42 protein-coding genes (1 of these 42 running past the window's edge) are annotated in these 57,671 nt (G+C 74.0%); 22 read left to right on the forward strand and 20 right to left on the reverse strand.

The features are described from left to right. Positions 1 to 166 precede the first annotated feature (166 nt). The 7 genes from V1J52_RS24890 to V1J52_RS24920 all read right to left on the reverse strand — a co-directional run bounded on the left by V1J52_RS24890 (position 167) and on the right by V1J52_RS24920 (position 8,202). Complete coding sequence (locus V1J52_RS24890; RefSeq protein WP_330142211.1) at positions 167 to 1,747, reverse strand: P-loop NTPase family protein; 1,581 nt, start codon at positions 1,745 to 1,747, stop codon at positions 167 to 169. Position 1,748: 1 nt separating this feature from the next. After that, positions 1,749 to 3,179, reverse strand: a complete 1,431-nt coding sequence (locus tag V1J52_RS24895) for an ATP-binding protein (protein ID WP_330142212.1) — start codon at positions 3,177 to 3,179, stop codon at positions 1,749 to 1,751. Between the two features lie 68 nt (positions 3,180 to 3,247). Next, positions 3,248 to 4,795 carry an SCO6880 family protein gene (locus tag V1J52_RS24900; RefSeq protein WP_330142213.1) on the reverse strand — a complete coding sequence of 516 codons (1,548 nt, stop codon included), beginning with the start codon at positions 4,793 to 4,795 and terminating at the stop codon, positions 3,248 to 3,250. Then, positions 4,792 to 6,099 (reverse strand): hypothetical protein, encoded by a 1,308-nt coding sequence (locus V1J52_RS24905; protein ID WP_330142214.1) that lies wholly within the window; start codon positions 6,097 to 6,099, stop codon positions 4,792 to 4,794. Before V1J52_RS24905 ends, V1J52_RS24900 begins: the two co-directional genes overlap by 4 nt. Beyond that, positions 6,089 to 6,916 carry a DUF8175 domain-containg protein gene (locus tag V1J52_RS24910; protein WP_330142215.1) on the reverse strand — a complete coding sequence of 276 codons (828 nt, stop codon included), beginning with the start codon at positions 6,914 to 6,916 and terminating at the stop codon, positions 6,089 to 6,091. Before V1J52_RS24910 ends, V1J52_RS24905 begins: the two co-directional genes overlap by 11 nt. A gap of 239 nt (positions 6,917 to 7,155) precedes the next feature. Further along, positions 7,156 to 7,818, reverse strand: a complete 663-nt coding sequence (locus V1J52_RS24915; protein WP_330142216.1) for an O-methyltransferase — start codon at positions 7,816 to 7,818, stop codon at positions 7,156 to 7,158. A 75-nt stretch (positions 7,819 to 7,893) separates the two neighbouring features. Further along, positions 7,894 to 8,202: a DUF8827 family protein gene (locus V1J52_RS24920; protein WP_330142217.1), complete on the reverse strand. Its 309-nt coding sequence runs from the start codon at positions 8,200 to 8,202 to the stop codon at positions 7,894 to 7,896. Positions 8,203 to 8,332: 130 nt separating this feature from the next. On the opposite strand from V1J52_RS24920, the gene V1J52_RS24925 reads away from it, so the two are divergent. After that, entirely contained in the window at positions 8,333 to 9,259 is a 927-nt protein-coding gene (locus V1J52_RS24925) for a C40 family peptidase (RefSeq protein ID WP_443075927.1), read from the forward strand. Between the two features lie 225 nt (positions 9,260 to 9,484). After that, complete coding sequence (locus V1J52_RS24930) at positions 9,485 to 10,180, forward strand: phosphatase PAP2 family protein (RefSeq protein ID WP_330142219.1); 696 nt, start codon at positions 9,485 to 9,487, stop codon at positions 10,178 to 10,180. Positions 10,181 to 10,190: 10 nt separating this feature from the next. On the opposite strand, the gene V1J52_RS24935 is transcribed toward V1J52_RS24930, so the two are convergent. After that, the gene (locus tag V1J52_RS24935; protein ID WP_330142272.1) at positions 10,191 to 10,367 is read right to left on the reverse strand and encodes a hypothetical protein; all 177 of its coding nucleotides are present in this window, start codon (positions 10,365 to 10,367) and stop codon (positions 10,191 to 10,193) included. Positions 10,368 to 10,457: 90 nt separating this feature from the next. Here V1J52_RS24935 and V1J52_RS24940 point away from each other — a divergent pair, with 90 nt between their 5' ends. Both V1J52_RS24940 and V1J52_RS24945 read left to right on the forward strand, forming a co-directional pair. After that, positions 10,458 to 11,402 (forward strand): hypothetical protein, encoded by a 945-nt coding sequence (locus tag V1J52_RS24940; RefSeq protein ID WP_330142220.1) that lies wholly within the window; start codon positions 10,458 to 10,460, stop codon positions 11,400 to 11,402. Positions 11,403 to 11,549: 147 nt separating this feature from the next. After that, on the forward strand, positions 11,550 to 11,768 hold the full coding sequence (locus V1J52_RS24945) for a hypothetical protein (protein ID WP_330142221.1): 219 nt from the start codon (positions 11,550 to 11,552) through the stop codon (positions 11,766 to 11,768). 111 nt (positions 11,769 to 11,879) lie between these two features. Here the strand turns inward: V1J52_RS24945 and V1J52_RS24950 are convergent, their stop codons facing one another. Continuing rightward, positions 11,880 to 12,245, reverse strand: a complete 366-nt coding sequence (locus tag V1J52_RS24950; protein WP_330142222.1) for a metal-sensitive transcriptional regulator — start codon at positions 12,243 to 12,245, stop codon at positions 11,880 to 11,882. A 236-nt stretch (positions 12,246 to 12,481) separates the two neighbouring features. Between V1J52_RS24950 and V1J52_RS24955 the strand changes: the two genes are divergently transcribed. After that, complete coding sequence (locus tag V1J52_RS24955; protein WP_330142223.1) at positions 12,482 to 13,102, forward strand: DUF47 domain-containing protein; 621 nt, start codon at positions 12,482 to 12,484, stop codon at positions 13,100 to 13,102. Between the two features lie 6 nt (positions 13,103 to 13,108). Continuing rightward, entirely contained in the window at positions 13,109 to 14,107 is a 999-nt protein-coding gene (locus tag V1J52_RS24960) for an inorganic phosphate transporter (RefSeq protein WP_330142224.1), read from the forward strand. 145 nt (positions 14,108 to 14,252) lie between these two features. Here V1J52_RS24960 and pstB read toward each other — a convergent pair whose 3' ends face one another. From pstB to pstS, 4 genes are all read right to left on the reverse strand, one after another. Beyond that, a complete protein-coding gene (gene pstB / locus V1J52_RS24965; RefSeq protein WP_330142225.1) occupies positions 14,253 to 15,029 on the reverse strand; it encodes a phosphate ABC transporter ATP-binding protein PstB in 777 nt (258 codons plus the stop codon). Between the two features lie 46 nt (positions 15,030 to 15,075). Beyond that, complete coding sequence (gene pstA, locus V1J52_RS24970) at positions 15,076 to 16,152, reverse strand: phosphate ABC transporter permease PstA (RefSeq protein WP_330142226.1); 1,077 nt, start codon at positions 16,150 to 16,152, stop codon at positions 15,076 to 15,078. Continuing rightward, positions 16,149 to 17,141, reverse strand: coding sequence for a phosphate ABC transporter permease subunit PstC (gene pstC, locus V1J52_RS24975; protein ID WP_330142227.1), 993 nt, complete (start codon positions 17,139 to 17,141; stop codon positions 16,149 to 16,151). Before pstC ends, pstA begins: the two co-directional genes overlap by 4 nt. Positions 17,142 to 17,305: 164 nt before the next feature. Beyond that, the gene (gene pstS, locus V1J52_RS24980; RefSeq protein ID WP_330142228.1) at positions 17,306 to 18,439 is read right to left on the reverse strand and encodes a phosphate ABC transporter substrate-binding protein PstS; all 1,134 of its coding nucleotides are present in this window, start codon (positions 18,437 to 18,439) and stop codon (positions 17,306 to 17,308) included. A gap of 351 nt (positions 18,440 to 18,790) precedes the next feature. On the opposite strand from pstS, the gene V1J52_RS24985 reads away from it, so the two are divergent. Next, positions 18,791 to 19,864: a C40 family peptidase gene (locus V1J52_RS24985; RefSeq protein ID WP_330142229.1), complete on the forward strand. Its 1,074-nt coding sequence runs from the start codon at positions 18,791 to 18,793 to the stop codon at positions 19,862 to 19,864. Between the two features lie 202 nt (positions 19,865 to 20,066). Beyond that, on the forward strand, positions 20,067 to 21,287 hold the full coding sequence (locus tag V1J52_RS24990) for a PP2C family protein-serine/threonine phosphatase (RefSeq protein WP_330142230.1): 1,221 nt from the start codon (positions 20,067 to 20,069) through the stop codon (positions 21,285 to 21,287). A gap of 39 nt (positions 21,288 to 21,326) precedes the next feature. Here the strand turns inward: V1J52_RS24990 and V1J52_RS24995 are convergent, their stop codons facing one another. From V1J52_RS24995 to V1J52_RS25005, 3 genes are all read right to left on the reverse strand, one after another. Then, the gene (locus tag V1J52_RS24995) at positions 21,327 to 21,671 is read right to left on the reverse strand and encodes a DUF2516 family protein (RefSeq protein WP_330142270.1); all 345 of its coding nucleotides are present in this window, start codon (positions 21,669 to 21,671) and stop codon (positions 21,327 to 21,329) included. A gap of 106 nt (positions 21,672 to 21,777) precedes the next feature. Beyond that, on the reverse strand, positions 21,778 to 22,410 hold the full coding sequence (locus tag V1J52_RS25000; protein ID WP_330142231.1) for a hypothetical protein: 633 nt from the start codon (positions 22,408 to 22,410) through the stop codon (positions 21,778 to 21,780). An 82-nt stretch (positions 22,411 to 22,492) separates the two neighbouring features. Then, on the reverse strand, positions 22,493 to 22,885 hold the full coding sequence (locus V1J52_RS25005) for a helix-turn-helix domain-containing protein (RefSeq protein ID WP_330142232.1): 393 nt from the start codon (positions 22,883 to 22,885) through the stop codon (positions 22,493 to 22,495). A gap of 551 nt (positions 22,886 to 23,436) precedes the next feature. On the opposite strand from V1J52_RS25005, the gene V1J52_RS25010 reads away from it, so the two are divergent. Next, a complete protein-coding gene (locus V1J52_RS25010; protein WP_330142233.1) occupies positions 23,437 to 26,079 on the forward strand; it encodes a LuxR C-terminal-related transcriptional regulator in 2,643 nt (880 codons plus the stop codon). On the opposite strand, the gene V1J52_RS25015 is transcribed toward V1J52_RS25010, so the two are convergent. Continuing rightward, positions 26,061 to 27,152, reverse strand: coding sequence for an AfsR/SARP family transcriptional regulator (locus V1J52_RS25015; RefSeq protein WP_330142234.1), 1,092 nt, complete (start codon positions 27,150 to 27,152; stop codon positions 26,061 to 26,063). The genes V1J52_RS25010 and V1J52_RS25015 overlap by 19 nt on opposite strands. A 449-nt stretch (positions 27,153 to 27,601) precedes the next feature. Between V1J52_RS25015 and V1J52_RS25020 the strand changes: the two genes are divergently transcribed. The 9 genes from V1J52_RS25020 (at position 27,602) to V1J52_RS25060 (ending at position 50,155) form a co-directional block, all read left to right on the forward strand. Further along, the gene (locus V1J52_RS25020; protein WP_330142235.1) at positions 27,602 to 27,868 is read left to right on the forward strand and encodes an acyl carrier protein; all 267 of its coding nucleotides are present in this window, start codon (positions 27,602 to 27,604) and stop codon (positions 27,866 to 27,868) included. Next, entirely contained in the window at positions 27,852 to 28,739 is an 888-nt protein-coding gene (locus V1J52_RS25025) for an alpha/beta fold hydrolase (RefSeq protein WP_330142236.1), read from the forward strand. Before V1J52_RS25020 ends, V1J52_RS25025 begins: the two co-directional genes overlap by 17 nt. A 43-nt stretch (positions 28,740 to 28,782) precedes the next feature. After that, positions 28,783 to 35,295, forward strand: a complete 6,513-nt coding sequence (locus V1J52_RS25030; RefSeq protein WP_330142237.1) for an SDR family NAD(P)-dependent oxidoreductase — start codon at positions 28,783 to 28,785, stop codon at positions 35,293 to 35,295. Positions 35,296 to 35,428: 133 nt separating this feature from the next. Next, a complete protein-coding gene (locus tag V1J52_RS25035) occupies positions 35,429 to 42,811 on the forward strand; it encodes a beta-ketoacyl synthase N-terminal-like domain-containing protein (RefSeq protein ID WP_330142238.1) in 7,383 nt (2,460 codons plus the stop codon). Positions 42,812 to 42,848: 37 nt separating this feature from the next. Next, entirely contained in the window at positions 42,849 to 44,474 is a 1,626-nt protein-coding gene (locus V1J52_RS25040; RefSeq protein ID WP_330142239.1) for a PfaD family polyunsaturated fatty acid/polyketide biosynthesis protein, read from the forward strand. Continuing rightward, positions 44,471 to 46,213, forward strand: a complete 1,743-nt coding sequence (locus V1J52_RS25045; RefSeq protein ID WP_330142240.1) for an acyl-CoA dehydrogenase family protein — start codon at positions 44,471 to 44,473, stop codon at positions 46,211 to 46,213. The genes V1J52_RS25040 and V1J52_RS25045 overlap by 4 nt, the downstream gene beginning before the upstream one ends. Before the next feature lie 10 nt (positions 46,214 to 46,223). Next, positions 46,224 to 48,020 carry an acyl-CoA dehydrogenase family protein gene (locus tag V1J52_RS25050; protein WP_330142241.1) on the forward strand — a complete coding sequence of 599 codons (1,797 nt, stop codon included), beginning with the start codon at positions 46,224 to 46,226 and terminating at the stop codon, positions 48,018 to 48,020. Positions 48,021 to 48,108: 88 nt separating this feature from the next. Continuing rightward, entirely contained in the window at positions 48,109 to 48,867 is a 759-nt protein-coding gene (locus V1J52_RS25055; protein WP_330142242.1) for a 4'-phosphopantetheinyl transferase family protein, read from the forward strand. After that, a complete protein-coding gene (locus V1J52_RS25060; protein ID WP_330142243.1) occupies positions 48,857 to 50,155 on the forward strand; it encodes an NAD(P)/FAD-dependent oxidoreductase in 1,299 nt (432 codons plus the stop codon). The genes V1J52_RS25055 and V1J52_RS25060 overlap by 11 nt, the downstream gene beginning before the upstream one ends. A gap of 66 nt (positions 50,156 to 50,221) precedes the next feature. Here the strand turns inward: V1J52_RS25060 and V1J52_RS25065 are convergent, their stop codons facing one another. Continuing rightward, entirely contained in the window at positions 50,222 to 50,842 is a 621-nt protein-coding gene (locus tag V1J52_RS25065) for a MerR family transcriptional regulator (protein ID WP_330142244.1), read from the reverse strand. Between the two features lie 92 nt (positions 50,843 to 50,934). Here V1J52_RS25065 and V1J52_RS25070 point away from each other — a divergent pair, with 92 nt between their 5' ends. The 3 genes from V1J52_RS25070 (at position 50,935) to V1J52_RS25080 (ending at position 56,388) form a co-directional block, all read left to right on the forward strand. Continuing rightward, positions 50,935 to 51,354, forward strand: coding sequence for a DUF3291 domain-containing protein (locus tag V1J52_RS25070; protein WP_330142245.1), 420 nt, complete (start codon positions 50,935 to 50,937; stop codon positions 51,352 to 51,354). Between the two features lie 205 nt (positions 51,355 to 51,559). Then, entirely contained in the window at positions 51,560 to 53,026 is a 1,467-nt protein-coding gene (locus V1J52_RS25075) for a DHA2 family efflux MFS transporter permease subunit (protein WP_330142246.1), read from the forward strand. Between the two features lie 224 nt (positions 53,027 to 53,250). Beyond that, a complete protein-coding gene (locus V1J52_RS25080) occupies positions 53,251 to 56,388 on the forward strand; it encodes an alpha-N-acetylglucosaminidase TIM-barrel domain-containing protein (protein ID WP_330142247.1) in 3,138 nt (1,045 codons plus the stop codon). 38 nt (positions 56,389 to 56,426) lie between these two features. Here the strand turns inward: V1J52_RS25080 and V1J52_RS25085 are convergent, their stop codons facing one another. Both V1J52_RS25085 and V1J52_RS25090 read right to left on the reverse strand, forming a co-directional pair. Then, positions 56,427 to 56,948 (reverse strand): SRPBCC family protein, encoded by a 522-nt coding sequence (locus tag V1J52_RS25085; protein ID WP_330142248.1) that lies wholly within the window; start codon positions 56,946 to 56,948, stop codon positions 56,427 to 56,429. Between the two features lie 98 nt (positions 56,949 to 57,046). After that, positions 57,047 to 57,391 carry a winged helix-turn-helix transcriptional regulator gene (locus tag V1J52_RS25090; RefSeq protein ID WP_330142249.1) on the reverse strand — a complete coding sequence of 115 codons (345 nt, stop codon included), beginning with the start codon at positions 57,389 to 57,391 and terminating at the stop codon, positions 57,047 to 57,049. Positions 57,392 to 57,477: 86 nt separating this feature from the next. On the opposite strand from V1J52_RS25090, the gene V1J52_RS25095 reads away from it, so the two are divergent. Further along, positions 57,478 to 57,671, forward strand: the start of a protein-coding gene (locus tag V1J52_RS25095) for an NAD(P)-dependent oxidoreductase (protein ID WP_330142250.1). The gene runs 748 nt beyond the window's last position; the window shows 194 of its 942 coding nt (coding positions 1-194); the start codon lies at positions 57,478 to 57,480; its stop codon lies beyond the right edge, outside the window.

A 57,671-nucleotide genomic window follows, 5' to 3' on the forward strand; every position in this document is an offset into this window, starting at 1 on the left:
TATCCGGCGGGGCTCTTCTGCGTTATAGGCGAGTGAGGAAACCCCGTTTCCGGCGTCGTGGTGACGTATGGCACCGGGACCGGCGTGCTCGTCGGACGTCAGGGCCTGGTGGGCGGACCCGGGGCGGGCTCGTGAACCGTCCGGCGGCGTGCGCCCGTTGCCTGCTTCAGGCGCTCGGTGTGGTGCGGCCGAGCTGGGTGGCCGTCAGACCGGGCCACCAGGTGCGTGCCTGCTCCGTCGAGCGCAGGTAGGCGTGTGTGTGCAGGCCCCACTCCTCGCCGCTGGCCAGCAGCGAGGGCAGTTCCGGGAGTGGGGCGAGCGTCGCGGGCCCGTCCAGGATGAGCGTCATTGGTGGGTCGAGCCGACCGGAGGATGACCGTTCGGCCATGCGCCGGCCGTGCTCGACCACGCTTGAGGTGAGCGCCGTCAGGAGAGGCAGCGTGCCCGCGTCGCGGCGCGGGTTCTCCATGGGGGCGCCCACGATGTACACCGTTCCCATTTCCGCCGCGAACGATTCCAGCGCGACCGAATCGTTGCGTGCGGCGGCGCAGGCGTTGCGGACGTGCAGCTGGCTCAGCGACGCGAGGGCGTGCCGGATCAGGGCGTGGGCCTGGTCGCGGCGCTCGGAGTGGGCCACCAGGGTGGCCTCCAGCTCCCCGGCGGCGCCGGAGGCGGCGTCACGGTGCTTGCGCAGTATGCGCACGGCTTCCGTGGCTGCGCCGCCCGCGGCCCAGCGGTGGGCGTCCCGGAAGGAGCGGCCGGAGACGGCGGCGGCGTGCAGACAGCACCGCAGGAGAGTCTCGGCGGCCTCGTGGACGGCCTGGTCCACCACGGCCGGGCTCCGTACGGGAGCGAGGAGGGCCGCCGCGCGGCTGCGGGCGGTACCGGGGTCGGCGCAGCCCCGCTCCGGGGCCCAGCGCAGCCGGACGGGCGCGTCCGTGACGTGGCCGGGGTCGTAGACGTGGGCCGGTCCGAGCTTGGCGCGGGCGCCCACGGTGCCGGCCCACAGAGCGGGATCGGCGGTGACGACGACGGCGGGGCCCGCAACGGCGGCGAGGGTGGCGGCCGGGTCGGCGGTGTGCCGCAGGTGCAGTCCGGAGACGTGCCCGGGAACGGGCAGCTCGGCCGGGGCGTGCGAAGCGGCGGGTACGGGGTGGCGGCCTGCGGCTACGGGGGCGGCGGCGGACGCGGCGGGAGGCGCGTCGTGGGCCGCCGGGCCGCCGGGCGGCTCCGCGGGCACCTGCTCCTGAGCCGGCCCCGCCGGTCGCGTTCGTCCCGCGGACTGGTCCGGCGGATCCGCCGGCGCCGGTGTTCGGGGTGCGGCTGCCCCCGCGGCGTGCGGGCCGTTCGCCGCGACGGCGAGGCGGCGTGCCGTGCGGCGGGCTCTGCGCCGGGTCAGGGACGTCATGGCGGCGAGCGCCAGCACGAACAGCACCATGACCTGGCCGATGAGGAGGCCCCAGAACAGCCCGGGGCCCGGGAGGGCACCCGGCTCGGCGTCCGGCCAGGCCGCCGCGAGGTCGGCCGGGGCCGTCACCAGGGACCGCAGGGCCGTCGGGGTCCGGGCGAGGGCGACGCCGTCGGGCCAGCGGCCGTGCGAGAGGAGCCCGGCGAGGCCCGCCGCCGTCCAGGCGAGGAGGGTCAGGCCCAGCAGCAGTCCGAGGAGGCCGAGGAGCAGCCCGTCCGGGACGCCGCCGCTCGCGCGGCGGGGCGGGACGGCGGGCGGGGGCGCGGTGTGACCGGCCACGTCAGGCCACCGTCCCGTCCGCGTGCGTCAGCTTGTCGAAGGAGACCGCGCGCGACTCCGTCTCGGACTCCAGCGCCCGGTCCAGCTCGTCCAGGGTGGAGGGGTCCGGATCGGCCGCGCGCACGGACGCCTCCGTCATGGCGCGGTCGGTGAAGACGAGTGGCCGTTCGGCCTCGGTGATCAGGTGCTTGACGACCTGGACGTTGCCGTTGACGTCCCACACGGCGATACCGGGCGTCAGTGTGGGGATGATCTCGACCGCCCAGCGGGGCAGGCCGAGCACCTGTCCGGTGGCCCGCGCCTCGTCCGCCTTCTGGGCGTAGACCGTGCGGGTGGAGGCCATCTTGAGGATCGCCGCCGCCTCCCTCGCCGCCGCGCCGTCCACGACGTCGGACAGGTGGTGCACGACGGCGACGAAGGAGAGGCCCAGACGGCGGCCGAACTTCAGCAGCCGCTGGAAGAGCTGGGCGACGAACGGGCTGTTGATGATGTGCCAGGCCTCCTCCACCAGGAAGATGCGCTTCTTGCGGTCGGGCCTGATCCAGGTGTGCTCCAGCCACACGCCGACGATCGCCATGAGGATGGGCATGGCGATGGAGTTGCGGTCGATGTGGGAGAGGTCGAAGACGGTGAGCGGGGCGTCAAGGTCGATGCCGACGGTGGTGGGGCCGTCGAACATGCCGCGCAGGTCACCGTCCACGAGGCGGTCCAGGACGAGGGCCACGTCCAGGCCCCAGGCGCGGACGTCGTCCAGCGCGACGTTCATGGCGAGCGCCGACTCGGGCTTGGGATGGCGCAGTTGCTCGACGATGTCGACGAGCACGGGCTGCCGGTCCACGATGGTGGAGTTGACGAAGGCGTGGGCCACCTTGAGGGCGAACCCGGCCCGTTCGTCGAGCCCGTGCCCCATGGCGACCTCGATGATCGTGCGGAGCAGGGCGAGCTGGCCCGTGGTGGTGATGGCCGGGTCCAGCGGGTTGAGCCGGATGCCCTGGTCGAGCGCGGCGGTGGGGTCGAGCCGGACGGGGGTTATGCCCAGCTCCTCGGCGATGAGGTTCCACTCGCCGACGCCGTCCTCGCCCTGGGCGTCGAGCACGACGACCTGCCGGTCGCGGAAGCGGAGCTGGCGCAGCACGTACGTCTTCTCCAGCGCGGACTTGCCGTTGCCGGACTCGCCCAGCACCAGCCAGTGCGGTGCGGGGAGCTGCTGGCCGTAGAGCTGGAACGGGTCGTAGATGTAGCCCTTGCCGCTGTAGACCTCGCGGCCGATGATGACGCCCGAGTCACCGAGCCCCGGGGCGGCCGTCGGCAGGTAGACGGCCTGGGCCTGGCCGGTCGAGGTGCGGACGGGCAGCCGGGTGGTCTCCGTCTTCCCGAACAGGAAGCTGGTGAAAGCCTCGGTGACGCCGGAGAGCAGATCGAAAGCGGCCATGGGGGCTGCGCCTCCTCATCCTCGGGGACTCGTGCGCCGTGTCGGACGGTGCGGTTCGTCGCGGGCGGTCAGCGGCGGATGCCGGTGGCGAAGGGCAGGGTGTTGACGAAGGCGCGGTGGTGTTCGCGGTCGCACCACTCCAGCTTCAGGTAGCTCTTGCCCGCGGCGGCGCGGATGGTCCGCTTGTCGCGGGCCAGGGCCTCCGGGGTGCGGGAGGAGACCGTCAGGTAGCCGACGAGGTTGACTCCGGCGGCGCCGCTGGCCAGGTCCTCGCCGCGCTGGTCGACGCGGCCGTGGGCGGCGATGTCGCGCGGGTCGACGGTGCGGTTCATCTTGGCCTGCCGGCTCGCCTCGGCGGCGTCGTTCGTCTTCTCCGTCAGCATGCGCTCGATGGCCAGTTCCGTCGGTTCGAGGTCCATGCAGACGGCGACGGTGCGGATCACGTCCGGGGTGTGCACCAGCAGCGGCGCCAGGAAGTTCACCCCGACGGGTGTCATCGGCCACTCCTTGACCCACGCCGTCGCGTGGCACCAGGGCTCGCGCGTCGCGGACTCGCGGGTCTTCGCCTGGAGGAAGCCCGCCTCGCGGGCGTCGAGTTCGGCGGGCCAGGCGTTGCGCCGGGTCATCGCCTGGATGTGGTCGATGGGGTGGTCCGGGTCGTACATGGAGTGGACGAGGGAGGCCAGCCGGGCCTGGCCCAGGGGCTGGCGCACCCGGATGTCGGCCTCGGCGAGGCGGGCGCAGATGTCGGTCAGCTCGCGGGTCATGACGATGGCCAGGCCCTCGTCGCGGGTGAGCTTGCGGGAGCCGGAGCGGTTCGCCTTGGCGATCGTGGCGGCCTCGGCGGCCAGCTCGCGGCCGTGCTGCATGCAGGCGACCAGGTAGGCGCGGTGCTGCTCGCTGGAGGTGGAGACCATGGACTGGAGCTGGTCGTAGGACTCCCGCAGCCAGCCCGGCGCGCCGTCGTCGCCGCGGTGGGCGACGTCGTTCGCGTGCGCGTCGGGGTCGGCGGGGAGCGTGCGGGCGAGCATCTGGAGGCGGCTGACGTAGCCGTCGCCGTTCGCCACGTGCTTGAGCAGCGTGCCGAAGCGGTCGACGAGCGCCTCCTGGTCCTCGCTGTCGCGCAGGCCCACGCCGGGGCCCTCGATCTCGATGGCGGCGGTGACGGTGCGGCGGTCGGCGTGCAGCAGCACGGCGATCTCGTCGGGGCCGAAGGGGGCCGAGAGCCAGGTGATGCGGCCGACGCCCGGCGGCGGGCCGATCTCCACCTCGCGCCCGTCCAGGCTGATGCCGGCCTCGGGCGCGGCCGAGCGGTAGACGGCGCCGCTGCCGCGTTGCAGCCTGCGGTAGGAACGGTCGATCTCGATCCAGCGGTAGAACGTCCGCCCCCGGTAGGGGACGTAGACGGCGGCCAGTGCCAGCATCGGGAACCCGGTGAGCAGGACGATCCGCAGCGACAGCACGGGGACGAGCAGGCCGCTCATCATGCCGAGGAACGCCCCGACGACGATGAGGGCGATCTCGCCGGTCTCGCGGTTCTTGCCGACGAGGGCGTTCGCGCGGGCGCGGCCGATGGTGTACGTGCGGCGCGGCGCGACGGCGTGGGGCGTCGTCACCTGCGGTCACCTCCGGTGCGGTCGTTCGCTGAGCTGGGGGGCGTGCGGGGGGACGTACGGGGGGCGGCGCGCTGCGGGGGCGGCGGGGCGGCGCTGCGGGTGCTGTGCGCGGCGACGCCGCCGGCGACGGAACTCGTCTGCGCGGCGCCCGCCTGGCCGCCCTGGGCCTGCCCGGACGACGGCGCGCTGCCGCGTGCGCTGTGGGTGTTGATGCCCTGCCGCAGCATCGCCGCCGGGCTGGAGACGGCGGCGACGGCCTTGCGGGAGGCCGGGTCGGCGGAGGCGTTGCGGTGGTTGACGATGTCGTCGCCGAAGCCGGGGACGAAGCGGTAGATCATCGCGGAGGCGAAGATGGCCAGCAGGATGATGGCGAGGCCGGAGACGATGGCGCCGAGCGCGTTGGGGCCCTCGTCGGAGGCGAGTGCTCCGGCGAGGCCGAGCACGATGACGATGACCGGCTTGACGAGGATGACGGCGATCATGATCCCGGCCCAGCGGCGCACGTGGGACCACATGTTCTTGTCGACGAGGCCGGAGTAGACGACGACGCCCAGCAGCGCCCCGACGTAGAGAAGCGCGGCGCGGATGACCAGCTCCAGCCAGAGCACGCCGGCGGCGACGACGGAGACGAGGGAGACGACGATCAGCATGATCGGCCCGCCGCCTATGTCGTCCCCGTTGCGCAGGGCTTCGGAGAAGGAGCCGAAGAAGACGTCCGTCTGTGAGCCGGTGCCGGAGGCGATGATGTCGGTGACGGCGTCCGTGGCGGAGACGAGCGTGTAGAGGACGAGCGGGGTGAACGCCGAGGCGAGCACGACGAGCCACAGGAAGCCGACGGCCTCGGAGATGGCCGTCACCAGGGGCACGCCCCGGACGGCCCGCTTGGCGACGGCCAGCAGCCACAGGACGAGGGTGAGGACGGTGGAGGCGGCGAAGACGACGGCGTACTGGCGGAGGAACGCGGCATTGGTGAAGTCGACGTCGGCGGTGGCCGAGACGGCTTCCGAGAGCTTCCCGACGATCCAGGCGGCGGCCTCGGCGCAGCCGTCGGCGAGCGAGGACAGCGGGTCGAGACCGCCGAGCGTCTCCGACCGCGTGTCCCCGCCCCCCGCCCCACCCGGGTCCTCACCCTCACAGATCTCCCGCGCGGTGCCGATCATGAACTCGCACTCCGGCTTCTCCGGGGGAGGCTGCGAGGGCTCGGCGGTGGCCGGGGAGGTGAGGACGGCGGTGACCGCGGGCACGAGCGCGCCGATGCCGGCGATCCGGAGGACTGGGGACGCAGGCGAACCGTTAGCGGGCATACGTGAAGCCTCCGAATCCTTCGACCGCTTCCGCGATCTCCTCCGCGCCGGACGCGCGGACGTCACCGTTGACGGGGGCGGGGCCGGACTCCTGGGCGAAGCTCTGGACCTTCCAGTCGCCGTCCGCCCAGCGCAGCGTCAGGTGCATGGTGAACCAGTCCGTCCTGACCGGAGTGCGGGACTCCGGCCCCGCCATGCCGTACACACCGGTGCACCAGACCGCCAGTTCGGCGGTGTCGGGAGCGAAGGAGACCAGCCTCGTGCCGACGGGCACAGTGCGGGAGACGTACGTGTAACCCTCGGGGGCGTCACCGTCCGCGTCGAGCCCGACCTTCTCCAGGAAGTCCGTCGTATAGGCGTCGTCCAGCTTCTGCCGCATGGCGTCCGCCTGTTCGGGGACGAAAACGGTTTCGATGATCCGGGGGCGTTCACCGGGCCTGATGATGTCGGCGGATACCAGCGCCACCGCGTAGTTCGCCGCGGCGCTCTGGGCGCCCTGTTCGGTGCGGGGGAAGCCGGAGGGGATGCCGTCGCCGGCCTCGACGGGGGCGACGCCGGTGGGGGCGGTGGGCCGGGCCTCGCGGCTTTCGGCGTCGTCTTCGGCGCCGCCCCCGCCGCGGGTGGCGAACGCGATCGCCGCGATGAGCAGCACCACGACGCCGACCACCGCCAGCAGGCTGCGGCCCGGACGGACGGCGGGCCCCCTGGCGGAGGCCGCGCTCTCGCCCTCGGGCAGGCGGATGCGCGTGCCCGTCCGGCCCGCCTCGGCGGTGTCGCGGTGCTCCCGCCCCTCGCCGTAGCCGTCGCCGATGCTCATGGTCCGCCTGCCCCTCGACGCGTCGCCGTCAAATCGTCAACTGCCTTCCGCCTATTGTCCCCTCACCCGAAGGTAGCGGCGACGCGCCGTCCACGGGCGGAGTGTGACGATGTGACAGCAAAGTGATACGTGCGACAGTCATCCGGACGGCTGTGGACGAGCCGCCGTTCATCCGCCCGCCGCAGGGGCCGGTACGGCGCGGCGCAGGGGCCGGTCCGGCGTGCTCCGCGCGGCACGCCCTAGGAGCCCCCGTCGCGCTTGCGCACGACGGTGAGGCCGTCGCGCAGCGGGAGCATGACGGACGTCACGCGCGCATCGGCCGCGATCAGGTCGTTGAGGGCGCGGATCGAGCGGACCGGGGCGCCCTGTTCGTCCTCGTCCACGACGCGGCCGCCCTGGAGGACGTTGTCCAGCGCCATCACGCCGCCGGGCCGCAGCCGGCGGACGAGTTCCTCGTAGTACGCCGGGTAGCCCGTCTTGTCGGCGTCGACGAACGCGAAGTCCACCGTCTCCTCGTCCGGCAGGGCCCGCAGGGTGTCCAGGGCGGGGGCGAGGCGCAGGTCGATGCGGTCGGCCACGCCCGCGCGCCCCCAGTGGCGCCGCGCCACGGCCGTCCACTCCTCGCTCAGGTCGCAGGCGATGAGCCTGCCGCCCTCGGCCAGGCCGCGGGCGATGCACAGCGAGGAGTAACCGGTGAACGTGCCGACCTCGACGGCCAGCCGGGCGCCGGTGAGCTGGGTGAGGAGCGTGAGGAAGACGCCCTCGTCGTGGCTGATCTGCATGGAGACCAGCTCGGGGAAGGACGCGCGGGTCTCCTCCGCCAGGTCACGCAGCACGTCGTCGGCGGCCGGACCGCAGTGGGCCAGCAGGTAGGGGTCCAGATCCGGGTGGACGATGTGCAACGGGCGCTCCGATCGCGCGGGGGCCCGCCGTGCGCGCGGCGGGCGACGCCGTGCGTACGTGCCGGGCCGTGGCTGCTAGACCGCCATACCGTAAACGATCGTGAACAGGGTGCCCAGCGATCCGATGATGAACACGCCGGTGAGCCCCGCGACGATCAGGCCCTTGCCCTGTTCGGCGCTGAACGTGTCGCGCAGGGCCGTCGCACCGATGCGCTGCTTGGCCGCGCCCCAGATGGCCAGGCCGAGGCAGATGAGGATGGCGATGGCCATCACCACCTCGATCATGACCCGGGCTTCTGTGCCCAGGGAGCCGAACGGCCCCCAGTCGGGCGCGATCCCGCCGATGATGGTGGTGATGTCGCCTTCTTCGGCTGCCAGGAACATGTGAACTCACCGCCCCACGTGGGTTGTCGGTCACGAAGTTGAGCAATCCTTCCTGGATTCTGCCATGAAATGCGATGGTTGGGGGGTGCGGAAGGCATGGATAGCGGCGGGGTTGGGCGTCGGCCTGGTGATGGGCTTCGTGGCGCTGCTGGTCATGGGCACCTACGTGGCCGCGGCGCGGCTCGGTGGCGGCGGTGGCGGCGGGACGGTGCGGCTGGCGGAGAACGCCGTGCCCGCGCAGTACGAGGGACTGGTGGCGCGGTGGGGCAACGAGTGCCCCGCGCTCAACCCGGCGCTGCTGGCGGCGCAGCTGAACCAGGAGAGCGGCTGGAACCCGCGCGCCCGCTCGCCCGCCGACGCGATGGGGATCGGCCAGTTCATCCCCGGAACCTGGGCGGCGCACGGTCTGGACGCCAACGGGGACGGCACGGCCGACGTGTGGGACCCGCAGGACGCGATCCCGTCCGCCGCGCGGTACGACTGCACGCTGGCGGAGCAGGTCAAGGACGTGCCGGGGGACCCGACGGCGAACATGCTCGCGGCCTACAACGCGGGCCCGTACGCGGTGATCAAGTACGGCGGCGTGCCGCCGTACCGCGAGACGCAGAACTACGTGGCCGTCATCCGCAAGGCGGAGCAGAGCTTCGCGGCGTCGGCCGGGCGGCTGTCCCCGTCCCGGCAGGCGGCCGGGGCGATCCACTACGCGCAGGAGAAGCTGGGCACGCCCTACCTGTGGGGCGGTGACGGAACGCCGGAGGACGGCGGCCGGTTCGACTGCTCGGGGCTGTCGAAGGCGGCCTACGAGGCGGTGGGCATCGAGCTGCCCCGGGTCGCCAACGACCAGTGGAACACCGGGCCGCACCCGGCGCGGGACGAGCTGCTGCCGGGGGACCTCGTCTTCTTCTCGCACGATCTCGAGGACTCCCGTGCGATCCACCACGTCGGGATCTACGTCGGCGGCGGCTACATGATCAACGCCCCGTACACGGGGGCGGTGATCCGTTTCGATCCGATCGACTCGGCGGACTACTTCGGGGCGACACGTCCCACCGCCTGACCCCGGACCGGCTGCGCGCGTGTGTGCGAACGCGTACCCTGCGTGAGGAGGGGAGCGCTGATCTGCGCGAAGCGGTCACCCTTCGATAACGTGAGGGTGATCGTTCGGTGGAGAGCGGAACGTCGGTGAGCGCCGGGGCGTTTCCTGGCAAGGACCGAGTTTCCGGCACGGGGGTCGGCAGCCACGCGTACGAGCGAGTGAAGCGAATGAAGGGGCCGCAGCGCCATGTCTGACTGGGACAGTCCCGACGTCGACCTGCTCTACCGCGTCAACGGCTGGGCCGGTGGCGTCCCCGACTGGGGGAACTCCGCGCTGGCCTTCCTCAGTGAGTACGGCGTCATCTTCGGCCTGATGGTCCTGGGTCTGTGGACCTGGTGGACGGCCCGCCGCCGGGCGGACGCCGTCGCCGCGGTCGCCGCGCTGCTGTGGGCCCCGCTGGCCGCCTCCGTCGCGTACCTGGTCAACTACCCCATCCGGGAGCTGGTCGCCCGCCCGAGACCCTTCGTGGACCACGAGGGGCTACAGGTCCTCGTGCCGGACAAGACCGGCTTCTCCTTCGTGAGCGACCACTCCGCGCTGGTCATGGCGCTGGCCGTGGGCATCTTCATGGTCAACCGGCGGCTGGGCGCGGTGGCCATCGCGCTGGCGCTGTTCCAGGGCTTCGGACGCGTCTACACGGCGGTGCACTACCCGACGGACGTCATCGGCGGGCTCGCCCTGGGGACGGCCGTGGTGCTGCTGCTGGCCCCGCTGGCGCTGGCCCTGCTGACGCCCCTCACCCGGGCCGTCGCCACCTCCCCCCGGGTGGCGTGGCTGGTGCGCACGCCGGAACCGGCCGACGGGGGCGGTGACGCCGGTGAGGGGGGCGGCCGGGCGCGGCCGGAGGCCACGCAGCCGCCCGCGCGGGACCTGGCCGCCTGACGCGGCCGGGCTATCCGCCGGCGGAGTCCGGGTGGTCCAGCGCGTCCGACTGGGCACGGGAGCGGGCGCGGCGAGCCGGTCCGCGCCAGCCGCAGGAACACCGGGCGCTGATGAACGCCCCGCTCTCGCGCATGCTGGTCCGGTGCTCGTCCGGTGCGCTCGCGGGCTGCTGCTGCTCGTCGTGCACGGCACCACGCTACCGGGGCGTAACGGCTTCCCGGCACCCTCGTTAAGCGCAGCAGGTCCGACACGAGGCTCTGTTGGGGGACTGGTTGCGATGGACAGGCGGACGACCACGGCCGTGGCGCTGGCATCGGCCGTGCTCGCGGTCCTGTCGGGCACGGGCTGTTCGGAACGGACGGTGGCGGCCGGGGAGGCGCTCCCCGAGGGCGCGGCGGAGGCGGTGCGGGGCGCGGCGGACGTGCTGGCCCGCGCGGGTACCTCCCGGGTGCGCACCGAGATGGAAGTGCTCAGCGGCGGCACCCGCGTGACGATCCGGGGCGTCGGCGGCTTCGACTACGCCCGGCGGACGGGGCGGCTTGAGGTCACGCTGCCCGACGAGGGGCGGCGTCCGGTGACGGAGATCATCGCCCCCGGGGCCCTCTACATGAAGCACCGGGGCGCCGGGGTGCCCGCGGACAAGTGGGTCGAGGTGGACCCGGCCGCCCTCACGGACGGGAACCTGGTCACCAACGGGGTCACCGATCCCCTCAGCGCGGCGGAGCTGCTGCGCGGCGCCGGTCCGGTGGCGTACGCCGGGACACGGCGGCTGGACGGCGAAACGGTTAGGTACTTCCGGGGCTCGGCCGACGTGGCGACGGCGGCGGCCGGGGCGGTGACGGCCGCGGCACGGGCCCAGCTCACCGCCGCCGCCCGCTGGCTCGCCGGGCGCCCGGTCCACTTCGACGTCTACCTCGACGACCGGGGACGGCTGCGCAAGGTGCGGCACACGTTCGTCTTCGGCGACGGCCGTACCGGCGACCGGGCGGGCGGCGACGGCCGCGCGGACGGCGGGCGGACCGACGGCGGGCGGGCGGGCGGCGACGGGGCGGGCGGCGGGCGCGACGTGGAGGTGGTGTCGACGACGGCGCTGCACGCGTTCGGGGCGCCGGTCACCGTGGAGCTGCCGCGCCGCGGGGACGTCTACACCGGTGAGATCGCCGAGCCGGTCCGTCCGGGACGGCCCGAGGGGGCGGCGCGTGCGGGGCGTGACCCGGCGTAGGGCCGCCCGCGCGCCCCGGTAGGTGTGCCGTAGTTCCGATGTGCCATGCGCGCGGGGCGGGGATCGTCCTACTCTGGCGGGGAAGGGTGAGCGCCGGCCGCCCGTGGACGCGCCGGCCGTTCGGGCCCACGCGCGAGGAGGTGCGGCATGCCCGGGGAGTCGGTGGTGCAGGACCGGGAAGCGCTCGCCGAGATCGAACTGTACGGCGAGCTGATCATCGCGGCTGCCGCCGCGCCCGACGAGCGGCTGAGCGACGACCGGATCGACGAGGTGCTCGGCACGGGCCGCCCGCCCGTGCCGCGTGCCGTCCCGGGCGGGGGTGGCGCGCAGGCGGACGGTGCGGGGGAGCCGTCCCGGACGGGGTGAGCGTGAGCGGCGGAGCGGGCCGGACGGCGCCGCGTCCACCGTCGCTTTTCAGCCAGGTACAGATTGGCGGCGGGAAGACCGCTATACGGGGTTGAGTCCGTTTCGTGCCGTTCAGGTGCGCAGCAGGCGGGCGATCGCCGCTGTGGCTTCGGCCACTTTGGCGTCCATCTCGGTGCCGCCCTCGTCGGCGGCCGCGGCGACGCAGTGCCGCAGGTGCTCCTCCAGCAGTCGCAGGGCGAAGGACTGGAGCGCCTTGGTCGAGGCGGAGACCTGGGTGAGGACGTCGATGCAGTACACGTCCTCCTCGACCATCCGCTGGAGGCCCCTCACCTGGCCCTCGATGCGGCGCAGCCGCTTGAGGTGGGCGTCCTTCTCCTTCGCGTACCCGTGCGGGCCCCGCGGGACCGAAGGGGCGTGCGGCTCCTGCGGGCCGCCGGACTCGGGCGGCGCGACGGGTGCGGGCTCGGCGGTCGTCATGCGGTTCTCCCCTGTTCGCTGGCGGCGTTCATACCCCTGCCGGGTATATTGTACCGATTTCCGCCGCCGTGCGGGCCGGGTCCGCCCGGCCCGGGAGACCGCCCCTCGGGCCCGGTGCCGCCCGCCGGGCCCGATGGGTGACACTGGGGAACGCCGGTTCGCCGTGGCCGGATGATGCACCTAGCATCAACAAGACTTCAACGAGACTTCCACCCGAGCACACCCGAGGACCCCCAGTGCGCTTTCGTCTGACCCCCAGGGAGACGAGCTTTTACGACATGTTCGCCGCGTCCGCGGACAACATCGTGACCGGTTCGAAGCTCCTCATGGAACTGCTCGGGGCGGAGTCCTCCGCTCGCAACGAGATCGCGGAGAGGATGCGGGCCGCCGAGCACGCCGGCGACGACGCCACGCACGCGATCTTCCACCAGCTCAACTCGTCCTTCATCACGCCGTTCGACCGCGAGGACATCTACCGTCTCGCGTCCTCGCTCGACGACATCATGGACTTCATGGAGGAGGCCGTCGACTTGGTCGTCCTGTACCAGGTCGAGGAACTGCCCCGGGGCGTCGAGCAGCAGATCGAGGTGCTGGCGCGGGCGGCCGAACTGACCGCCGAGGCCATGCCGCACCTGCGCACCATGGAGAACCTCACCGAGTACTGGATCGAGGTCAACCGCCTGGAGAACCAGGCCGACCAGATCCACCGCAAGCTCCTCGCGCACCTCTTCAACGGCAAGTACGACGCGATCGAGGTGCTGAAGCTGAAGCAGATCGTGGACGTCCTCGAAGAGGCGGCCGACGCGTTCGAGCACGTGGCCAACACGGTGGAGACCATCGCGGTCAAGGAGTCCTGAGCGGCCGTGGAAACGTTCTCACTCGTCGTCGTCGTCGGCGTCGCGCTGTTCTTCACCTACACCAACGGCTTCCACGACTCGGCGAACGCCATCGCGACGTCCATCTCCACCCGGGCGCTCACGCCGCGCGTCGCGCTGATCATGGCGGCGGTGATGAACCTGGCCGGTGCCTTCATGGGCAGCGGCATCGCCAAGACGGTCAGCGAGGGGCTGATCGAGACGCCCACCGGCGACCGCGGCATGATCATCCTGTTCGCCGCGCTGGTCGGGGCGATCACCTGGAACATGATCACCTGGTACTTCGGGCTGCCCTCGTCGTCCTCGCACGCCCTGTTCGGGGGCATGGTCGGCGCGGCGCTGGCCGGGGCCAGCACCGTCTACTGGGACGGCGTGCTCGGCAAGATCGTCCTGCCCATGTTCATCTCCCCGATCGTCGGCCTCCTCCTCGGCTACCTGGTGATGACGGCGATCCTGTGGATGTTCCGCCGCGCGAACCCGCACCGGGCGCAGCGCGGGTTCCGGGTGGCGCAGACGGTCTCGGCTGCGGGCATGGCGCTCGGCCACGGCCTCCAGGACGCCCAGAAGACGATGGGGATCGTGGTGATGGCGCTCGTCATCGCCGGGGTGGAGGACGAGGGCGACCCGATCCCGGTGTGGGTGAAGATCGCCTGCGCGCTGATGCTGTCGCTGGGCACCTACGCGGGCGGCTGGCGCATCATGCGCACCCTGGGCCGCCGCATCATCGAGCTGGACCCGCCGCAGGGCTTCGCCGCGGAGACGACGGCCGCCTCCGTCATGTACACCACGGCGTACATGTTCCAGGCGCCGATCTCCACGACGCACATCATCACGTCCGCGATCATGGGCGCCGGGGCGACGCGGCGGGTCAAGGCGGTGCGCTGGGGCGTCGCCAAGAACATCGTCGCCGGGTGGTTCATCACGATGCCCGCGGCGGCCACGGTCGCGGCCGTCAGCTTCTGGATCGTGAACCTGGCCTTCGGCTGACGCGCCCCGGCCGGTGCGCCGTCGCCGAACGCGCCGCTGCCGGACGCGCGTCCCGGCGCCCCCACGCAAGCGGGCCCGCCCCCTGGACACGGGGGCGGGCCCTTCGTCCTGCGGTGGCACCGCCATGCAGCACCGCAGACGCCGGTCAGCCGAAGCGGCCGGAGATGTAGTCCTCGGTGGCCTGCACCGAGGGGTTGGAGAAGATGCGCTCGGTGTCGTCGATCTCCACCAGCTTGCCGGGCTGCCCGATCGCGGCCAGGTTGAAGAACGCGGTGCGGTCGGAGACGCGCGCGGCCTGCTGCATGTTGTGGGTGACGATGACGATCGTGAACTGCTCCTTGAGCTGCCCGATCAGGTCCTCGATGGCGATCGTGGAGATCGGGTCGAGCGCCGAGCACGGCTCGTCCATCAGCAGGACCTGCGGCTCGACGGCGATGGCGCGGGCGATGCACAGGCGCTGCTGCTGGCCGCCGGAGAGCCCGGAGCCGGGCTTGTTCAGCCGGTCCTTGACCTCGTTCCACAGGTTGGCGCCGCGCAGGGACTTCTCCACGACGTCGTCCAGCTCGGACTTGCGGTACTTGCCGTTCAGCCGCAGCCCGGCCGCGACGTTGTCGTAGATCGACATCGTCGGGAACGGGTTCGGGCGCTGGAAGACCATGCCGATGGTGCGGCGCACCGCGACCGGGTCGACGCCGGGCCCGTACAGGGACTCGTCGTCCAGCAGGACCTTGCCCTCCACCCGGCCGCCGGGGGTGACCTCGTGCATGCGGTTCAGGGTGCGCAGGAAGGTGGACTTGCCGCAGCCGGACGGGCCGATGAAGGCCGTCACGGAACGGGGCTCTACGGTCATCGAGATGTCCTCGATGGCCTTGTGGCTGCCGTAGTAGGCGGTGAGGCCGCTGACGTCGATGCGCTTGGCCATGGGGATCACTTCTTTTCTGCGTACGGAGATCGCGTCTGCCTGGCCGTCAGTGGCCGGTCTTCGGGGCCTTCCAGCGGGCGATGCCGCGGGCCAACAGGTTGAGGATCATCACGAAGGCGATCAGGACCAGGGCGGCGGCCCAGGCGCGGTCGTAGGCGTACTGGTTGCCCGCCTTGAACTGCTGCCAGATGAAGTACGGCAGCGAGGACTGCGGGTCCTCGAACGGGTTGGTGTTGATCGACTGCGCGCCGAACACCAGCAGCATGACGGGTGCCGTCTCACCGGCGATGCGCGCCACGGCCAGCATGACACCGGTGGTGATACCGCCGATCGCGGTGGGCAGGACCACCTTCAGGATGGTCCGCCACTTGGGCACGCCGAGGGCGAGGGACGCCTCCCGCAGCTCGTTCGGGACGAGCTTGAGCATCTCCTCGGTCGACCGCACGACGATCGGCATCATCAGGATGGCGAGCGCCATGGCGCCGGCCCAGCCCGAGTAGCCGAAGTCCAGCATGATGATCCAGAAACTGAGGACGAACAGACCGGCCACGATGGAGGGGATGCCGGTCATGACGTCCACGAAGAACGTGACGGCCTTGGCGAGCGTCCCGCGCCCGTACTCCACGAGGTAGACGGCGGTGAGCAGGCCGATCGGCGCCGCGATCAGGGTGGCGAGGCCGACCTGCTGCACGGTGCCGACGAGGGCGTGGTAGACGCCGCCGCCGGGCTGGAGGTCCCGCAGGCCGCTCATGGAATGCGTCAGGAAGTAGAGGTCGAACATCTCCGCGCCGCGCGCGACCGTCTCCCACACCAGGGAGGCGAGCGGGACGATGGCGGCGATGAAGCAGACCCACACCAGGCTGGTGGCCAGCCGGTCCTTGGCCTGGCGGACGCCTTCGACGACGGTGGTGAGCGTGAAGGTCAGCGCGACGAACAGCACGGCCGCGATCAGGCCCCACTGGGCGCGGCTGCTGAGGTCGCCCAGCAGGCCGGCGCCGATGCCGAGCGCGGCGGAGAGCAGGGCGATGGCGGCCGGCGCCCAGCGCGGGAGCCGGGCCTGGCGGAGGGTGGAGGGGCGGCCGGAGGCGTCCACCGGGGGCTTGTCCAGGATGGCGTTGCTCATGCGTTGGCCCCCGAGTACTCCTTGCGGCGGGCGATGATCATGCGGGCGCCGCCGTTGACGACCAGCGTGATGAGGAACAGGACCAGGCCGGAGGCGATCAGCGCGTCCCGGCCGGTGTCACCCGCCTCGTTGAAGCCGGCGGCGATGTTCTGGGCGAAGGTGCCGCCGCCGGGGTCGAGCAGGCTCAGCTTGATGAGGAAGCTGGGGGAGAGCACGGTGGCGACGGCCATCGTCTCGCCCAGCGCGCGGCCGAGGCCCAGCATGGAGGCGCTGATGACGCCGGAGCGGCCGAAGGGCAGGACGGACATCCTGATGACCTCCCACCGCGTCGCGCCGAGGGCGAGCGCCGCCTCCTCCTGCATCTTCGGGGCCTGGAGGAAGACCTCGCGGGAGACGTTCGTGACGATCGGCAGGATCATGATCGCCAGCACGATGCCCACGGTGAACAGGGAACGGGCGGCGCCGCCGTCGTAGGAGAAGAGACCGGTCCAGCCGAAGTAGTCGTCCATCCAGGTGTAGAGCCCGGTCAGGTGCGGGACGAGGAAGAGTGCGCCCCACAGGCCGTAGACGATGGACGGCACCGCGGCGAGCAGGTCGATCACGTACGCCAGCGGCTGCGCCAGCTTGCGCGGCGCGTAGTGCGAGACGAACAGGGCGATGCCGACGGCGACGGGTACGGCGATCACCATGGCGATGATGGAGCTGACCACCGTGCCGAAGGCCAGGACGGCGATGCCGAAGACCGGCGGGTCGGCGTTGGCGTTCCAGTCGAAGGTGGTGAGGAAGTTGCCCTCGTTGACGGCGAGGGCGTTGACCGTGCGCCACGTCAGGAAGGCGGCGATGGCGGCCATGATGACGAGCAGGACTATGCCCGAGCCCTTGGAGAGGCCGAGGAATATCTTGTCGCCGCGGTGCGAGGCGGTCGACTTCGTCGCCCTGGGCGGTAGTTGCGCCTGGGGCGGTGGCGCGGTCGTTGAACTCATGTCCATGGGTTACTCCGGTCTGGTGCGGGACGGGCCGTCGTCGCGGTCCGTCCCTGGCGGCGGTGCACCGGAAGTCGGTTCGGCCGGGGTGCTCACGTCACCGTCGCCGGGCGGGCGCGGCGACGCCGGTGCGGCGGCCCCCGTGGCGGGGGCGCCGCACCGGCCTCGGGTCAGGAGAGGGTGTCCACCTTCTCGCGGACCTGCGTGATGACCTCGTCGGGGATCGGGGCGTAGCCGATCTCGGCCAGCTCGTTCTGGCCGGCCTCGCTGGCCGCGTAGCCCAGGAAGGACTTCATGGCCTCCAGCGTCTCGGGCGCGTTGCCCTTGTCGCAGGCGATCTCGTAGGTGACCAGGATGATCGGGTAGGCCCCGGCCTCGGTGGTCGTGTAGTCCAGCTCCATGGCCAGGTCGCCGTCGGTGCCGACGATCTTGCCCGCGGCGATGCCGTTGGAGGAGTTCTCGACGGTGGCCTCGACGGGCTCGCCAGCACCGGTGTCCAGCTTGACGGTGTCGATGTCGTTGCCGGTGGCGTAGGACAGCTCGAAGTAGCCGATGGCGCCGTCGGTCTGGTTGACGTTCGTGGCCACGCCCGCGGAGCCGTTGGCGGACTGGCCGCCCTGCGCGGCCCACGCCTTGGCCGGCTCGTACGTCCAGTCCTCGGGGGCGGCCTCGTTGAGGTAGGTGGTGAAGTTGTCGGTGGTGCCCGACTCGTCCGAGCGGTGGAACGCCTGGATCTTGGTGGCGGGCAGCTCGACGTCGGGGTTCAGCGCCTTGATGGCGTCGTCGTCCCAGGAGGTGATCTTCGAGTCGAAGATCTTCGCGAGGGTGGAGGCGTCCAGGACGAGGTCCTCCACGCCGGAGAGGTTGTAGCCGATCGCCACGGGGCCGCCGACCATCGGCAGGTTGATGGCCTTGCCGCCGTCCTTGCAGACCTTCTGGGAGTCGGCGACCTCGTCCTCCTTGAGGGCCGAGTCGGAGCCCGCGAAGGCCGTCTTGCCCTGGAGGAACTCCTGGATGCCCGCGCCGGAACCGGTCGGGTTGTAGTTGATCTGCGTGTCGGGGCACGCCTCCTGGTACGCCTGCACCCACGCGTCCACGGCGTTCTTCTGCGCGCTGGAGCCGGAGGCCAGGAGGTTGCCCTCGCCGTTGCACTCGATGTCGCCGCCCGCTGCGGACTGGCTCGGGGAGTCACCGCCCGTGGCGGTGTTGTCGTCCGAGCCGCAGGCGGTCAGGACCAGAGCGCTGGTGACTGCGATAGCGCCGACGGTCAGGGCGCGAAGCCGGTTCGTGCGCTGAAGCTTCACTTTGGTTCAGTTCCTTCCTGGGCCCGCCGGTGGGGGAGCGGCGCGCGCTGGGGTGTGTGGCGTTCTCGGTGTTCGACTACCGGTAAGCGGCCCTCACGAGGGTGAGGCGGCGCGCTCCGTACGGCTGAAATTAGGCAGGACAGGTGAAGCGCCCAACGGTCGAGAGTGAACGAACGGTGAACCTCGGTCGTCAGGGCGGTGTCCGTGTTCGTCCCGTATTCGGGCCGTTGCCGATGCGTGACCCTGTTACTTCGCGGTAGCACGTGACACCATCCTCCGTAGCCGGTTCGACGCGGGCGGGGTACCCGCTGGGGGAGGGATGACGCGGTGCTGCGTGAGGGAACCGTTGCCGTGTGTGCGGTCGGAGTGCTGGCGCTCCTGGCGGGGACGGCGCAGGCCGCGCCCGTCGATCCCGGGCCGCCCGGCTCCTCGTCCGGCTCCCCCGCCACTACGAGCCCCGACCTCACGCTCCCGCCCGGCGCGCGGGAGACCGCCCGGCTGGAAGAGGTCCGGCAGCGGATCGAGGCGCTGCACGACCAGGCGGGCTCCGCCACCGACGCCTACAACGCCGCCGCCGAGAAGGTGGAGCGGCAGGAGCGGCGGATGGCCGCCCTGACGGGCCGCCTCGCGAGCAACCGCTCCGAGCTGGACGACCTGAACGACCGCGCCGGGGCCATGGCCAGGGCCCAGTACCGCGGCGGCGGGCTGCCCACCGGGACCCGGCTCGTGCTGGACGACGACCCGGAGTCCTTCCTGTCCTCCCTCAGCCTTCTGCTCAAGGGCCAGCAGGCCACCGCCGGCATCCTCGGCCGCCTCAGCCGCACCCAGGAGGTCCTGGGCGCGGACGCGCGGCGGGCGCACGAGGAGTGGACGAAGCTGGAGGCCGGGCGCGAGAAGCAGGCGGCGGCCCGGGAGAAGGTCGAGGACCGGCTCGCCGCCGCCGAGACGCTGGAGTCGCAGCTGGCGGCCGACGAGCGCGAGCGGCTGCGGGAGCTGGAGGAGCGCGCCGCCCGCGCCCGGCAGACGCGGTGGCTGGGGACGGGCGTCCTGGACGGGGCCGGCGGGGCGGCCAGCGAGCGGGGGAAGAAGGCCATCGCCTACGCCACCGCCCAGATCGGCAAGGACTACGAGTGGGGCGCCACCGGGCCGGGCACCTTCGACTGCTCCGGGCTGACGCTGCGCGCCTGGGAGGCCGCCGGCACGCCGATCCCCCGCACCTCGCAGGAGCAGTGGAAGCAGCTCGACCGGGTCGAGGTCAACGACATGCGCCCCGGCGACCTCATCATCTACAAGGACGACGCCAGCCACGTCGGCATGTACCTGGGCGACGGCGAGATGGTGCACGCCCCCCGCACGGGCCGCCAGATCCGGATCGAGGGCGCGGGCGCGCTGCCGATCCTGGGCGTCGTCCGCCCCGACGCGTGACCCGGCCCCCGGCGTGCGCGCGGCGGGCGGACCGGCGGCGTCCCCGGCGCGGCGCGGCGGCGCAGGGCTGTGATCCCTGGCATATACCGCGGTGGGGAAGGACCCGTCCGTTCCGCCCGGGGTGATCGGCGGCTAAGGTCACCTGCGGCATCCCGGCCGGGTGCCGGGACGGCCCTCGGGGGGGAGGGAAGAGGACAGCGTGATGCCCGTATCCGTGGGCGAGGGGGCCGGCACCGAGCTGCCGGCGGGCGCCCTGCCGGCGCAGGCGCAGCCGCTCCGGCAGGTGGAGACCCTGCTCGTCATCGACGCCGACTCCGCGGGCTCGCCGCCGCTGCCCGAACTGACCGGCCCCGGCGGTGCCCGGGTCCGCGTCCGCACCGCGCGCAACCTCACCGAGGCCGAGCGGCTGTTCACCGACGACGTCCACTGCATCCTGCTCGACCTGGCGCAGGCCGACCTCGACCTGCTGCGGCAGGTGCTGCGGCTGGCCCCCGGGCACGCCGTGCTCGTCCTCACCGGCGAGGACGACGCCGAGCGGGCGGCCGAAGCCGTCCGCGTCGGGGCGCAGGACTACCTCTACCGCGACGAACTGGACGCGCGCCTGCTCGGCCGCGCCATCCGCTACGCCGTCGAGCGCAAGCGGGCCGACCTGGCGCAGCGGCAGCTCACCGAGTCCCGGCTGCGGGCCCAGGAGAACGCGCGCCTGGAGCGCGGCCTGCTGCCCACGCCCCTGCTGGCGGGAAGCCCGCTGCGGTTCGCCGCCCGCTACCGCCCCGGCCGCTCCCGCGCCCTGCTCGGCGGCGACTTCTACGACACCGTCCGCACCGCCGACGGCACCGTGCACGCGATGATCGGCGACGTGTGCGGGCACGGCCCCGACGAGGCCGCGCTCGGTGTGGAACTGCGCATCGCCTGGCGCGCGCTCATCTTCGCCGGGCTGTGCGGCGACGAGCTGCTGGCCACGCTCCAGAAGGTGCTGGAGAACGAGCGGTCGAGCGAGGAGATCTTCGCGACCTTGTGCATGGTCGACATCGCGCCCGACGGCCGTCGGGCCGGCGTCTGCCTCGCCGGGCACCCCGCGCCGCTGCTGGCCCGGCCGGGCGCCGCGCCCCGGCTCCTGCCCGAGGACCACGCGGGCCCGGCGCTCGGGCTGCTGCCGCGCGCCCGCTGGGCCCGCACCCGGGTGGAGCTGGGCGGCGCGTGGAGCCTGATGATGTACACGGACGGCCTGATCGAGGGCCGCAGTGGTGACGGCACCCGCGAACGGCTCGGCCAGGACGGCATGGTGCGCCTCGTCGCCGGGGGGCTCGCCTCCGGGCGGGCCGGGGAACAGCTGCTGGACGGCGTCCTCGCCGACGTCCACCGCCTCAACGGCGGCGAACTGGCCGACGACGTCGCCGTCCTCCTGCTGGACCGCGGCTGAACCGGGCCGCCCCGCCGGGTGCGGCGGCGCCCCGCGGGGTCAGCGCCCGCCGTTGTAGGGGCCGTACGGCCCGTCGCTGCTGCTGCCCCGGTACCGGCCGCCGCCGCTGCCCGTCACCCGGATCAGCGCCGGGCGGACGTCGACCATGTACACGATGTCGGCGATCACCGCGATGATCGTCAGCAGCAGGAACCCGCCGCCGACGAACAGGTTGATCGCCGCCCCGATGCCCAGGAGGATCAGCCAGAACTGCTTGGTGTTCTTGTCCGCGGCCCGGTACGCGTCCTCGCGGCGGAGGATCGCGTCGACGAAGCAGAAGACGGAGAAGACCAGCAGCCCCAGGAACAGGAAGTCCATGGCCTCGTTGAAACCGGTCAGAATCACGCTGGTCACCCTCCTGGGGTCGAGCCGTCCCGGCCGCCCACGCTACCCGCACGGGGGGCCGGGCCTGTAGCGCGCCCGGCCCCCCGTCGCCGTGACGGCCGTCCGCTCAGGACTCCTTGCCGGGGTCCGTCTTGCGGGCGGTCGTCGTCTTCTTGGCCGACGCCGTGCGGCTCGTCGCCCCGGTGCGGCGCGCGGCCGGCTTCTTCGGCCCGGCGGCGGCATCCGTCTCCGGCTCCTCGGCGGAGGCGGTCCCGGCAGCGGTCCCGGCGGAGGCGGTCCGCGGGGAGCCGGTCTCCTCGGTGGCGGTCTCCTCGGTGGCGGTCTGCTGCGAGAACCGCGTGGTGCCGTTCCGCGGCTCGGTGGCGGGGACCGGCTCGCGCTCGACCGTCGCCTCGTAGCCGGTGTCCTCGCCGTCCTTCCGGCCGCGCCAGCCCTCCACGGCGTGCCGTCCCTGCTCCGCGAGCGTCTCGTAGCCCTCCTTGGCCTTCACGGCGGCCTCGGCGGCGTAGCCGACACCCTGGAGCGCGAAGTGCTGGGCCTGCTCGCGCAGCTTCTTCACGTCGGAGTCCAGCGTGGCCAGGGCCTCCTGCACGCGGGCCTGCACGAGCTTGGTGTCGGTGGAGCGGAGCTTGGCGATCCGGTCCGGCGCCTCGGCGCGGACCTTCTCGATCACACCGGCCGCGAAGTACAGCGGCGTCGGGTCGGTGAGGGTCTTGCGGAAGTCGGTGTTGCTGGGCATGTGCGTCCCTCCCGGGCGTTTCAAAGGGGTGGTGCTCGGTGGTGCTCGGTGCTGCTCGGCGTGGTGCTCACAGCTGCCGTGCTCAGGGACCGGCGGCGGTGCCGGCGGAGCCGCCGCCGTCACCGCCCAAAGTCCCGTTCTGCGCGCGGAACGACGCGTAGACCTGGAGCAACGCCTGCTTCTGCGGCTCCGTGATCGACGGGTCGGCGAGGACGGCGGCCGGAACGTCGATCTCCTGCCCCACCCGTTCCTCCAGCATGCCCGCGCGTACGTACAGCGTTTCCGCGGAGATCCGCAGCGCCTTGGCGAGCTGCTGCAGGATCTCCGCGCTGGGCTTGCGCAGCCCGCGCTCGATCTGGCTCAGATACGGGTTCGACACCCCGGCGGCGTCGGCGAGCTGCCGCAGCGAGAGCTGCGCGTTGCTCCGCTGCTCCCGCAGGAAGTCGCCGATGCCGCCCGGATGCAGTGAACCCATGCGCTCCACCGTGCCTCACCGTGCTAGCAATTGCAAGCACCCCGCTTGCAGCCGTGTCTCCCCGGCGCGGTGCGTCGCGGTACCACCGCGGGGACGGCGGGGCGGCGTGGGCCCCGCGTCGCGCCCGGGCCTGGGCCCGGCGACGCGTCCCGGGGAAACGCCCGTGCCGGTTTCACCCTCACCGGGTGCGGAGACGGGGACGGGCCGCCGGGCGGCCGCCGTGCTCGGTGTTCCCATTCCGGCCCGGCGGTCGTTCCGCCGGCGTCTCCCGGGATAACGGGTGGTGGATTGCGCGGGAGCGCCGGGTGTTTCCGGCGGCATGACGGGTTCACGTTACGTTCGACATATTCGAACGTGTGCGCCGGACGGACCGCGCCGGGGCCCGCGCTCCGGTCGCCGCTGCGGTGAGCTGGGCTGACGCCGCGGAGGGCGGCCCCCGCCGCCGGGTGAGCGGTAAACGGTGACCTGTGTCTTTCACGGCAGGCGTCAGCGGATCGGCCGATTACCGTGGGCTGGGCACTCCAATCAGCGGAATGTGCATGATGATGACCATGCGGGAAATGAACGGCGACTGGCAGCTGGTCGGACGTGCGCCGGAACTCAGCCTGATCGAGTCCGCCGTTCAGCGGGGCAAGGGCGCCCTTATCACCGGCTCCTTCGGGATGGGCATGACCCAGCTGCTCACCGAGGCCATGCGCCGGGCATCGGCACAGGGGCACACCGTGTGGTCGGTCGGCAGCGTGGGCGGTCACGGCGCCGCCGCGGCCGAGCGGTTCGACACCGTCAGCGAGTGCGCGGCACGGCTGCGCCGGACCCGGCGCACCGAGGCCTCCCGGCCGCCCCTGCTCGCCGTGGACGACGCGCACACCCTCGACGCGGCGGCCGCCGCGCAGCTCCACGCCCTGGCGGCCACGGGCCGGGTCCGGGTGCTCGGCGCCGTCACCCGGGAGGTCCGGCCGCCCCTGGGCGTCGACCAGCTGTGGCTGGAGCACCTCGTGGAGCGCGTCCGCCTCGGCCCGTTCGACCGGGCGGCGTTCTCCCGCACCCTGGGCGCCGGGCTGGGCGGGGACTGCGCGGCGCTCACGCTGGAGAATTTGTGGGACCTCACCCAGGGGCATCCGCTGCTGCTGCGGGAGCTGGTCGAGCAGTCCCTCGGCGACGGCTCGCTCCGCCGGGTCGGCGGCGTCTGGCACTGGCCGGGCCTCACCGACGCCCCCGGCGGGCGGCTGGCCGAGGTGGTCCTGCTCCGACTGGGGGAGATGACGGCCGAGGAGTACGAGCTGGCCCGCATGCTGGCCGTCGTCCCGTCGCTGGAGTCGGAGCTGGTGGTGCGGTCCGGCCTGAGCACGGCTGCCGAGTCGCTGCTGCTGCGCCAGGTGGTCACGGAGGAACGCTTCGGGCAGCGCGTGCGGCTGCGGCTGGCCGAGCCGCTCAGCGGCCGGGTGCTCGCTTCCCGGATGTCCGCCTTCACCGGCCGCCGGCTGCGCACGCTCGTCGCCGAGGCGCTGGTGGAAACCGGTGCCCGAAGACGGGACGACCTGCTGCGGATCACCACCCTGCGGCTGGACGCGGGGCTGGTCCCGGACACGGGCCAGGTGCTGGACGCGGCCCGCGTCGCAGTCCGGCACGAGAACCACCGGGACGCCGAGCGCCTGTGCCGCGTCGCCCTCTTCCGGACGGAGCCCGGCACGGCCGGGGAGGCGGACGCGCGGCTGCTGCTGGCCCAGGCGCTGTCGGGCCTGACGCGGTACGAGGAGGCCGAGCGGGAGTTCGCCGCGGTCGCCGACCTCCCCGCCCCGCCGGGCGAGGGGCTCCTGGACCTGTGGAGGACCCGCGTGGACAACCTCGCCTGGGGGCTGGGGCGGGTGGCCGACGCGGTCGCGCTCGTGGACCAGGCCGGGCGGTGCGTCGGTGACGCGGGGGCCCGGCTGCTCGACGGCAGCCGCGCCGCCCTCGCCGTCCTGACCGACCGGCTTCCCGAGGCCACCGCCGTCGCCGAGCGGACCCTGTCGTCGGTGCCGCCCGGCTCCCCGGCGCTGTGGTTCCTGCTGCCCGTGGCGGCCTTCGCCCGGCTGGAGCAGGGCGACCCCGAGGGGGCGCTGCGCATGCTGCACGCGCACCGGGGCCGGCTGGCGGACTGGGGGGACGCCGAACGGGGCCAGCAGGAGGCGGTGGTCATCGAGTGCCTGTACCAGAGTGGCGACTGGGACGGCGCGATGGCGGTGCTGAAGGAGCTGGAACGCTCCTCCGATCCCGGTGACCGGGCGCGGCAGCTGCGGCTGTCCGTGCTCAGGGCGCGGCTCAGCCGCGAGCGTGGACAGCTCACCGAGGCGGTGACCCTGCTGCGGCAGAGCGCCGCGATCCGCAGCCGCCGCGACTGGCTGGACGCCCAGTCGTGGACCACCGCGTGGCTGGCGGGCGCACTGGCCGAGTCCGGCCACCGCAACGAGGCGCTCTGCGTGCTCCTGGAGGCCGAGCGGGCGCCGGAGGGCTCGGCGCGCTACCCGGTCGTCGAGGACGGCATCGCCCACGAGCGGGCGGTGGTGCTCGCCCACACCGGTGACTTCCCCGCGGCGGCCGCCGCGGCCCTGGAGGTGGCCGAGCGCGCGGCAGGCGCGGGCCGGGTGCTCGCCGCCGTCGCGGCCCTGCACGTGGCGGCCCGGGTGTCGGACCCCGCGCCGCTGGCCGAACGGACGCGCCGGCTCGCCGGCCAGAGCACCTCCGGGCTGGCCCGCCTCCAGGCCGACCACGTCACCGCGCTCGCCCAGTCCGACGGCGACGCGCTGGCCGCGGTGGCGCAGCGGTTCCGGGCCATGGGCGCCCGGCCGCTGGCCGCGGAGGCCCTGGCGCAGGCGGCCCGTGCCCACCAGGCGGCGGGCCGCTTCCGCAAGGGGCAGGCGGCGTGGGCGGCCTGCCAGGAGCTGCTGGCCGCCATCGACGCCCCGCTGCCGCCCTGGGCGGCCGGGGAGCACCCGGACGACAGCCTGCGGGCCACGCTGACCAGACGCGAGCGGGAGGTCGCGGCCCTCGTCGCCTCGGGGTTGTCGAACCGGGAGATCGCAGCCCGGCTGGTGCTCTCCGTCCGCACGGTGGAGAACCACCTGCACCGCGTCTACAACAAGCTCGGCATCTCGGCGCGCAAGGAGATCGCGGGCGCGCTGACGGAGCGGCACGGTCAGCGGATCGTCGCCTGAGTCCCTTCCCCGCGCCGTCCGCCCGCGTTCACCGGCCGCAGCCCCTTGGAGAAGGCGCCCGGCCGTGCCGTCAGCACGCGGGTGAGCAGCTTCTCGCTGGTGTCGTTCAGTTCGCCCTGGGCGGCGGGGACGGGCTCGTAGGGGGACGCGGGCGTGGGCGCCTGGGCGGCCACCAGCGCGGTGAGGTGTTCCAGCACCCGGCGCAGCTCCTGCTGTTCGGTGGTCAGCCGTTCGATCTCCCGCCGCATCCGGTGGAACTCGCCGGCCTCCACCAGGGTGGCCGTGCGGGGTGCGCGCTCGTCCGGACCGCCGGCCGGGGGGCGGGCCACGTCCCGGCTCACGGCCTCCCGCCGCACCACGGCGGACACCGTCGGCCGCGGGCCGGGGCCCGCTGCCGCCTCCGCGGGGTGTCCGGCCCGCTTCTCCGGACGGGGCCCGCCGGCGTGCTGCCGGGCCTGCGCCAGCTGCTGGCGCAGGCGCGGCCGGCCGGGATGTGACGCGGCCAGCTCCGCCAGCCGGGCGATCACCTGTCTGTGGCGCCCGAGCCGCAGCGAGGCGTCGAAGAGGTCCTCCAGGGCGCACAGACGCTCCTCCTCCAGCCGGGCCGTGGCCTCGGCGTACAGGGGGCCGAACGAGGCGTCGGACGGTACCGGGTTCCGCCACAGCCCCAGGGCCCGCTGGAGGAAGAGGCAGGCGGCGCCGGGGTCGGCGTCCGCGCACGCGCGGGCGCGGGCGACGAGGAGCCGGAACCGCACGCAGTCCAGCTCGTCCGGCCGCACCCGGAGCAGGTAGCCGGGTCCGCGGGCGATCAGCCGGGGGCCCTCGGCGCGGGCGGGTTCGTTCTCGATCAGCAACTGGCGCAGGCGCGACACGTGGGCCTGGAGGGCGTTGACCGCCTTCTCGGGCGGGCGCTCGCCCCACACTTCCCCGATCAGCGCTTCCGTGGGCACGGGCGTGGACGGACGTGTCAGCAGCGCGCCCAGCAACAGGCGCTGCTTGGGGCTCTTGAGCTGGACGGGCCGCTGCCGCGTCTCGTCGAAGACCTCAGGCGAGCCCAGTACCCGGAACTGCATGTCACCTTCTCCCGTTGGCGCGGTCCCCCGCCGCGCCCCTGTGACGGAGCAAAGCAGAAGGGCCCGGGGCGGGGCATGAGTGCGCGGCACTCAATCCGGCCCCGCCGCCGCGGCTCGGCCGGGCGCCGGTGAAACCGGTCCGGGCGGCTGCTACCGGCGGTCCGTGAGTGATGACCACTCAGAGACCCCCCGCAGACCGCCCGATTGCGCTGACAGACGAGGACAACCCTGACACCGCGTGCCGGGAGACGTCCCGGCGACTGAGATCAGTGCAGGTCAAAGCCGTCGCGCCGGGGAGACGTCCCGGCACGCCCCGTGTCAGTGGCCACACGGCGGACGCCAGAGCGTCCGTCCTCGTTGCCGCCGCCTGCCTAGGGTCCGTCCTCGCGGGGGCGCCCCCCGCATCCAACCGGCCCGTGTGCCACCACCGAGGGAAGGGATCGCGGGGAATGCGAAAGGTTACGGCCGAGGAGGCCCAGCAGTGGCTGATCGAGAAGATCGCGCACCGGCTGGGCATCGGGCCCGCCGACGTCCCACCGGAGCAGTACTTCGACGAGCTGGACCTGGACAGCACCGAGGCGCTGATCCTCGCCGGTGAGCTGGAGAACTGGCTGGGATTCGAGCTGGGAACGACGGCACTGTGGTACCACCCGACCATCAAGGACCTGGCGGCGCACATGGCCGAGGAGAGCGTGCAGCGTGCCGCAGCCGCGTAAGCCGGGCCGGCCGGCGGTGCCCCCGGTCGTGCTGCGGCACCGCCCGCCCGGTCCCGGCGGCCACACGGTCTACGCGCTGCACCCCGGCGCCCTGCCCGTGAGCGTGTGGGGCCACCTCGCCGACGCCCTGCCCGAGCGGACCGGCCTCACGGTTCTGGACCTGGCCGGCGTGCCCGAGTACTTCGAGGCGGCGCTCACCGGTCAGCACGGCGACCTCACCGTCGCCACCCTGGTGGACCGCTTCACCGACGCCTACCGCACGGAGCGGGCCCAGGCCCCGGACGGGCCGCGGCCGACCTTCGTCGGCTGGTCCTTCGGGGGCGTCATCGCCCAGGCGATGACCGAGGCGCTGCCGGAACGCGACCGGCCCGACCGGCTGGTGCTGCTCGACAGCATCGCCCCCACCGAGGCGTACCAGCAGCCCGACGAGTCCCTGGACGCGCCGCTGCTCCTGCGCTGGTTCGCCATGTACGTGGGCGCCAAGCGCGGCCGTGCCCTGTCCCTCGGACCCGCCGGGACCGACGGCCTGGACACCGAGACCGGGCTCGTCCGGCTGCTGGACGCCGCCACCGCCAGCGGCGCGCTGCCGGCGGACACCCCGGTCGCCGGGCTGCGGAAGCTCTACGACACCTACGTCGAGGGCCTGCTGCGCAACAACCGCCTCACCGCCGGGCACCGTCCCGCGCCCGCGTCCGTCCCGCTGGTCCTCGCCAAGGCCGAGGGCAGCCTGCTCCCGCAGGACGAGACGCTCGGCTGGCCGGAGCTCGCTCCCCGCGGCCTCGCGCTCCACACCGTTCCGGGTGACCACTACACCATGCTCACGCGCCCGGACGCCGCCGCGGCCATCGCCGGGCTGGTCGGCCGCCCCTGACCGGTCCGCTCCCCCTCCTCGTCCCAGACCAGAGAGACTCGCCGTGAACTCTTCGCAGGAAACCGACATCGACCGTCGGCTCGCCCGTGACCCCATCGCCATCGTCGGCCTCTCCGCGCTCTATCCCAAGTCCCGGGACCTCCGCGCGTTCTGGGGCAACGTCGTCTCGGCCGCCGACTGCATCGACGACGTGCCCGAGGGCCACTGGGATGCCGGCGAGCACTACGACCCGGACCCCGCCGCTCCCGACAAGACCTACTCGCGCAAAGGGGGGTTCATCCCCGACGTCGCCTTCAACCCGCTGGAGTTCGGGCTGCCCCCGAACACCCTGGAGGTCACCGACGTCCTCCAGCTGCTGAGCCTCGTCGTCGCCCGCGACCTGCTCAAGGACGCCGGCGCCGACCAGCCCTGGTACGACGCCTCGCGCACCGGTGTGATCCTCGGCATCACCGGCGCCAACCAGCTCACCCAGCCGCTGACCGCCCGGCTCCAGACGCCGGTCATCAAGGAGGTCGTGCGCAGCTGCGGGCTGTCGGAGCGGGACGCCGAGGAGGTCGCGGCCAAGTTCGTCAAGGCGTACGCGCCCTGGGAGGAGAACTCCTTCCCCGGCATGCTCGGCAACGTGGTCGCCGGCCGCATCGCCAACCGGCTGGACCTCGGCGGCATCAACATGACCGTCGACGCGGCCTGCGCCAGCTCCCTGGGCGCCGTGCGCGCCGCGGTGAGCGAGCTCCTGGAGGGCCGCTCCGACACGATGCTGGTCGGCGGATGCGACGCCGAGAACACCATCTTCATGTACCTGTGCTTCAGCAAGACCCCGGCCCTGTCGAAGTCCGGCCGCATCCGGCCCTTCGACAGGGACGCCGACGGCACGCTGATCGGCGAGGGCATCGGCATGCTGGCGCTGCGCCGCCTGTCCGACGCCGAGCGGGACGGCAACCGCGTCTACGCGGTGCTGCGGGGACTGGGCACCTCCAGCGACGGCCGGTTCAAGTCCATCTACGCCCCGCGCAAGGAAGGGCAGATGGTCGCCCTGCGCCGGGCCTACGAGGACGCCGACTGCTCGCCCGCGAGCGTCGAGCTGTTCGAGGCGCACGGCACCGGTACGGCCGTCGGCGACGCGACCGAGCTGAGCGCGCTGTCCGCCGTCGTCAGCGAGACCACCGACTCCGTCGCCCACGCCGCGATCGGCAGTGTCAAGTCGCAGATCGGCCACACCAAGGCGGCGGCCGGAGCCGCCGGCATGATCAAGCTCGCGCTGGCCCTGCACCACAAGGTGCTGCCGCCCACCATCAACGTCGACCAGCCGAGCCCGGCCATCGACTCCGTCTCCGGTCCCTTCTACGTCAACACCGAACTGCGCCCCTGGATCCGCGACCCGCGGCGCCCGGTGCGCCGGGCGGCCATCTCCTCCTTCGGCTTCGGCGGCACCAACTTCCACCTCGTGCTGGACGAGCACGGCGACGGCGACGACCTGCGCCTGATGTCCCCCGTCGCGTCGGTGCACCTGTGGCACGCCCCGGACACCGGTGCGCTGGAGCGGGCCCTCGCCGACGGGTCGCCCGCCACCGGCGGACCGGCTCCGGCCGGGCACGCGCGTCTGGCCCTGGTCGCCCGCACCGAGGAGGAGCTGACCGCGCTGCGCGAGACGGCCCTGCGCGAGCTGCGCGCCCGCCGGGACGCCGACGCCTGGTCCCACCCCAAGGGCATCCACTTCCGCCGCACCGCCGTGCAGGAGCCGGGCCGGGTCGCCGCGCTGTTCGCCGGGCAGGGCAGCCAGTACGTCAACCCGGGCATGAGCGCCGTCCTGGCGCTGCCGCCGCTGCGGTCCGCCTTCGACCGGGCCAACCAGCACTTCGAGGGCGCCACGCCGCTCTCCCGTGTGGCCTTCCCGCCGCCGACGTTCGACGCCGGGGGCCGCGAGGCCCAGGAGACGGCGCTGCGGGCCACCGAGTACGCCCAGCCCGCCATCGGAGCGCTCTCCGCCGGGCAGTTCCGCTACCTGACCGAACTCGGCTTCGCACCCGAGGGCTTCCTCGGCCACAGCTTCGGTGAGCTGACGGCCCTGTGGGCGGCGGGCTCCCTGGGCGACGAAACGTTCTTCGCGCTGGCCCGCGCCCGTGGCGCCGCCATGGCCCCGCCCGCCGGGCCCGGCTTCGACGCCGGTGCGATGGCGGCCGTCTCGGCGCCCGAAGAGCAGGTCACGCGCCTGCTCGCCGACCACCCCGGCCTCGTGGTGTGCAACCGCAACGCGCCGGACCAGATCGTGGTCGGCGGTGCCGAGGACGCGGTGGAGCGGCTGGTCGCCGCGGCCGGAGCGGCCGGGACCAAGGCGTCGCGGCTGCCGGTGGCCGCAGCCTTCCACACCCCCTTCGTCAGCCACGCGGTCGACGCGTTCCGCACCCACGTCGAGGCGGCCGAGGTCCGGGAGCCGCGCGGCCGCGTCTACGCCAACACGCGCGGCTCGGTCTACGGCGCGGACGTCGCGGCCAACCGCGCGGTGCTGGCGCAGCAGCTGATCCACCCGGTGGACTTCGCCGCCCGGGTCGAGGAGATGTACGCGGACGGCTTCCGGGTCTTCGTCGAGTTCGGCCCGAAGGGGGTCCTCTCCCAGCTGGTGCGGCGGACGCTCGGTGACCGCGAGCACGTCGCGATCGCGCTGGACGGCGGTCCGGGCAAGGACTCCGACGTCGCGCTCAAGCAGGCCGTAGCCCAGCTCGCCGTCCTCGGGCTGCCCCTCGGCACGACGGACCGCTACGTGGCGAAGGCGCCCGTGCCCGAGCCCGTGAAGGGCATGACCGTCCTGCTCAACGGCATCAACTACGTCTCACCGGAGCGCCGGGCCGCCTACCGCGACGCCCTCGACAACGGCTACCGCGTGGCCCTGCCGACGGCTCTCGCGCCCGCCCCGGCCGCCGAGACGGCGCCCGCCCCGGCCGCCGAGACGGCGCCCGCCGCTCCCGTTCCGGCCGCGCCCGCGCCCGTGGCGCCACCCGTCCCCGCACCCGTCCCCCTGGAGACAGCGCACGTGGATACCGACCGCCTCGCCGCCCTGATGGGCGACCACCTCGCCCTGCACGACGAGTACCTCAACGGCCAGCTGCGACACGTCGAACGCCTCACGGGACTGGTGGAGCGCGCCGACGAGCAGGGCCGGCTCAACGAGGTGCTTCCCGGCGTCAACGCCGTCAAGGAGCACGGCCTGGCCATCGGGCGCACGCACCTGCGGGCCAACGAGATCCTGCGCGACCTCGCGCACCTGGAGTCCGGCGCCGCGCCCGCACCGGCCCGCCGGTCCGTCGAACCGCCGCCCGTGACGCCGCCGGCCCCGGCCCCCGTGCCCCGGCCGCATCCGGTGGCGGCCGCCCCCGCCCCGGCGGCCCTGCCGGCGGCTCCCGCCCCGACGCCCGCCCCCGAGCCCGCCCCCGTGCCGGTCGGTGCGCCCGCCGGTGCGCCGGGAACCGCCCCGGCCGCCGCGCCGGCCGCGGAGGCGGCTGCCACTGCGGTGGCGGTGCTGGCGCCGGTGGTGGATGGTGCGGCGGTGGAGTCGGTGTTGTTGGAGGTGGTGGCGCAGAAGACGGGTTATCCGGCGGACATGCTGGAGTTGGGCATGGACGTGGAGGCTGATCTGGGGATCGACTCGATCAAGCGGGTCGAGATCATGGGGGTGTTGCAGGAGCGGTTCGGTGCTGATGCGGCCGCTGGTCCGGAGCAGTTGGGTGAGTTGCGGACGCTTCAGGACATCGTGACGTTCATGGCGGGCCGGGGAGGGCCGGTTCCGGCCGCGGAGGCGGTTTCCGCGGTGCCGGCTCCTGCGGTGGCGGTGCTGACGCCGGTGGTGGATGGTGCGGCGGTGGAGTCGGTGTTGTTGGAGGTGGTGGCGCAGAAGACGGGTTATCCGGCGGACATGCTGGAGTTGGGCATGGACGTGGAGGCTGATCTGGGGATCGACTCGATCAAGCGGGTCGAGATCATGGGGGTGTTGCAGGAGCGGTTCGGTGCTGATGCGGCCGCTGGTCCGGAGCAGTTGGGTGAGTTGCGGACGCTTCAGGACATCGTGACGTTCATGGCGGGCCAGGGAGAACCGGCCCCGGCCGCCGAGGCCGCTCCGGCCGTCCCGGCCGCCGAGTCGGCCCCGTCCGCTCCGGCCCCGTCCGCGCAGACCCCCGGCCGCATCGGCAGGGCGCAGGCCGCGCTGGTCCCCCTGCCCAGGCCGGACAAACTCGTCGGCGCCTACCCCGAGAAGGCCGGCGTCCTCGTCGTGGACGACGGCGGGGACCTCGCCCCGGTGGTCGCCGCCCGGCTCGCCGAAGCCCACTGGCGGGTGCACGTGCTGCGCCTGCCCGGCGTCGCCGAACGCGCCTCGGGCGTCACCGACCACGCGCTCTCCGGCTGGGGCGTGACCGAACTGGCCTCCCGGGTCGAGGAGATCACGGGGGACGGCGTCTCCCTGGTGCTCGATCTGAGCACCACCGGGGGCAGAGCCTGGGCCGACGGTGTGCGCCGCCTCGCACACTCCCTGCTGGTCGCCAAGCACGTCGTCGAACCGCTGGTCAAGGCCGCGACGGGGGGACGCGCCGCGTTCATCGCCGTGACGCGGCTGGACGGCGCCTTCGGTACCGGCGGCGTGGACGAGGAGCTGGCCCCGGCCGGTGGCGTGACGGGACTGGTGAAGACGCTGGCCGTCGAGGCGCCCGAGGTCTTCGCCCGGAGCGTCGACATCGACCCCGCGCTCGGTTCCTCCGCCGCAGCGGCCCTCCTGCTGGACGAGATCGCCGACGCGGCGACCGAACCGGCGCAGGTCGGTCTCGACGGCACCCGCCGGGTCGGACTCGGCCTCGCCGAGCACCCGCTGGGCCCCGTCGGTCAGGACGTCCCGCAACTGACCTCGAAGGACGTCCTCGTCGTCACCGGCGGCGCCCGGGGGATCACGGCCGCCTGCGTGGTGGAGCTGGCCCGGCGGCACAAGCCGGGGCTGCTGCTGCTCGGCCGGACCCCGGTCGAGGACGAGCCCGCGTGGGCGAGCGGGGTCGAGGAGAGCGGGCTGAAGGCCGCCGCGGCCGCCGAGCTGAAGGCGTCCGGCGAGAAGCCGACCCCGAAGCGGGTCGAGCAGCTCTACCGGTCGGTGACCGGCAGCCGGGAGATCCGCCGGACGCTGGAGCAGGTGCGCGCGGCGGGCAGCGAAGCCCGGTACCTCGCCGTGGACATCACCGACCCGGCGGCCACCGCCGCCGCGCTGGCCCCGCACCGGGACCGCGTCACCGGCCTCGTGCACGGCGCGGGGGTCCTGGCCGACCAGCTGATATCCCAGAAGAAGGCGTCCGAGGCCGAGCGGGTCTTCGCGCCCAAGCTCGCCGGGCTGCGCTCGGTGACCGCCGCCCTGCCCGAGGACGCGCTGCGCCACGTGCTGCTGTTCTCCTCGGTGGCCGGGTTCTTCGGGAACAGGGGCCAGTCGGACTACGCGATGGCCAACGAGGTGCTCAACGTCTGGGCCGCGTCCTTCAAGCGGCGTCACCCCCGTGCCCACGTCACCTCGCTCAACTGGGGCGCCTGGGACAGCGGCATGGTCTCCGCCGAGGTCAAGGCGGTGTTCGAGGAGCGCGGCATCACGCTGATCCCGGTGGACACCGGCGCCGGGATGTTCGCCGACCAGTTCGCCGCGGACCGCGCGGACGACGTGGTCACCGTCCTCGGCCCGACCACCCCGCTCTCCGAGCGGAAGGCGGCGCCGCTGAGCGGCGCGGTCACCGTGGAACAGGACCTGACCGGCCTGCCGGGTGAACCGATCGTCGCCGACCACGTGATCGGTGACGACCCGGTGCTCCCGGCCGCGGCCGCCCTCGGCTGGATGGCTGGCGCGGTGGAGCGGGTCACCGGTGTCCCGGTGCGCCGGCTCCGCGACTTCGCGGTGCACAAGGGCGTCGTCTTCGACGGCACGCACCCCGCGGTCGCCCGTCTGACGATCAGCCCGGCCGGGACCGACGCCGCGCAGGTGGCCTTCCGCTCGGTCGGCGCGGACGGCGCAGTGCGGCCGCACTACGCCGTCACCACCGGCGCCTCGGCGCCCGCCGCCGCGGTCGTCGAAGGACTGCCCGCGCCCGGTACGGGCCGGGACGCCGCCGCCCTCTACACCGACGGCACGCTGTTCCACGGCCCGTCCCTCCAGGGCGTGCGCCGGGTGCTGGCGGAGGACCGGGCACGGCTGGTCCTGGAGTGCTCGCTGCCCCAGTTCCGGCACGCCGACGCCGCGTTCAGCGGTTCGCTGCTCGCTCCGGGCAGCGCCGACCTGCTGCTCCAGGGTGCCCTGGTGTGGGTGCGCCTGTTCCACGGCACGGCCGGGCTGCCCCTGTCGGTGGCCGCGGCCGAGCTGCACCACCCGCTGCCGGACGGCGAGCCGTTCCTGGTGGTGGTGGAGCCGGGCACCGGCACCGGCGGGGCCGGTACCGGTGCCGAACTCACCGTGACCGCCTGCGCCCGCGACGGGCGGGTCCTCACCCGGCTCGACGGCGTCAGCGTGGTCTCCGCCCCCCAGCTGGAGGCGAAGTTCCGCCGGTAGCCGTGAGCGGGGCCGGCCCCGGGCCGGCCCCGCCCCGCACCTGACGGACGTCGAGCCGGCCGGCCCGGACGGCCTCCACGGCCCTGGCCGTCCGGGCCGCGCCACCCCCTTGAGAAGGGACCCCACCGCCCCCATGAGCACTTACGCCATCGTCGGTCTCTCCTGCCTGTTCCCAGGAGCACGGACGCCCGCCGAGTTCTGGCAGAACCTCCACTCCGGGACGGACAGCCGTCGCGACGGAGGGGAGGAGGTCTTCGGCACCGTTCCCGAGGACCGGGACCTCGACCCGCAGCACGACCTCTACTGCCGCCGCGGCGGCTTCGTCACGGGGTTCGAGTTCGATCCCTCCGGCTACCTGCTGGACCCCGGTCACCTCAACCGGCTCGACCGGCTCTTCCACTGGTCGCTGCACGTGGCCCGGGAGGCGCTGCGCGACAGCGGGCACGCCGACCGGCCCGAGGTGCTGGCCCGCACCGGTCTGGTGATGGGCAACTACTCCTTCCCCACGCCCACGTCGGCCCGGGTGAGCGTGCCGCTGGCCCAGGAGGCCGTGCTGGAGGGGCTGCGCCGGGCCGGGCTGCCCGAGCTGAGCGGGCTGCCGGCCGGTGCCCCGCTGGTCGGCCCGGAGCCGCTCACCCGGGAGAACCTGCGGGTCAGCGGCTCGCCCGCCGGGGTCACGGCCGCCGCGCTCGGCCTGGGCGGCCCCCGGTACGCGCTGGACGCGGCCTGCTCCTCCGCGCTGTACGCGCTCAAGCTGGCCTGCGACCACCTGGCCACCGGACAGGCCGACCTGGTGCTGGCCGGTGCCGTGTGCGCCCCCGACCCGACGTTGATCCACCTCTCCTTCTCCGACCTGGGCGCCTACCCGCGCGACGGCTTCAGCCAGCCCTTCGACGACCGTTCCGGGGGCATCCTCACCGGCCAGGGCGCGGGCATGGTCGCGGTCCGGCGGCTGGAGGACGCCCTGCGCGACGGCGACCGCGTCCACGCGGTCATCGAGGGCATCGGGCTGACCAACGACGGCAGCGGCCGCCACCTGCTCGTCCCGCAGGGGCACGGCCAGCTCGGCAGTTACGAACGCGCTTACGCCGAGGCCGGGTTCGGAGGTGAAAGCGTCGACTACGTCGAGTGCCACGCCACGGGCACCCCGATCGGGGACGCCACCGAGGCGGAGTCCGTCGCGGCGTACTTCGGCGGAGCCGGCAAGGTGCCGCTGATCGGCTCGGTCAAGGGCAACATCGGGCACCTGCTGACCGTCGCCGGGCTGAGCAGTCTGCTCAAGGTCATCCTGGCCATGGGCGAGGGGCACATCCCCCCGACCATCGGGGTCGGGCAGCCGGTCACCTCCGAGGACGGCACCGTGGGCGGACCGGTGCTGGTCCGCACCGGCCGCGACTGGCCCGATGCGGGGGACTCCCCGCGCCGGGCGGCCGTCTCGGCGTTCGGCTTCGGCGGCACGAACGCGCACGTCGTCCTGTCCGCGCCACGGTCCCGCGCGGCGGGGGCGGACGCGGCGGGCTCGGTCCCGGCGGACGCGGACGCGGGTGCCACACAGGCGCAGGCCCCGGTCGAGGTGCCCGCACTCGACATCGTGGGCCTCGGCGCCCACTTCGGCCCGCTCGACGGCGTCGAGGCGTTCGAACAGGCGGTGCACAGCGGCGCCGACGCCTTCGGCCCCCTGCCCGAGCGGCGCTGGCGCGGTCTGGAGCAGACGAGCGGCGGTTCGCTGGAGCGGGCGGGCGTCACGGCCGGGGCGGTGCCGCACGGCGCCTTCGTGGACGACGTGGCCATCGACCCGGTGGACCAGCGGATTCCCCCCGCCGACCTGCGCACGTACAACGTCCAGCACGCCCTGGCGACCAAGGTGGCCGACGAGGCGCTGCGGGACGCGGGCTTCAGCCGGGAGGTGCCCGAGGGGGCCAGGACGCCCGCACCCCGGCGGATCGCGGTCGTCGTGGCCATGGAGACCGAGCCCTACAGCCACGCCCGCCTCACCCGCTACGGCCTCGGCTCCTTCCTGCGCCGGGAGTACGAGCGGGCCGGTCTGAGCCTCACCGACGAGCAGCAGGCCGCCCTCGCGGCGGTGGCCCGGGACGCGGTCGTCGACCCGATCACGGCCAACGAGGTGCTGAGCTACATCGGCAACGTCATGGCCAGCCGGATCTCCTCGCTGTGGAACCTGACCGGTCCGTCCTTCACCGTCTCCTCCGACGGCTCGGGCACCGCGGAGGCACTGGAGACGGCCCGGCTCCTCCTGCTCGACCCGAGCATCGAGGCCGTGCTCGTCGGAGCCGTGGACATGACCGGTTCCGCCGAGCACGCCCTGCTGGGACCCGGGGCGCCGGACGGGTCCAGCCCGGCCGGAGGGTCCGGTGCGGCCAGGCCGGCGTTCGGCGAAGGCAGCCCCGGCCCCCGCGTCGGCGAGGGCGCGGGCGCGGTCGTCGTCACCCGGCCGGGCGGCACCGGCACCCGGGCCTACGCCCGGCTGGACGCGCTGACCCTGCGGCACGCCCCCGCGGTCGACGGTGCCGTGCCCCCGGCCGACGCCGACGTCCTCGCCGGCGCCGCCGCGGCGGCGCTGTCCGCCGCCGGGGTCCGTGCCGCCGACATCGGCTACGTGGAAGCCCACGCGGGCGGCCACGGCGACGTCGACCGGGCCGAACTCGCCGCGCTGGCCCGCGTCTACCCGGCCGCCGCCGACGGCACCGCCCCGACGGCGGTCGGCAGCGTGAAAGCGCAGATCGGCGACGCCGGGTGCGCGGCGGCCATGGCCGCCCTGATCCGCACCGTGCTGTGCCTGCACCACGGGTACCTGCCCGGCACCCGGGGCTGGACCCGCCCGGCCGAGGACCTGGCCGACGCCTTCGCGGCCTCCGCGTTCCACGTCCCCGCGGCCTCGCGCCCGTGGCTGCGCGAGACCCGCGGCGACCGGCGGCGCGCGGCCGTCAGCCTCATCGGCTCCGGCGGGGCGCACGGGCACCTGGTGCTCTCCGCCGACGCCTCCCCGGCGGGCCGCCGCCCCGTCGCCCCGACCGCCTGGCGGCGGGCGGGCGGGCCCGTCCTGCTGCCCCTGGCGGCCGACTCGCTCGACGGACTGCTGGCTTCGGCCGAACGGCACCGGGCGCTGCTGGAGGACGGCGCCGACCCGTACGTCCTCGCCCGCGAGGCCGCCCCGGCGCTGCCCGGCGCCGCACTGCGCGCGGTGTTCGTCGGCGGGGACGCGGCCGACGTGCGCACCCAGCTCCGTCTCGCCGCCAAGGGCATCGCCGAGGCGCACGCGGCGGGCGGCGAGTGGGCCACCCCGGCCGGTTCCTTCTTCACCGCACGGCCGATCGGACCCGAGGGCAAGGTGGCCCTGGTCTACCCCGGCGCGTTCAACTCCTACCCCGGACTCGGGCAGGACTTCTTCCGTGCCTTCCCCGGGCTGCTCAACCGGTTCGAGGAGCAGGCGGACGAGCCCGCCCGGCTGCTGCGTGCCCACCGCCTGTACCCCCGCACCCGGGTCACGCCGGGCCGCCGGGAGCTGATGGCGCTGGAGGAGTCGCTCGGTGAGGACATCCCGTTCATGCTCGCCACCGGGACCAGCTTCGCCATCCTCTACACCGAGCTCGTCCGCGACGTGCTCGGGATCACCGCGCACGGCGGCTTCGGCTACAGCCTCGGCGAGTCGAGCATGCTGTTCGCCACCGGCGGCTGGCTGCCCGAGGGCCGCCGCGACGACCTGATCAGCGGCACGCCGATCTTCCGGGACCGGCTGTGCGGGCCGCGCCGCACCGTGCGTGAGCTGTGGGACCTGCCGCCGGAGACGCCCGACCGCGAGGTGTGGGCCACCTTCGTGCTGCTGACCGGCGCGGACCGGGTGCGGGAGGCGCTGCCCCGGCACGAGCGGGTGTACCTCACGCACGTCAACACCCCCGGCGAACTGGTGATCGCCGGTGATCCGGCGCGGTGCCGCGCCCTCATCGACGAACTGGGGTGCCCGGCGGCCCGGTCACCGGTCAACGTGGTCATGCACTGCCCGGCGGTGGACGCCGAACTCGACGGCCTGGCCGGGCTGAACGACTACCCGACCGGTTCCGTCGGTGACCTGGAGCTGTTCAGCGCCTACGACTACCAGGCGCTGGCCGGCCTCGACCGCGAGCGGACGTCCCGGCGCATCGCCCACACCCTGCGTTCCACGATCGACTTCCCCCGCCTGGTCCGCACCGCCTACGACCGCGGCTTCCGCTACTTCATCGAGGCCGGGCCCAGCGCGACGTGCTCCCGCTGGGTCCGCGACACCCTCGGTGACGCGGCCCACGTCGCCGTGCCGGTGGACCGGCGCGGAGTGCCGGCGGCCAAGTCGGTCGCCCAGCTGCTGGCGCGGCTGGTCGCCCACGGGCTGGACGTGGACCTGTCGGCCGTCCTCGGGTCGCCCGAGTCCGCTTCGCACGGCCGTCGCCCCGCCCGGTTCCGGGTGGGCGGCGGCGACCCCATGCCGGAGCGGATCGCCCAGGGCGTCCGCGAACTCGCGCGGGGGGACGGCCCGTTCACCGCTCACCGCGCCGCCCCCGTACCCATACCGCCGGAGGAGCCCGCCGCCATGCCTGCCGACCCGACCCTCGCCGACGAGGCCATCGCCTTCGACGGCGAGCCGATGTCCTTCCTGCCGTGGGCGCCCCCTCAGCCGGGTGCCGCCGGGCCCGGCCGGGAGCCGTCCGCCCGGCCCGCCGGTGAGCCCGCCGGCCGGTCCGCCGCCCCCAGTCCGGCGTCCCCCGCGCCCACGCCCGTCCCCGCGCCCGCACCCGTCCCAGCCCCCGCGCCCGCCCGCGGCGGTTCGGCGGCCGCCCAGCTCGTGGACGAGACCCGGCGCCAGATGCTGGCGACGCACTCGGTGGTCATGGAGACCCAGCGCATCCTCCAGTCGGCCACACTCGACCGCGCCGAGGCCCTGCTCGACGGCGCCGCGCCCGCCCCAGCCCCCTTCCCGGCACCCGCCGCACCCCGCCCGGCCCTCACCGCCGAGCCCGTCCGGCCCGCCGTCGCACCGGCCCCGGCGCCCGCCACCGGACCGGCCCTCGAAGGCACCGTGCTCCAGGGCGGCGGTGCGAACGGCGGCGCGGAGGGCGGCGACGGGAAGCGCGTGGTCTGGGACGAGGCGGACCTGCTGGAGTTCGCGACGGGCAAGGTGGCCAACGTCTTCGGCCCCGACTTCGCCGTCATCGACGGCTACGCCAAGCGGGTCCGGCTGCCCGCTCCCCCGTACCACTTCGTCACGCGCGTCACCGCGGTCGAGGGCACGCCGGGGGAGTTCAAGCCCGCGAAGATCACCACCGAGTACGACATCCCCGAGGACGCCTGGTACGCCGTCGACGGGGGCGTGCCCCCCGCCGTGACGGTGGAGGCCGGCCAGTGCGACCTGCTGCTGGTCAGCTACCTGGGCATCGACTTCCGCAACAAGGGCGAGCGGGTCTACCGGCTGCTCGACAGCTCCCTCGTCTTCCACGGCCCGCTGCCGCGCACCGGGCAGACCCTGCGCTACGACATCTCCATCGACCGGTTCGTCCACCAGGGCGACACGACGATCTTCTTCTTCAGCTACCTCTGCTACGCCGACGGTGAGCTGATCCTCGAACTCAAGGACGCCTGCGCGGGCTTCTTCAGCCAGCGGGAGCTGGACACTCCGCTCGGCGTGGTCATCACCGAGAAGGAGAAGGCGGAGCGGGCGGCGCTGACCCGCAAGACGTTCAAGCCGCTCGCCCACACCGACAAGACCCACCTGTCCGCGTCCGACCTCGAACTGCTCGCCCAGGGCCGGCCGGGCGACGTCTTCGGCCCCCACCACGCCCAGGACCCGGGGATCAACCCGGCCCTGCGGCTGCCCGACGAGCGGCTGCGCATGGTGGACGAGGTCGTCATCGACCGCACCGGCGGTCCGCGCGGCCTCGGCACGCTCAGCGCCGTCAAGCGGCTCCAGCCGGACGCCTGGTACTTCGCGTGCCACTTCCCCGACGACCCGGTGCTCGCCGGATCGCTCGTGGCCGAGGGCGCCGTGCAACTGCTCCAGGTCTACCTGCTGCACCAGGGCATGCACCTGACGCTGCCCGACGCCCGCTTCCAGACCATGACCGACCTGCGGATCGACGTGCAGGTGCGCGGCCAGATCACGCCGAAGCACCAGGAGATCCGCTACGAGGTCGAGGTCACCGACCTGACGCTGCTGCCGCGCCCCTCGGTGGTCGCCGACATCCTCGTCTACCTCGGCGACAAGCCCGTCATCCGCATGCGCCAGCTCGGGCTCCAGGTGCTGGAGAAGGAAGGCACGCCCTACCGGCCCGAGACCGGCGGGGTGCCCGCCTTCCTCGGGCGGCGCAACCGCTCCGGGGAACCGGCGATGATCAACGAGCTGCACCTGGCGCACGCCGCCAAGGGCGAACTGGGCATGGCCATGGGCCCGGAGTTCGACATCTACGGCGAGCAGCGCCGGGCGCCCTACATCCCCAACGGCGACTTCAAGTTCGTCGACCGCGTCATGTCGCTGAAGGGAACCCGCGGCGATCTGGGCCCCGGCTCGGAGATGGTCACCGAGTACGACTCCGACCCGGACTCCTGGTACTACCGCGAGAACTCCCACCCGCACATGCCCAACTGCGTGTACATGGAGTCCTCCCTGCAGGCCGCCATCTTCCTCGGCTACTACCTCGGCGCCACCCTGAAGAAGCCCGAGGAGGAGTACGCGATCCGCAACCTCGACGGCCGGGCCACCCTCGTCAAGGACGTCGACCTGCGCGGCAAGACCATCCGCCACCACTCCAGGCTGCTGATGACCAGCGCGGTCTCCGGCGCGGTCCTCCAGAACTTCGCCTACGAGCTGTCCGCCGACGGCGAGGTCTTCTACACCGGCGAGTCGCTGTTCGGCTACTTCAGCGACGCGGCCCTCGCCAACCAGGCCGGCCTCGACAACGGCGCCTACGTGGCGCCGTGGCTGGAGCGGGAGAAGCCGGACGCCGCCCGCGTCCGCACGGTGGTGCTCGACGAGGACGCCCCGGCCTTCACCGATCCGGCCGGTGGCCACCTGCGCCTGCCCGGCGGCCACTTCCGGCTGGTCGACCGGGTCGACCTCGTCGCCGACGGAGGCCGCCACGGCCGGGGCTACCTGCACGGCCAGCGCGTGATCCGGCCCGACGAGTGGTACTTCGACCGCCACTTCCACCGCGACCCGGTGATGCCCGGCTCGCTCGGTGTGGAGGCGGTCCTCCAGGCCCTGCGGCTGTTCGTCATCGAGGAGAAGCTCGCCGACGGCTACGAGCGGCCGCGCTTCGCGACGGCGACCGGCGTGGAGACGAGCTGGAAGTACCGCGGCCAGATCCTGCGGAACGACGGGGAGCTGGCGTTCGACGTGCACGTCAAGGAAATCCGCCGGGAGGACGACCGCCTGCTCGTGATCGCCGACGCGGACCTGTGGAAGCCGGGGCTGCGCATCTACGAACTGGTCGACGTCGCCATCGAGGTCCGACCCGATTCCGGCCGTGCCTGACGGCCCTCCGCGCCCAGCCCAAGGAGCAGCGCTCGCCATGCGACACCCCCAGACACCCCTCCGCTGGTCCGGAGAGCGGTACCCCAGCACCGACCCGGCCGGCATCTACGAGGTCCTGGCCGACCTGGACCACCCCTGCTACCTCGCCGTGACGCCCCGGGGCATCGGTGCCGTGTCCGGCGGCACCGTCACCGCGGGCGGTGACGGACTGCCCCTGCTGACCGCGGTCGAGCCGCTGCCCCCGCAGCGGCTCGGCTCGGCGGACTTCCTCGCCGCGCACGGCGTGCGCATGCCGTACATGGCCGGTGCCATGGCCGGCGGCATCGCCTCCGTGGACATGGTGGTCGCGCTGGCCCGGGAGGGGTTCCTCGGCTCGTACGGCGCCGCGGGCCTGCTGCCGGAGACGATCGAGAAGGCCCTGGCCCGCTTCGCCGCCGAGATCCCCGGCCTGCCCTACGCCGTCAACCTCATCCACAGCCCGAGCGAGGAGCGGCTGGAGCGGGAGGCGGTGGAGCTCTTCCTGCGCCACGGCGTGCGCTGCGTGGAGGCGTCCGCGTACATGAACCTCACCCCGCACGTGGTGCGTTACCGGCTGGCCGGGCTGCGCCGTGGCGCGGACGGCCACGTGGCCGCGGACAACCGGCTGATCGCCAAGGTCTCCCGGGCCGAGACCGCCGAGCGCTTCATGCGTCCGGCACCGGCCGTGCTCGTCGGCGCGCTGCGCGAGCAGGGGCTGATCACGGCCGAGCAGGCCGAGCTGGCCCACCTGCTGCCGCTGGCCGACGACATCACCGTGGAGGCGGACTCCGGCGGCCACACCGACCGGCGCCCGCTCCCGGCCCTGCTGCCGACCATCCTGCGGTTGCGTGACACCGTCCAGCGCGAACACCGGTACCCGCAGCCGGTCCGGGTGGGGGCCGCCGGGGGCCTGGGGACGCCGGTCGCGGTCGCCGCCGCGTTCGGGATGGGCGCCGCCTACGTGGTGACCGGGTCCGTCAACCAGTCCTGCCTGGAGTCCGGCGCCTCCCCGGCGTCCCGGGCGATGCTCGCCGAGGCGGGCATCGCGGACTGCGAGATGGCCCCGGCGGCCGACATGTTCGAGATGGGCGTGGAGCTCCAGGTGCTGAAGAAGGGCACGCTCTTCCCCATGCGCGCCCGCCGCCTGTTCCAGCTCTACCAGGCGTACGACGGTCTGGAGGCGCTGCCGCCGCAGGAGCGGCACAAGCTGGAGCAGCAGGTCTTCCGCCGGCCGCTGGACGAGGTCTGGCAGGACTGCGTGCGCTACTTCTCCCGCCGCGACCCCGGGCAGCTGGCCCGCGCGGAGGGCAGCGCCAAGCGGCGGATGGCGCTGGTGTTCCGCTGGTACCTGGGCATGTCCTCGCGCTGGGCGGTCACCGGCGACCCCGAGCGCGTCATGGACTACCAGGTCTGGTGCGGTCCGGCGATGGGCAGCTTCAACGACTGGGTGACCGGCAGCTACCTGCGCAACCCGGCCAACCGCCGGGTCGCGGACGTCGCGCGCCACCTGATGCGCGGCGCCGCCTTCCACACCCGCGTCGCCCGGCTGCGCGTCGCGGGGGCCCGCCTCCCGGCCTCCGCCGCCGACTACCGCCCGGCCCCGCTGGAGGCGTCCGTCCCGGGCCCGGCGGCGGGCGTCCGATGAGCGCGGCGCCCGCGGACGGGCCCGCGGCGGCCGGGCTCAGCGCCGAGGACGTCGAGAAGCTGCTGGGCGATCCGTACGACGCGGCGAACCCGCACGGGTTCGCCGCGGCCGTCGCGCGCGACGAACGCGACGCGTTCCCCGAGGAGCTGTGCCGGACGCTGTGCGAGGCCGGGTTCCACCTCAACTACCTCCCGCGGGAGTGGGGCGGCACCTTCGTCTCGTTCGACCACAGCCTGACGCTGGTGCGGGCGGCGGCACGGCGCGACGTCAACGTCATGCCGGGCACGATGTTCAGCATCATCGCGGCGACCTGCCTCCAGCTCCACGGCACGCCGGAGCAGCGCGCGAAGGTGGCCGCCATCCTGCGCGACGGCGGCGCGGTGGCCTTCGCGCTCACCGAGGCCGCCCACGGCAGCGAGCTGCTCGCCAACGAGGTGCGGTGGGCCGACGGCCTGCTGCACGGCGAGAAGTGGATCGTCGGCAACGGCATGCGGGCCGCGGCGCTGTACGCCGTCGTCCGCACCGGTGAGCGCGGCCCCGGCGCGATGTCCGCCGTGCTGCTCGATCTCGCGGACGCCCCGGCCGGGCGCCTGGTGCGCGTCCCCGGCCCCCGTACGGGCGGCATGCGCGGGATCGACCTGGCCCGGGTCCGCTTCGACGCCCTGCCGGTGCCGCCACAGGCCCGGGTCGGCGCGGAGGGCGAGGGGCTGGAGGTGGCGATCAAGGCCCAGCAGGCGGTCCGGCTGATGAGCATGGCCGGTTCGCTGGGCATCGCGGACAGCGCGGTCCGGCTGACGCTGGACTTCGTCGCCGCCCGCCGCTTCGGCCGCGCGGGCCTGGGCGCGGTGCCGCACGTGCGCCGTGAGACGGCCGTCGCCTCGGCGGCCCTGCTGGCCGCCGACGCCGTCGCCCTCGCGGCCGCCCGCGGCGTCCACGGACTGCCGGAGGCCTTCAGCGTCTGGGGGCCGGTGGCCAAGCACGTCGTGGCCGAGGCCACCGACGAGCTGGTCCGGCGCTGCGGCGGGGTCCTGGCGACCCGGGCCGTGCTGCGGGAGGACGCACCCGGCGGGGGCCTGTTCCAGAAGCTCCAGCGGGACTCGTCGGTGGTGCGGGTGATCGACGCCAGCCCGCTGGCGAACGTCCGTTCCTACGCAGGGCAGTTGCCCACCCTGCTGCACCGCACCGCGGCGGCCGGCGCCCGGGAGCAGGGCGGCGGTGAGATGGGCACCGGCGGGCTGGCGGGGCTGCTGCGGTTCGACGCGCCGCTGCCGCCCTACCGGCCCGGCCGGCTGGACCTCGTCGTGCGCGGGGCGGACCCCGTGCTGGGCGCACTGCCCGGGCTCCTGGCGGCGGCGCCGCCGTCCGCCGGCCGGACGGACCCGCTGAACCGGCTGGCCACCGCCGTGGCCGGCCTTCCGGACGAGGCCGAAGCGGCACGGCGGCCCGGAGCCGGTCCGAACGCGCTGGTGGACCTCGCCGAGCGCTTCGCGTGGCTGCACGGTGCCGCCGCCTGCGTCGGGCTGTGGGCCGCGAACCGGGACCGGGCGCTGTACGGCACCGAGCCCGGCTCGACCGGCTGGCTGGAGGCGGCGGTCGGCTACCTGCTGGCCCGCGCCGACGGAGTGGACCCCCGCCGGTGCGGGGACGCCGTCACACCCGCGCTCGACGTGGTCGCGCGCCTGCGCGACCAGGGACTGCTCTTCACCGCGCTGCCGGTCCGGCTGGCCGCGACCCGATAGGAGAACCCCCATGCCCAAGGCCGACCTGACCGACCTCGCGGCCCGGCTCGAAGCCCACCTCGGCGACCCGCACGACCCGGCGGGCCGGATGCCGTTCACCCGGATCCTCGACCACGACGAACGCGAGGAGTACCCGCACCCGTTCGTCAACCTGCTGCGCGGGTGGGGCGTACCCGAGTACGCGCTGCCGGGCGAGCAGGGCGGCCGGGCCGGTGACGTGGAGGCCGAGTTCAACCTCGTGCGGCTCGTCGCCCGCCGGGACCCGACCACCGCCACCGCCCTCGTCATCACCAACCTCGCCTTCATGCCGGTGTGGATCGCCGGGAGCGACGAGCAGAAGCGGACCGTCGTCGCGGCGGTCAAGCGCGGCACGCGCCTGTCCTGGGGGCTGTCGGAGCGCGCCTACGGCAGCGACCTGCTCGCCAACGCGATGTCCGCGCGCCGGGTGAACGGCGGTTACGTCCTGTCCGGCGAGAAGTGGCTCATCGGCAACGCCACCCGGTCCGACACGATGGTCGTCTTCGCCCGGACCGGTGAGCGCCCCGGACCGGCCGCCTTCTCGATCTTCCTGCTGGACAAGCGGCAGGCACCGGCCGGCTCGGTCGAGGAGCTGCCGCGCGAGCGGCTCCACGGACTGCGGGCCATGGACATCAGCGGCCTGCGCGTGGACGGCGTCTTCGTGCCGGACTCCGCGCGGGTCGGCGCCGAGGGCCAGGGCCTGGAGATCGCGCTGAAGGCCACCCAGACGGCCCGCGCGCAGATCAGCAGCATCGCGATGTCCGCCGTGGACACCGGGCTGCGGCTCACGCTCGACTTCACCGAGCAGCGTGTCATCCTCGGCAAGGCCGTCAGCGACATCCCCTACAGCCGCAGACAGCTGACCGAGGTCCTGGCCGACCTGCTGGTGGCCGACGCGGTCAGCCTGGGCGCCGTGCGGGGACTCCAGGCCGCGCCGGAGCAGGCCAGCGTGTCCTCCTCGGTGACGAAGTACTTCGTGCCGACGCTCCTGGAGCGGACCATGTCCCAGCTGAGCGTGGTGCTCGGCGCCCGGTTCTTCCTGCGCGGCCACCCGCACTACGGCATGTTCCAGAAGCTGCTGCGCGACCTGCTGGTGGCGAACTTCGCCGACGGCAACACCGTGGTCAACCTGCGCAACCTGGGCCACCAGCTGTCCTCGCTGCTCGCCACGGCCGCCGCCTCCGACCCGGCCGCCCGCGACGCGGCCGCCGAGCGCGCCGCCGTCCTGTACGGCATGGAGCGCGCGCTGCCGCCCTACGAGCCGTGGCGGCAGGAGCTGTCCAGCCGGGGCGGCCGGGACGACACCGTGCTCGCCGCCCCCGACGCCGTGCGCCGGCTGCGGGAACTCGCCGGCAAGGAGGAGGAGCAGGAGCGGGACCGGCTGCTGCGCGCCGCCGACGCGGCCGACGAGCTGCTCGGGCACGTCACCGTCCTGGGGGAGCGGTGCGGGGAACTGCGCCGGCGGCTGGGGCGGGAGTTCGGGCAGTCGGCCGAACTGCTGGACCTGGCCAAGGAGTACTGCGTCGTGCACGCGGCAGCCGCGTGCGTGCTGACCCACGTCCACTCGCACGGGGCGTTCGAGGACCCGCTGCCCAGCGGGGCGGTGCTGCTGCTCCAGCTCGAACGGCTGCGCCGGCACCTGCGGCCGCACGAGGCGGTCACCGACCAGGCGGTGGTCGACGAGGTGATGCGGGTGCTGCGCCACCTGTACCGGGACAACCGGTTGTTCTCGCACTGGCAGTTCCCGCTCGCGGACCGCGTCGCGGACCTCTCCGCCTCCCGCCACTGAGGCCCGGGCCCGGCCCGGTCCGGCCCCCGCGGCGCGTCATCCGTTCCCTGGTTCTTCCGATTCCCCGACGTCCGAGGAGGCGTGTGCGGTGTCCGGCCCCGGCCTGGTCCGTCTGTGGCTGCTTCCCGAGTGCTGTGCCGACGCGTTCGCGGCCGGACTCGGCGGCACGCGGCTGCTGACCGACGCCGAGCGGGCGCGGATGCTGCGCCTGCGCGGTGGCGGCGCCCGGCGCCGCTATCTCGCGGCCCGCCTGCTGTCGAGGTACGCCCTCAGCGCGTACACCGGCCGCCCGCTGGACCGGTGGCGGTTCCGGCCGGGCCCGTTCGGCCGGCCGGAGCCCGAACCCGCCGGTGACGGCGTCCGGTTCAACCTCTCGCACACCGCGGGCCTGGTCGTCTGCGTGGTCGCACCGGACGGCCGGGCGTGCGGCGTGGACGTGGAGCGCACCCCGTTCTCCCCGGACGCCGCGCGGCACCTGGTCCGGCACTTCGCCGCGGCCGAACGCGCCGAGCTGGAGGGCCTGGGCCCCGGCAGCCGGGCGGCCAGGACCGGCGAGCTGTGGGTGCTCAAGGAGGCGTACCTCAAGGCCCTGGGCACCGGGGTGACCCGGTCCCTGGACGGCTTCTCCTTCCGGACCGCCGCCGGCGGACGCGTCGTCGTCGAGGACCGGGAGCGGCCCGCGGACGAGGGGTCCCGCTGGTGGTTCGACCTGCTCCGCCCCGCCCCCGGGTACGTCCTCGCCGTCGCCGCCGAGGGCGGCTCCCCGGCCGACCTGCACCGCACCGACCTCTCCACCCACGATCCCGACATCCCGCACAGCGAAGGACGGCTTTCCCATGTCTGTTGAGAACACCCCCCGCGTCGCCGTGGTCGGTGCCGGTGTGGCCGGCATCTCCGCCGCCTACCACCTGCGCGACCACGCCCGCATCACGCTCTTCGAGCGCGAGGACCGCCTGGGCGGCCACGCCAACACGGTGGAGGTCGAGGAGAACGGGCGCACCCTCGGCATCGACACGGCGTTCGTCGTCTTCAACGAGCCCGCCTACCCCAACCTCTTCGGCTTCTTCAGGGAGCTGGACGTGGAGGCCGTCAAGCACCTCGGCGGCTTCAACTTCTTCGACCTCGACTCCGGCCTGGAGTACGGGACCGAGGAGCTGGCGCTGGAGGAGGCGGAGGTGGTGAGCCGCTACCCCGCGGAGTTCGTCGGCGTCTGGCGCGAGGCACGCCGCTTCCACACCGAGGGCCGCAGGGACTTCCTGCGCAAGAAGACCGACGTGCCGCTGGGCGAGTACCTCGACCGCGGCGGGTACAGCGCGGAGTTCCGCCACTCGTACGTGATCCTGCTCTGCTCGGCCGTCTGGTCGGTGCCCGCCGAGCTGATCTGGGAGATCCCCGCCTCCACCGTGATCGCCTTCTACATGGGGCACGACGAGGGCGGCCTCGGCGGACGGCGTGTCGACTGGCGGACCGTCGGCGGCGGTTCGGTCTCCTACGTGCGCAAGGCGGTCGCCGCCATCGGGGCGGACGTGCGGACCTCCGCCCCGGTCACCGGCATCCGCCAGGAGGAGGACGGCGTCACCGTCACGACGGCCGCGGGCGGCGAGCGGTTCGACCACGTGGTCCTCGCCACCCACGCGGACGAGGCGCTGGCCCTGCTGGACAACCCGACCGCACGGCAGCGCGCCGTCCTCACCCCCGTCCGCTACAACGGCTCGCGCGTCGTCCTGCACACCGACGCCTCGGTGATGCCCGCCGACCGGTCGCGCTGGGAGGCGTGGAACTACGGCAAGGTGGCCGTCGGCGGCGAGGTGCGCACGTACGTGGCGTACTACATGAACAAGCTGCACGGTTTCACCGCGGAGAAGGACTACTTCGTCACGCTCGACTACCCGGGCGAGGTGGACGCGGCGGCGGTGATCGCCGAGTTCGCGTACACCCACCCGGTCATCGACGTCCACGTGCGCGAGCTCCAGAAGGACATCTACGACGTCAACGAGGGGCCGCGCGTCAAGCTCTGCGGCTCGTACTTCCACTCCAAGCGGCTGCACTGGGACCAGATCGGTTCGCACGAGGCGGCGTTCTCCTCCGGTGCCGAGGCCGCGGCGCAGCTGCTGCGGGAGCTCCGCCGTGGCTGAACGGGCCGGAAGCGCGCCGTGCGGGCCACCGGCCGCCGTGGCCGGCGGCCCGCACGGCACGCGGGGTCACACGCCGTGGCGCCGGGCGGACTCGTCCTCCTGCGCGAGGCGGCGCAGCGCCATCAGGACGGGTTCGAGCAGCACGGTCAGGACGAGGGCCCGCTCGGCCTGCTCCAGAGGGTCGTCCGTGTGCCGGAGCTGGTCGAGGTCGAGGACGGCGGTCTCGTGGGCCAGGCGGGCGTAGGGGAGCAGGGTGTGCCAGTCCACCTCCACGCCCAGCGAGCGCAGGGTCGACAGGTTCTCGGCGATGACCCGTTTGGCGGGCGCGTCCTCGGTGACCTTCCAGCCGGCGGCCGCCAGCAGCTCGTCGACCTCGGCCCTCGCCTCGGGGGCGGGCTCGGCCTCGCCCTTGCCGGCCGGTACGGCGCCCAGGACCAGGCCGAGCATCTGGTGCATGTCGGTGGCGTGCTCGGAGACCCCGCTGAGGACCTCCTTCGCGGCGCTCACCGACAGCCCGCGCACGCCCACCAGGGCGCGGATCAGCCGCAGGCGGCGCAGATGGTGCTCCCCGTACTCGGCCTGGTTGGCGGCTGTCGTCTCGCCGGGAGGCAGCAGACGCTCGCGCAGGTAGTACTTGATCGTCGCGACCGGCGCCCCGCTCCTGCGGCTCAGTTCAGAGATTCGCACGATTCTCGCTCTCGACTGGATATCAGATAGCTCCACACTCTACTATGGATAGCGAAACTCTCTGCTATCCCCGTCGTGAGGTGGGACCACCCGTGCCGACACTTCCCTGGACGACTCCTCATCCGGCCACACCGCAGACGACGGCGTTCGTCATGGCCTCCCGCTTCGAGGTGGGGGCCATGAAGGACGTGCCGCGCTTCTTCCTCAAGTCCCTCGGCGCGTGGAAGCAGGTCAGGTCGGCGCCGGGGGCCCTGGGCGCCTCACTCATCGCCCAGCCCCTCGCGCGCACGTTCTGGACCCTCTCCGCGTGGGAGAGCCGGGACGCGCTCTACACCTACGCCCGCACCGAACCGCACCGGAGCATCATGACCGGCCTGCGGGACACCTGCCGGACGTCGACCTTCGACTTCTGGCAGGTCCCCGTCGAGGACCTCCCCCTCGGCTGGGACGACGCCAAGCGCCGCCTGCACGCCAAGCGCGTGGCCGACGACGCCGCCAGGCCGCAGAACTGACGCTCCGTCCCCGCGCGGCCCCCTCGCGCCCGCTCCGCGCCGGGCCTGCCCGAGCCGCCGCACCACCGGGGCCGGGCCCCGGCGCCGCGCCGGCCGTGCCCGCCCCCTTCCAGACTCCCGGTCCGGGGACTTCCCCCGTACCCGGGCCGGGTCTCCGTCTTCACCGTCCTCCCCGCCCCTCCACCGTCCGATTCGAGGAATCCGCATGACCACGCACTCGTCCGCGGGCGACGCGCCCCCCCGATCCGGGGGGCGCGCCGTCCCCCTGTGGCTGACCATCGTCGCGTGCAGCGTGCCGATGTTCATGGTGGCGCTCGACAACCTGGTCGTCTCCACCGCCCTGCGCACCCTCGCCGTCGAACTCGACGCGTCCACGTCCGACCTCCAGTGGTTCGTCAACGCCTACGTCCTGTCCTTCGCCTGCCTCCTGCTGACCGCCGCCGCCCTCGGTGACCGCTTCGGCCGGCGCCGGAGCTTCATCCTCGGCATCGTCGTCTTCACGGCCGCCTCCATCGGCTGCGGCCTCGCCGGCACCAGCGAGCAGCTCATCATCGGCCGGGCGCTCCAGGGCCTCGGCGCCGCCGCCGTCATGCCGCTGTCGCTCACCCTGCTGGCCGCCGCGGTGCCCGAGCGCAAGCGCAGCCTGGCCCTCGGCATCTGGTCCGGCATCAGCGGCCTGGCCGTGGCGTGCGGCCCGGTCGTGGGCGGTGCCGTGGTCGAGGGGCTGGCCTGGCAGTGGATCTTCTGGGTCAACATCCCCGTCGGCGTGGTGGCCGTGCCGCTGGCGCTGCGCGTGCTGAAGGAAAGCTCGGTGCCCGCCACCGGCCTCGACATCCCCGGCATGCTGCTCGCCACCGGCGGCCTCGTCGGTGTCGTCTGGGCCATCGTCCAGGGCCCGGAGGACGGCTGGACGTCCGGCCCCGTGCTCGCCGTCCTCGCCGCCGGGATCGTCCTGCTCGCCCTCTTCGTCCTGTGGGAGCGGCGCGCGCCGAGCCCCGTGCTGCCGCTGGGCTTCTACCGGGTCCGGGCCTTCGTCCTGAGCAACGCCGTCTCCGCGTCGATGTACTTCGGCGTCTTCGGCTCGATCTTCCTGCTCGCGCAGTACCTCCAGATCGCCCCGGAGCGCACCCCCCTGCACGCCGGTGCGCTGACCCTGGCCTGGACGCTGATGCCCATGGTCATCGCGCCCATCGCGGGCCTGCTGACCGACCGGGTCGGCGGCGGACGGCTGATGGCCCTCGGCCTCTTCCTCCAGGCGGCCGGCCTCGCCTGGATCAACCTCGTGGCCACGGACGACACCCCGTACTCCAGGCTCGTCGTGGCCATGATCCTCGCCGGCACCGGCATGGGGTTCGCCTTCGCCCCGACCGCGGCCGTCGTCCTCGGCTCCGTCGCCAAGGAACACCACGGCAAGGCGTCCGGCGCCAACATCACGGTGCGCGAGATCGGCGGTGCCCTGGGCATCGCCATCCTCAGCACCGTCTTCGCCCACAGCGGCAGCGACCGCACGCCCCAGTCCTTCGTCGAGGGCATGCACCCCGCCGTCTGGGTCGGAGTCGGCGTGGTGCTCCTCGGCGCCGTCTGCGCCCTGTTCATCCCCCGCGCCCCCCGCCCCGCCGCACAGCCCCCGGTCCCCGAGGAGCCCGTCACCAGGGAACCTGCGGCGGTCTGATCCGCGCCCCTTCGCGCCCCGCCCCGCGCCCGCGGTGCGCCGTCCTCCGGACAGCCCACCGCGGGTGCGCGTACCGCCCCCGGGGGCCGGGGCGTGCTCTGGACGGTGGCCCTCCGGCGGCGCCCGGGCGGGGCGTCCCCGCATCCGGGCCGGTCGGCGTTAACGTGCCGTGCGGATCACGGTGCGGATTGCCGTCGGGGCCAGAGCGCAGGGTTGGGGTCTAGGTGAGCGGACTGAGCAGGCGTGCGGTACTGGGTTCGGCCGGGGCGCTGGGCGCCGGAGCGGCCCTGACCGCCGGGGCCCCCGGCCCGGCCGGGGGCACCGGCGGCCCCCGGGGCGGCGGCGGGGGCGGCGGGGGCGGCGGCGCGGGCCGGTTCGACACCGGCCCGGCGCGGGACGCGATCGCCCGGCTGCTGCCCGGCCACACCGGCCAGTTCACGCTGACGGCGCTCACCGGCGCGGAGCGGTTCACCGTGGACGGGCGGGCCGGTCAGGTGGCCCTGGGCGGGACGAGCCCGGCCGCGCTGCTCACCGGACTGCACTGGTACCTCAAGTACACCTGCCGCGCCCACGTGAGCTGGGCGGGCACGCAGCTCGACCTGCCGGCAGAGCTGCCCGCGCCGGGAGCGGCGTACGAGCGGCGCGCCACCGTCCCGCACCGCTTCGCGCTGAACGACACCCACGACGGCTACACCGCCCCCTACGCCGACTGGGCGCGGTGGGAGCGGCTGATCGACGTGGCGGCGCTGCACGGCGTCAACGAGGTGCTGGTGACGCCGGGGACGGAAGCCGTCTACCACCGGCTGCTGACGGACTTCGGCTACACGGACGCCGAGGCCCGCGGCTGGATTCCCGCACCCACGCACCAGCCGTGGTGGCTGCTCCAGAACATGTCCTCCTACGGCGGCCCGGTCAGTGCCGAGCTGCTGGCGCGCCGCACCGAGCTGGGGCAGCGCATCACGCGGCGGCTGCGCGAGCTGGGCATGTCGCCGGTGCTGCCCGGGTACTTCGGCACCGTGCCGCGCGGCTTCGCCGGGCGCAACCCGGGCGCGCGGACCGTCCCGCAGGGCACCTGGGCCGGTCTGGAGCGGCCCGACTGGCTGGACCCGCGCACCACCGCGTTCCGCGAGGTCGCCGCCCGGTTCTACGCCCACCAGGACGCCCTGTTCGGCCGGACCGCGCACGTCAAGATGGACCTGCTGCACGAGGGCGGCGACCCCGGCGACGTGCCGGTGCCCGAGGCCGCCCGCGCGGTCGAGAACGCCCTCCAGACCGCCCGCCCCGGCGCGACGTGGGTGATCCTCGGCTGGCAGGCCAACCCGGGCCGCGAACTGCTCGGCGGGCTCGCGCACAAGGACCGCGTGCTCGTCGTGGACGGGCTCTCCGACCTGGAGCGGGTCACGGACCGGGAGGCCGACTTCGCGGGAGTCCCGTACGCCTTCGGCACCATCCCCAACTTCGGCGGCCGCACGACGCTCGGCGCCCGGACGCACCGGTGGACGCAGCGGTTCCCCGCCTGGCGCGACCGGCCGGGCAGCACCCTGGCCGGTACCGCCTTCATGCCCGAGGCCGCCGAACGGGACCCGGCCGCCTTCGAGCTGTTCAGCGAACTGGCCTGGCGGGAGGAGACCGTGGACCGCACGGCGTGGTTCGCCGAGTACGCCGCCTTCCGCTACGGCGCGCCGGACCCGGCGGCCGAGCGCGCGTTCGCGGCGCTGCGCGAGACGGCGTACCGGATCGACACGGCCGACGGCCGGCCGCACGACAGCGTCTTCGCCGCCCGCCCCAGCCTCGACGCCCGTTCGGGCACGCACTACGCCACCCACAGCCCCGCCTACGACCCGGCCGCGTTCGACACCGCCTTCGCCGCCCTGCTGGAGGTGGCCGCGCCGCTGCGGACCTCCGACGCCTACCGCTACGACGTCACCGACGCCGCCCGGCAGGCCGTCGCCAACCGCTCCTGGCTGCTCATCGGCCAGCTCCAGCGGGCGTACGAGGCGGAGGACGCCGCGGCCTTCGGCAAGCTGGCCACGCTGTGGCTGGAGCTGATGCGGCTGGCCGACGACGTCGCGGGCGGCCACCGGCTGTTCCTGCTCGGCCCGTGGCTCGCGGACGCCCGGCGGTCGGGGCGGGACGCGGCGCAGCGGGCGCACCTGGAGCGCACCGCCCGCGTGCTGATCACCACCTGGGCGGACCGGCCCACGGCGGACGGCGGCCGGCTGGCCGGATACGCCAACCGCGACTGGCACGGCCTGATCGCGGACGTCTACCTGCCGCGCTGGAAGCTGTACCTCGACGAGCTGCGGGACGCGCTCGCCGCCGGGCGCGCCCCGCAGCGGTTCGACTGGTACGCCCGCACGGAGCCGTGGACCCGGCAGACGTCCGAGTACCCGCAGCGCGCGGTGGGCGACCCGTACCGGACGGCCGCCCGCGCCCGCGACGTGCTGGCCCGGGCCCCGTACCAGGGCGGCGTCACCGTCACCGCCGAACCGCCGACGCTGCGGCCCGGCGGCTTTGTGCGGCTGGAAGCCGCCTTCCGCAACGAGAACGGGCTGCGCGCCACCAGTGCCGTGGACCTGACGCTCACCGGCCTGGCCGGAGCCGAGCCGACCGGGCCGGTCACCCTGCCCCCGGTGGCCCCCGGCGGGCGCGGTACGGCCGTCTGGCGGGTGACGGAACCGGGGGGCCCGCCGCGCGCGCCGCTGGAGCCCCGTCCCTACGAACTGGCCGCCGTGTTCGGCCCGGAGGGCGAACCGCGGGTGCGCACGGTGCGGCGCGGCACGCTGTTCGCCGCCGGACCGCTGGACGCGGCGCTGCGCACGCACAGCACCAACGGCGCCGTCTTCGGCCAGCTCGGCGACCGCTTCGCCATCGACGGCGGCGGGACGGACCTGTGGCGGGCCCGCGAGGAGTTCGGCACCGTCTACCGGCCCGGCGTCCTGCGCGACGGCGCGGTCGTCACCTGCACGGTCTCCGGGCAGCCGCGCACCGGCCCCTGGGCGCGGGCCGGTCTCGTCGCCCGCGCGGACCTGGCGCGGCCCGGCGCGCCCGGCTTCGTCAACCTCGCCGTCACCCCGGACCACGGCGTCGTGCTGTCCTACGACGCGGACGGCGACGGCGCCCTGGACGCCTACCGCCGGGTGACCGGCGTCAGCGCCCCCGTCCGGCTGCGGCTGGCCCGCTCGGGGACGGCGTTCACCGGCGCGCTGTCCACCGACGGCGGCGCGACGTGGCGGACGGTCGCCACGGTCCGCGTCCCCGGCGCCCGAGGGCCGCTCGACGCGGGCCTGTTCATGACGGCGGCGCACGGCGGCAGCGGCGCCCGCGCCACGGTGGAGTTCACCGGCTGGACCACGGGCTGAGGCATCACCGGCCCCCCCGCGGGGGGGCCGGTGATGCCTCAGCCCTCCTCCGCGAGCCGCCGGACACCCGCCAGGGTGGCGTCGATGCCGGTGCGCAGGGCCTCCATGCGCAGGGCGACGATCTCCTCCTCCCGCTCCGGCATCCGCTCGATCACCCGGCTGAGCCCGGAGGGCCCGGGGCCGACCCGTACCGAGTGCCGCAGCCGGGTGCCGCCGGAGCCGGGGGTGAGGTCGAACCGCCAGGTGGACATCGGCAGGCCGGGCTCCGCCGGACCGAACCGGCCCTCGGGGTCGATCACGGCCCACGCGTACGCCTCTTCGGAGACGACCTCCACCACCTCGGAGACGGTCTGCCAGGCACCGATGTGCTCGTTGCGGTTGAATCCCGCGAACCGGGCGCCCACCACGGGCCCGGTGGCGCCGTCCAGCCACTCCACGCGGTACAGCTCCGGGCTGAACCGGGCGGACAGCCCGACGTCCGTCACCAGCGACCACACCGTCTCCGGCTCCGCGCCGACGTGCGTCTCGCAGGCCGTGCCGGGCCCGTCCGCGTACCGCATGCCGTCTCCCCTCGGCTCACCGACTCCCGGCGCCCCCCGCGGGAGCGCCGGCGTGCGCCCATTGTGGCGTGCGCGCCCGGGACGCGGGAGCGCCGGGATCAGGCCGCGCTGCGGGGGTGCCCGGGGACGCCGGGCACGTGCCGCTCGGCCCACGCGCCGAGCGGTTCCAGCGCCTCGCCGAGCGCGATGCCCGCCTCCGTCAGCCGGTACTCCACGCGCGGCGGCACCTCGTCGTACACCTCGCGGTGGATGACGCCGTCGGCCTCCAGCTCGCGGAGCTGCTGGGCGAGCACCTTCTCGGAGACGTCGCCCACCATGCGGCGCAGCGCGCCGAAGCGGCAGTGCGGACGCTCGCTGAGCGCCCAGACGACCAGCACCTTCCACTTGCCGTCGACGATGTCCAGTGCGGCGTCCAGCCCGCACTGGTAGGGGCGCTTGCGCATGGCGGTCCCTCTCACTGAGGTCGGGGTAACCACCCACTTTAAAGTACGTACTTGATCACCTCCGGGGCGCGGGAGACGCTCGCGGCATGGTCACGAACCCCCACCGGGACACCGTTCCCGGCACCACGTCCGACACCGTTCCCGGCCCCGGCCCTGCTCCCGGGACCGCTCCCGTCACCGTGCTCGGCCTCGGCGCGATGGGCCAGGCCCTCGCGCGTGCCCTCCTGGACGCCGGGCACCCCACCACCGTCTGGAACCGCTCCCGCCCCAAGGCCCGGCT

Source organism: Streptomyces solitudinis, from assembly GCF_036323765.1.
Lineage (GTDB): Bacteria > Actinomycetota > Actinomycetes > Streptomycetales > Streptomycetaceae > Streptomyces.

Excerpts from the sequence above, each read along its gene's own strand:
- V1J52_RS24905 (WP_330142214.1), bottom strand. The coding sequence starts at position 6,099 with ATGCCCGCTAACGGTTCGCCTGCGTCCCCAGTCCTCCGGATCGCCGGC.
- V1J52_RS25060 (WP_330142243.1), top strand. The coding sequence starts at position 48,857 with ATGTCTGTTGAGAACACCCCCCGCGTCGCCGTGGTCGGTGCCGGTGTG.
- V1J52_RS25045 (WP_330142240.1), top strand. The coding sequence starts at position 44,471 with ATGAGCGCGGCGCCCGCGGACGGGCCCGCGGCGGCCGGGCTCAGCGCC.
- V1J52_RS25050 (WP_330142241.1), top strand. The coding sequence starts at position 46,224 with ATGCCCAAGGCCGACCTGACCGACCTCGCGGCCCGGCTCGAAGCCCAC.
- V1J52_RS24950 (WP_330142222.1), bottom strand. The coding sequence starts at position 12,245 with ATGACGACCGCCGAGCCCGCACCCGTCGCGCCGCCCGAGTCCGGCGGC.
- V1J52_RS25040 (WP_330142239.1), top strand. The coding sequence starts at position 42,849 with ATGCGACACCCCCAGACACCCCTCCGCTGGTCCGGAGAGCGGTACCCC.
- V1J52_RS25005 (WP_330142232.1), bottom strand. The coding sequence starts at position 22,885 with ATGGGTTCACTGCATCCGGGCGGCATCGGCGACTTCCTGCGGGAGCAG.
- V1J52_RS24945 (WP_330142221.1), top strand. The coding sequence starts at position 11,550 with ATGCCCGGGGAGTCGGTGGTGCAGGACCGGGAAGCGCTCGCCGAGATC.
- V1J52_RS24910 (WP_330142215.1), bottom strand. The coding sequence starts at position 6,916 with ATGAGCATCGGCGACGGCTACGGCGAGGGGCGGGAGCACCGCGACACC.
- V1J52_RS25075 (WP_330142246.1), top strand. The coding sequence starts at position 51,560 with ATGACCACGCACTCGTCCGCGGGCGACGCGCCCCCCCGATCCGGGGGG.
- V1J52_RS24940 (WP_330142220.1), top strand. The coding sequence starts at position 10,458 with ATGGACAGGCGGACGACCACGGCCGTGGCGCTGGCATCGGCCGTGCTC.
- V1J52_RS25090 (WP_330142249.1), bottom strand. The coding sequence starts at position 57,391 with ATGCGCAAGCGCCCCTACCAGTGCGGGCTGGACGCCGCACTGGACATC.
- pstC (WP_330142227.1), bottom strand. The coding sequence starts at position 17,141 with ATGGACATGAGTTCAACGACCGCGCCACCGCCCCAGGCGCAACTACCG.
- V1J52_RS24925 (WP_443075927.1), top strand. The coding sequence starts at position 8,333 with ATGGGCTTCGTGGCGCTGCTGGTCATGGGCACCTACGTGGCCGCGGCG.
- V1J52_RS24990 (WP_330142230.1), top strand. The coding sequence starts at position 20,067 with ATGCCCGTATCCGTGGGCGAGGGGGCCGGCACCGAGCTGCCGGCGGGC.
- V1J52_RS25020 (WP_330142235.1), top strand. The coding sequence starts at position 27,602 with ATGCGAAAGGTTACGGCCGAGGAGGCCCAGCAGTGGCTGATCGAGAAG.
- V1J52_RS25010 (WP_330142233.1), top strand. The coding sequence starts at position 23,437 with ATGCGGGAAATGAACGGCGACTGGCAGCTGGTCGGACGTGCGCCGGAA.
- V1J52_RS25085 (WP_330142248.1), bottom strand. The coding sequence starts at position 56,948 with ATGCGGTACGCGGACGGGCCCGGCACGGCCTGCGAGACGCACGTCGGC.
- V1J52_RS25015 (WP_330142234.1), bottom strand. The coding sequence starts at position 27,152 with ATGCAGTTCCGGGTACTGGGCTCGCCTGAGGTCTTCGACGAGACGCGG.
- pstA (WP_330142226.1), bottom strand. The coding sequence starts at position 16,152 with ATGAGCAACGCCATCCTGGACAAGCCCCCGGTGGACGCCTCCGGCCGC.
- V1J52_RS25000 (WP_330142231.1), bottom strand. The coding sequence starts at position 22,410 with ATGCCCAGCAACACCGACTTCCGCAAGACCCTCACCGACCCGACGCCG.
- V1J52_RS24930 (WP_330142219.1), top strand. The coding sequence starts at position 9,485 with ATGTCTGACTGGGACAGTCCCGACGTCGACCTGCTCTACCGCGTCAAC.
- V1J52_RS24920 (WP_330142217.1), bottom strand. The coding sequence starts at position 8,202 with ATGTTCCTGGCAGCCGAAGAAGGCGACATCACCACCATCATCGGCGGG.
- V1J52_RS24895 (WP_330142212.1), bottom strand. The coding sequence starts at position 3,179 with ATGGCCGCTTTCGATCTGCTCTCCGGCGTCACCGAGGCTTTCACCAGC.
- pstB (WP_330142225.1), bottom strand. The coding sequence starts at position 15,029 with ATGGCCAAGCGCATCGACGTCAGCGGCCTCACCGCCTACTACGGCAGC.
- V1J52_RS25035 (WP_330142238.1), top strand. The coding sequence starts at position 35,429 with ATGAGCACTTACGCCATCGTCGGTCTCTCCTGCCTGTTCCCAGGAGCA.